Annotated in this window: 47 protein-coding genes, 2 tRNA genes, 3 rRNA genes and 2 pseudogenes (2 of these 54 cut by a window edge); 20 read left to right on the top strand and 34 right to left on the bottom strand. The window is 62.1% G+C overall.

From position 1 onward, the window contains the following. The 6 genes in view from hemF to OEG81_RS11550 are tightly spaced (at most 25 nt apart) and all read left to right on the top strand, a layout consistent with a single transcriptional unit that may run on beyond the window. Positions 1–722, top strand: partial view of an oxygen-dependent coproporphyrinogen oxidase gene (gene hemF / locus OEG81_RS11525; protein WP_264129390.1) — the 3' portion only. Its footprint begins 187 nt before the window's first position; the window shows 722 of its 909 coding nt (coding positions 188–909); its start codon lies beyond the left edge, outside the window; it ends in the stop codon at positions 720–722. Continuing rightward, positions 713–1,315: a nicotinate (nicotinamide) nucleotide adenylyltransferase gene (gene nadD, locus OEG81_RS11530; protein WP_264129391.1), complete on the top strand. Its 603-nt coding sequence runs from the start codon at positions 713–715 to the stop codon at positions 1,313–1,315. Before hemF ends, nadD begins: the two co-directional genes overlap by 10 nt. 22 nt (positions 1,316–1,337) lie before the next feature. Next, on the top strand, positions 1,338–1,733 hold the full coding sequence (rsfS, locus tag OEG81_RS11535; RefSeq protein WP_264129392.1) for a ribosome silencing factor: 396 nt from the start codon (positions 1,338–1,340) through the stop codon (positions 1,731–1,733). A gap of 15 nt (positions 1,734–1,748) precedes the next feature. Next, positions 1,749–2,219 (top strand): 23S rRNA (pseudouridine(1915)-N(3))-methyltransferase RlmH, encoded by a 471-nt coding sequence (gene rlmH, locus OEG81_RS11540; RefSeq protein WP_264129393.1) that lies wholly within the window; start codon positions 1,749–1,751, stop codon positions 2,217–2,219. A gap of 25 nt (positions 2,220–2,244) precedes the next feature. Further along, a complete protein-coding gene (gene pyk / locus OEG81_RS11545; RefSeq protein WP_264129394.1) occupies positions 2,245–3,684 on the top strand; it encodes a pyruvate kinase in 1,440 nt (479 codons plus the stop codon). Next, entirely contained in the window at positions 3,684–4,355 is a 672-nt protein-coding gene (locus tag OEG81_RS11550; protein WP_317135348.1) for a nucleoside triphosphate pyrophosphatase, read from the top strand. The genes pyk and OEG81_RS11550 overlap by 1 nt, the downstream gene beginning before the upstream one ends. A gap of 105 nt (positions 4,356–4,460) precedes the next feature. Here the strand turns inward: OEG81_RS11550 and OEG81_RS11555 are convergent, their stop codons facing one another. From OEG81_RS11555 to OEG81_RS11570, 4 genes are all read right to left on the bottom strand, one after another. After that, on the bottom strand, positions 4,461–6,017 hold the full coding sequence (locus OEG81_RS11555) for a tripartite tricarboxylate transporter permease (RefSeq protein WP_264129395.1): 1,557 nt from the start codon (positions 6,015–6,017) through the stop codon (positions 4,461–4,463). 22 nt (positions 6,018–6,039) lie between these two features. After that, positions 6,040–6,555 carry a tripartite tricarboxylate transporter TctB family protein gene (locus OEG81_RS11560; RefSeq protein WP_264129396.1) on the bottom strand — a complete coding sequence of 172 codons (516 nt, stop codon included), beginning with the start codon at positions 6,553–6,555 and terminating at the stop codon, positions 6,040–6,042. 15 nt (positions 6,556–6,570) lie between these two features. After that, the gene (locus tag OEG81_RS11565; protein WP_412034142.1) at positions 6,571–7,554 is read right to left on the bottom strand and encodes a Bug family tripartite tricarboxylate transporter substrate binding protein; all 984 of its coding nucleotides are present in this window, start codon (positions 7,552–7,554) and stop codon (positions 6,571–6,573) included. Positions 7,555–7,760: 206 nt separating this feature from the next. Further along, positions 7,761–8,975, bottom strand: coding sequence for a pyridoxal-phosphate-dependent aminotransferase family protein (locus tag OEG81_RS11570; RefSeq protein ID WP_264129398.1), 1,215 nt, complete (start codon positions 8,973–8,975; stop codon positions 7,761–7,763). Between the two features lie 206 nt (positions 8,976–9,181). On the opposite strand from OEG81_RS11570, the gene OEG81_RS11575 reads away from it, so the two are divergent. Further along, positions 9,182–9,925 (top strand): GntR family transcriptional regulator, encoded by a 744-nt coding sequence (locus OEG81_RS11575; protein ID WP_264129399.1) that lies wholly within the window; start codon positions 9,182–9,184, stop codon positions 9,923–9,925. A gap of 31 nt (positions 9,926–9,956) precedes the next feature. After that, on the top strand, positions 9,957–12,989 hold the full coding sequence (locus OEG81_RS11580; RefSeq protein WP_264129400.1) for an FAD-binding and (Fe-S)-binding domain-containing protein: 3,033 nt from the start codon (positions 9,957–9,959) through the stop codon (positions 12,987–12,989). 26 nt (positions 12,990–13,015) lie between these two features. Here the strand turns inward: OEG81_RS11580 and OEG81_RS11585 are convergent, their stop codons facing one another. The 6 genes from OEG81_RS11585 to OEG81_RS11610 are packed head-to-tail and all read right to left on the bottom strand — an operon-like array spanning position 13,016 to position 19,886. After that, a complete protein-coding gene (locus OEG81_RS11585; protein ID WP_264129401.1) occupies positions 13,016–14,182 on the bottom strand; it encodes a M20 family metallopeptidase in 1,167 nt (388 codons plus the stop codon). A gap of 40 nt (positions 14,183–14,222) precedes the next feature. Beyond that, complete coding sequence (locus OEG81_RS11590; RefSeq protein ID WP_264129402.1) at positions 14,223–15,266, bottom strand: ABC transporter ATP-binding protein; 1,044 nt, start codon at positions 15,264–15,266, stop codon at positions 14,223–14,225. Between the two features lie 5 nt (positions 15,267–15,271). After that, complete coding sequence (locus tag OEG81_RS11595; RefSeq protein WP_264129404.1) at positions 15,272–16,258, bottom strand: ABC transporter ATP-binding protein; 987 nt, start codon at positions 16,256–16,258, stop codon at positions 15,272–15,274. Beyond that, complete coding sequence (locus OEG81_RS11600) at positions 16,258–17,223, bottom strand: ABC transporter permease (protein WP_412034143.1); 966 nt, start codon at positions 17,221–17,223, stop codon at positions 16,258–16,260. The genes OEG81_RS11595 and OEG81_RS11600 overlap by 1 nt, the downstream gene beginning before the upstream one ends. A 37-nt stretch (positions 17,224–17,260) precedes the next feature. After that, entirely contained in the window at positions 17,261–18,238 is a 978-nt protein-coding gene (locus OEG81_RS11605; protein ID WP_264129406.1) for an ABC transporter permease, read from the bottom strand. A gap of 31 nt (positions 18,239–18,269) precedes the next feature. Next, the gene (locus tag OEG81_RS11610; RefSeq protein WP_264129407.1) at positions 18,270–19,886 is read right to left on the bottom strand and encodes an ABC transporter substrate-binding protein; all 1,617 of its coding nucleotides are present in this window, start codon (positions 19,884–19,886) and stop codon (positions 18,270–18,272) included. 276 nt (positions 19,887–20,162) lie between these two features. Here OEG81_RS11610 and OEG81_RS11615 point away from each other — a divergent pair, with 276 nt between their 5' ends. Beyond that, entirely contained in the window at positions 20,163–21,092 is a 930-nt protein-coding gene (locus OEG81_RS11615; protein WP_264129409.1) for a LysR family transcriptional regulator, read from the top strand. 51 nt (positions 21,093–21,143) lie between these two features. On the opposite strand, the pseudogene OEG81_RS11620 reads toward OEG81_RS11615, so the two are convergent. The 3 genes and pseudogenes from OEG81_RS11620 to OEG81_RS11630 form a co-directional block, all read right to left on the bottom strand. Then, positions 21,144–21,303, bottom strand: a pseudogene (locus OEG81_RS11620) (type IV secretory system conjugative DNA transfer family protein); the annotation flags it as partial. Positions 21,304–21,424: 121 nt separating this feature from the next. Then, on the bottom strand, positions 21,425–21,820 hold the full coding sequence (locus tag OEG81_RS11625) for a DUF1398 domain-containing protein (protein WP_264129411.1): 396 nt from the start codon (positions 21,818–21,820) through the stop codon (positions 21,425–21,427). A gap of 44 nt (positions 21,821–21,864) precedes the next feature. Next, on the bottom strand, positions 21,865–22,332 hold the full coding sequence (locus OEG81_RS11630) for a MarR family winged helix-turn-helix transcriptional regulator (RefSeq protein WP_264129412.1): 468 nt from the start codon (positions 22,330–22,332) through the stop codon (positions 21,865–21,867). 130 nt (positions 22,333–22,462) lie between these two features. Between OEG81_RS11630 and OEG81_RS11635 the strand changes: the two are divergent. After that, a pseudogene (locus tag OEG81_RS11635) lies at positions 22,463–22,744 on the top strand (integrase core domain-containing protein); the annotation flags it as partial. A 125-nt stretch (positions 22,745–22,869) separates the two neighbouring features. On the opposite strand, the gene rrf reads toward OEG81_RS11635, so the two are convergent. From rrf to OEG81_RS11660, 5 genes are all read right to left on the bottom strand, one after another. Continuing rightward, positions 22,870–22,982: ribosomal RNA gene (gene rrf, locus OEG81_RS11640) — 5S ribosomal RNA — on the bottom strand. Positions 22,983–23,179: 197 nt separating this feature from the next. Then, positions 23,180–26,066 (bottom strand): 23S ribosomal RNA (locus OEG81_RS11645). 383 nt (positions 26,067–26,449) lie between these two features. Beyond that, positions 26,450–26,525, bottom strand: a tRNA-Ala gene (locus OEG81_RS11650). An 18-nt stretch (positions 26,526–26,543) separates the two neighbouring features. Beyond that, positions 26,544–26,620: transfer RNA gene (locus OEG81_RS11655), tRNA-Ile, on the bottom strand. A 108-nt stretch (positions 26,621–26,728) separates the two neighbouring features. Beyond that, a 16S ribosomal RNA gene (locus OEG81_RS11660) occupies positions 26,729–28,261 on the bottom strand. Together the 16S, 23S and 5S rRNA genes with 2 tRNA genes alongside form the textbook arrangement of a ribosomal RNA operon. 1,185 nt (positions 28,262–29,446) lie before the next feature. On the opposite strand from OEG81_RS11660, the gene rng reads away from it, so the two are divergent. The 3 genes from rng (at position 29,447) to OEG81_RS11675 (ending at position 32,144) form a co-directional block, all read left to right on the top strand. After that, complete coding sequence (gene rng / locus OEG81_RS11665) at positions 29,447–30,907, top strand: ribonuclease G (RefSeq protein ID WP_264129414.1); 1,461 nt, start codon at positions 29,447–29,449, stop codon at positions 30,905–30,907. A 62-nt stretch (positions 30,908–30,969) separates the two neighbouring features. After that, positions 30,970–31,830, top strand: a complete 861-nt coding sequence (locus OEG81_RS11670; protein WP_264129415.1) for a sulfite exporter TauE/SafE family protein — start codon at positions 30,970–30,972, stop codon at positions 31,828–31,830. Further along, positions 31,827–32,144 (top strand): DUF1634 domain-containing protein, encoded by a 318-nt coding sequence (locus OEG81_RS11675; protein WP_264129416.1) that lies wholly within the window; start codon positions 31,827–31,829, stop codon positions 32,142–32,144. The genes OEG81_RS11670 and OEG81_RS11675 overlap by 4 nt, the downstream gene beginning before the upstream one ends. Before the next feature lie 48 nt (positions 32,145–32,192). Here OEG81_RS11675 and OEG81_RS11680 read toward each other — a convergent pair whose 3' ends face one another. Next, positions 32,193–32,621: a hypothetical protein gene (locus tag OEG81_RS11680; protein ID WP_264129417.1), complete on the bottom strand. Its 429-nt coding sequence runs from the start codon at positions 32,619–32,621 to the stop codon at positions 32,193–32,195. A gap of 66 nt (positions 32,622–32,687) precedes the next feature. Continuing rightward, positions 32,688–34,469, bottom strand: a complete 1,782-nt coding sequence (msbA, locus tag OEG81_RS11685) for a lipid A export permease/ATP-binding protein MsbA (RefSeq protein WP_264129418.1) — start codon at positions 34,467–34,469, stop codon at positions 32,688–32,690. 102 nt (positions 34,470–34,571) lie between these two features. Between msbA and OEG81_RS11690 the strand changes: the two genes are divergently transcribed. Genes OEG81_RS11690 through OEG81_RS11705 form a run of 4 tightly spaced genes read left to right on the top strand, consistent with a single transcriptional unit; the run spans position 34,572 to position 36,897 of the window. Beyond that, positions 34,572–35,543: a glycosyltransferase family 9 protein gene (locus OEG81_RS11690; RefSeq protein ID WP_264129419.1), complete on the top strand. Its 972-nt coding sequence runs from the start codon at positions 34,572–34,574 to the stop codon at positions 35,541–35,543. A 3-nt stretch (positions 35,544–35,546) separates the two neighbouring features. Continuing rightward, the gene (locus tag OEG81_RS11695; protein WP_264129420.1) at positions 35,547–36,311 is read left to right on the top strand and encodes a YdcF family protein; all 765 of its coding nucleotides are present in this window, start codon (positions 35,547–35,549) and stop codon (positions 36,309–36,311) included. A 2-nt stretch (positions 36,312–36,313) separates the two neighbouring features. Next, complete coding sequence (locus OEG81_RS11700; RefSeq protein ID WP_264129421.1) at positions 36,314–36,568, top strand: YkgJ family cysteine cluster protein; 255 nt, start codon at positions 36,314–36,316, stop codon at positions 36,566–36,568. A 44-nt stretch (positions 36,569–36,612) separates the two neighbouring features. Beyond that, entirely contained in the window at positions 36,613–36,897 is a 285-nt protein-coding gene (locus OEG81_RS11705) for a hypothetical protein (RefSeq protein WP_264129422.1), read from the top strand. Positions 36,898–37,065: 168 nt separating this feature from the next. On the opposite strand, the gene OEG81_RS11710 is transcribed toward OEG81_RS11705, so the two are convergent. Genes OEG81_RS11710 through OEG81_RS11760 form a run of 11 tightly spaced genes read right to left on the bottom strand, consistent with a single transcriptional unit; the run spans position 37,066 to position 49,893 of the window. Further along, a complete protein-coding gene (locus OEG81_RS11710) occupies positions 37,066–38,220 on the bottom strand; it encodes a glycosyltransferase family 4 protein (protein WP_264129423.1) in 1,155 nt (384 codons plus the stop codon). A 10-nt stretch (positions 38,221–38,230) separates the two neighbouring features. Then, entirely contained in the window at positions 38,231–38,938 is a 708-nt protein-coding gene (locus tag OEG81_RS11715) for a polysaccharide deacetylase family protein (RefSeq protein WP_264132579.1), read from the bottom strand. 23 nt (positions 38,939–38,961) lie between these two features. Next, positions 38,962–40,098, bottom strand: coding sequence for a glycosyltransferase family 4 protein (locus OEG81_RS11720; RefSeq protein ID WP_264129424.1), 1,137 nt, complete (start codon positions 40,096–40,098; stop codon positions 38,962–38,964). A gap of 48 nt (positions 40,099–40,146) precedes the next feature. Beyond that, entirely contained in the window at positions 40,147–40,896 is a 750-nt protein-coding gene (locus tag OEG81_RS11725; RefSeq protein WP_264129426.1) for a glycosyltransferase family 2 protein, read from the bottom strand. Then, on the bottom strand, positions 40,893–41,732 hold the full coding sequence (locus tag OEG81_RS11730; protein ID WP_264129427.1) for a polysaccharide deacetylase family protein: 840 nt from the start codon (positions 41,730–41,732) through the stop codon (positions 40,893–40,895). Before OEG81_RS11730 ends, OEG81_RS11725 begins: the two co-directional genes overlap by 4 nt. Next, positions 41,729–42,829, bottom strand: coding sequence for a glycosyltransferase family 4 protein (locus OEG81_RS11735; protein ID WP_264129428.1), 1,101 nt, complete (start codon positions 42,827–42,829; stop codon positions 41,729–41,731). Before OEG81_RS11735 ends, OEG81_RS11730 begins: the two co-directional genes overlap by 4 nt. Further along, complete coding sequence (gene dnaE / locus OEG81_RS11740; protein WP_264129430.1) at positions 42,826–46,317, bottom strand: DNA polymerase III subunit alpha; 3,492 nt, start codon at positions 46,315–46,317, stop codon at positions 42,826–42,828. The genes OEG81_RS11735 and dnaE overlap by 4 nt, the downstream gene beginning before the upstream one ends. A 54-nt stretch (positions 46,318–46,371) precedes the next feature. Next, positions 46,372–47,142 carry a GntR family transcriptional regulator gene (locus OEG81_RS11745; RefSeq protein ID WP_264129431.1) on the bottom strand — a complete coding sequence of 257 codons (771 nt, stop codon included), beginning with the start codon at positions 47,140–47,142 and terminating at the stop codon, positions 46,372–46,374. Positions 47,143–47,191: 49 nt separating this feature from the next. Next, positions 47,192–48,040: an amidohydrolase family protein gene (locus tag OEG81_RS11750; RefSeq protein WP_264129432.1), complete on the bottom strand. Its 849-nt coding sequence runs from the start codon at positions 48,038–48,040 to the stop codon at positions 47,192–47,194. Then, a complete protein-coding gene (locus OEG81_RS11755; RefSeq protein WP_264129433.1) occupies positions 48,037–48,861 on the bottom strand; it encodes an NAD-dependent epimerase/dehydratase family protein in 825 nt (274 codons plus the stop codon). Before OEG81_RS11755 ends, OEG81_RS11750 begins: the two co-directional genes overlap by 4 nt. A 51-nt stretch (positions 48,862–48,912) precedes the next feature. Then, the gene (locus OEG81_RS11760) at positions 48,913–49,893 is read right to left on the bottom strand and encodes a Bug family tripartite tricarboxylate transporter substrate binding protein (RefSeq protein ID WP_264129434.1); all 981 of its coding nucleotides are present in this window, start codon (positions 49,891–49,893) and stop codon (positions 48,913–48,915) included. Between the two features lie 114 nt (positions 49,894–50,007). Between OEG81_RS11760 and OEG81_RS11765 the strand changes: the two genes are divergently transcribed. Continuing rightward, a complete protein-coding gene (locus tag OEG81_RS11765) occupies positions 50,008–51,021 on the top strand; it encodes a 4-hydroxythreonine-4-phosphate dehydrogenase PdxA (RefSeq protein ID WP_264129435.1) in 1,014 nt (337 codons plus the stop codon). A gap of 13 nt (positions 51,022–51,034) precedes the next feature. On the opposite strand, the gene hrpA is transcribed toward OEG81_RS11765, so the two are convergent. Further along, positions 51,035–54,886 (bottom strand): ATP-dependent RNA helicase HrpA, encoded by a 3,852-nt coding sequence (gene hrpA, locus OEG81_RS11770; RefSeq protein ID WP_264129436.1) that lies wholly within the window; start codon positions 54,884–54,886, stop codon positions 51,035–51,037. 76 nt (positions 54,887–54,962) lie between these two features. Between hrpA and argA the strand changes: the two genes are divergently transcribed. Both argA and OEG81_RS11780 read left to right on the top strand, forming a co-directional pair. Then, positions 54,963–56,321, top strand: coding sequence for an amino-acid N-acetyltransferase (argA, locus tag OEG81_RS11775; protein ID WP_264129437.1), 1,359 nt, complete (start codon positions 54,963–54,965; stop codon positions 56,319–56,321). 91 nt (positions 56,322–56,412) lie between these two features. Further along, positions 56,413–56,685: an oxidative damage protection protein gene (locus OEG81_RS11780; protein WP_264129438.1), complete on the top strand. Its 273-nt coding sequence runs from the start codon at positions 56,413–56,415 to the stop codon at positions 56,683–56,685. 66 nt (positions 56,686–56,751) lie between these two features. On the opposite strand, the gene phoU is transcribed toward OEG81_RS11780, so the two are convergent. Together phoU and rpiA are read right to left on the bottom strand one after the other, a co-directional pair. Next, entirely contained in the window at positions 56,752–57,477 is a 726-nt protein-coding gene (gene phoU, locus OEG81_RS11785) for a phosphate signaling complex protein PhoU (protein ID WP_264129439.1), read from the bottom strand. A gap of 144 nt (positions 57,478–57,621) precedes the next feature. Beyond that, on the bottom strand, positions 57,622–57,671 hold the end of the coding sequence (gene rpiA / locus OEG81_RS11790; RefSeq protein WP_264129440.1) for a ribose-5-phosphate isomerase RpiA. The gene runs 649 nt beyond the window's last position; only the last 50 of its 699 coding nucleotides appear in the window; its start codon lies off the right edge, out of view; the stop codon is at positions 57,622–57,624.

A 57,671-nucleotide genomic window follows, 5' to 3' on the forward strand; every position in this document is an offset into this window, starting at 1 on the left:
GCCATGTCCAGGGCAAGACGCTGCCTCCCTCGGCCAGCGCCCACCGCAAGGAACTGGCCGGCCGCTCCTGGGAGGCCATGGGCGTGTCCATGGTGCTGCATCCGCGCAACCCTTATGTGCCGACCAGCCACATGAACGTACGCCTGTTCGTGGCCCATGCGCTGGAAGGTAGCCAGGACGACGATGTCTTCTGGTTCGGAGGCGGGCTGGACCTGACGCCCTTCTATCCCTTTGAAGAAGACGCGCGCCATTTTCATCAGGTCTGCCATGACGCCGTCCAGCCTTTCGGCGACGACAAGTACCCGGCCTACAAAAAATGGTGCGACGAGTATTTTTTCCTGAAGCACCGGAACGAGACGCGCGGCGTGGGCGGGCTGTTCTTCGACGACCTGAATGAAAACGGGTTCGATCACAGTTTTGCCCTGACCCGCTCGGTGGGCGACTGCTTCCTGAACGCCTACATGCCCATCGTCGAGAAACGCCGGCGCATGGAATACACCGACAGGCAGCGCGACTTCCAGGCCTATCGGCGCGGACGCTACGTCGAATTCAATCTGGTTTTCGACCGGGGCACGCTGTTCGGCCTGCAGTCGGGCGGGCGCACCGAATCCATTCTGCTGTCCATGCCGCCCGCGGCCCACTGGCGCTATAGCTGGACACCCAAGGAAGACACGCCCGAGGCGGCGCTGGCCGACTACCTGAAGCCGCGCGAATGGCTATAAAGACAGGCCTGCTGGGCGGAAGCTTCGACCCCGTGCATCGGGCCCATATCGCACTGGCGGACACCGCCATGCGGGCTCTGCGGCTTGCAGGCGTCGAGCTGATACCCGCCGCCCAGCCCTGGCAGCGCAAACCGCTGGCGGCCAGCCCCGAACACAGGCTGGCCATGCTGGAGCTGGCGGTGGACGGGCATCCCGGCCTGCGGGTCAACCCCATCGAGATCCAGCGCGGCGGGCCCACCTACACGATGGACACCTTGAGAAACCTTCCGTCGGGTACCGGCTACTGCTGGATATTGGGCGCCGACCAGCTGCATAATTTCTGCTCGTGGCGCGATTGGCGGGAAATCGCCGAGCGCGTCGAGCTGGCGGTGGCCCAGCGCCCCGGGGCGCCCCTGGAGCCCCCCCTTGCCTTGCGGCAGCACCTGGACCGCCTGAACCGCCGCCTTGCCACCCTGCCCTTCGAACCCGTCGCCATCTCATCCACCCTGATACGCCAGCGCATTGCGCGCGGAGAATCCACCGACGGGCTGCTGGATGTTGCAGTGGCGCACTATATTGAACAAAATGGGCTCTACCGAGCCCCTGCCGCCTAACGTCTCACGGTATAGTCATTACATGGATATTCAAAAACTGCAACGCCTGGTCATAGATGCTCTGGAAGACGTCAAGGCGCAGGACATCAAGGTCTTCAACACGTCCCATATCACGGGCCTGTTCGACCGCGTCGTCATTGCCAGCGGCTCGTCCAATCGCCAGACCCGCGCCATCGCCTCCAGCGTGGCCGATCGCGCACGCGAGCACAAGATCCCCATCATCGCCTTCGAGGGCGAGGATACCGGCGAATGGGTGCTGGTCGACCTGGGCGACATCGTCGTGCACTGCATGCAGCCCATGGTTCGCCAGTACTACAACCTGGAGGAAATCTGGGGCGGCAAGCCGGTGCGGGTCAAGCTGCTGCCGCAGTCGACCCTGCCCAGCATCCCCGAATCGTACGACTACGACGACGAATAGGAAGGGGCGCGGCCGGTGAAATTGATCGTTGTGGCCGTGGGCACGCGCATGCCGGATTGGGTCGAGGCCGCCTGGCGCGATTATGCGCGGCGCCTGCCCGCCGACTGCGTGCTCGAACTGAAGGAAGTAAAGCCCGAACCCCGCACATCGGGCAAGACGCCGGCCCAGATGATGCAGGCCGAAGCCCGGCGCATCGAAGCCGCCGTTCCATCCAGCGCCTTGCGCATCGCCCTGGACGAGCACGGCAGGGACATCAGCACCATGGACTTGTCGCAAGAGCTTGAAAAATGGCGCGGCGGCGGGCAGGACGTCGCCTTCCTGATAGGCGGGCCCGACGGCCTGGATGCCGACCTCAAACGCCAATGCCGCGGCCTACTGCGGCTTTCCTCGCTGACCCTGCCGCACCCCATGGTCCGGATCGTGTTGGCTGAACAGCTTTATCGAGCCTGGGCTATCATGACCGGGCATCCCTATCACCGCGCCTGAGCACATAACAACCTTGATATCCGCCATGACCAAACGCCGCACTAAGATCGTTGCCACGCTGGGACCGGCCAGCACCAGCCCCGAAAAAATCGAACAATTGATATTGGCCGGCATGGATGTGGCCCGCCTGAATTTTTCCCATGGTCAGCCGGAAGACCACCGGCAAAGGGCGGAACTGGTTCGTTCCCTGGCCGAAAAGCATGGCCGCTACGTGGCCGTCATGGGAGACCTGCAAGGTCCCAAGATACGGATCGCGCGCTTCAAGAACACCAAGGTCACCCTGCAGGTCGGCCAGGCCTTTACCTTGTCGAATCTGCATCCCAACGAGGAAGGCGACGAAACCATTGTCGGCATCGACTACCCCAGCCTGGTGCAGGACTGCCATCCCGGCGACGAACTCCTTCTGGATGACGGCCGCGTCGTCCTGGTGGTGGAGAATGTCGATGAGCATTCGGTGCACACGGTGGTTACCGTGGGCGGCCCGCTGTCCAACAACAAGGGCATCAACCGGCGCGGCGGCGGCATCTCGGCGCCCAGCCTGACCGACAAGGACAAAGAAGACATCAAGCTGGCGGCCGAGCTGGACATGGATTATGTGGCCGTATCCTTCCCGCGCTATGGCAGCGACATTCAGGAGGCGCGCAAGCTGATACAGGCTGCGGGCAGCAAGGCCTGGATCATCGCCAAGATAGAGCGCGCCGAGGCCGTGGCCGACGACCGCGCCCTGGATGCCATCATCAAGGTCAGCGACGGCGTCATGGTGGCGCGCGGCGATCTGGGCGTGGAAGTCGGCGACGCCCGCCTGGTGGGCATACAGAAGCGCATCATCCAGCATGCGCGCACACACAACAAGCTGGTGATCACCGCCACGCAGATGATGGAATCCATGATCTCCAGCCCCATGCCGACGCGGGCCGAGGTGTCCGACGTGGCCAATGCGGTGCTGGACTATACCGACGCGGTCATGCTGTCCGCCGAAAGCGCGTCCGGCCAGTTCCCCGTCGAAGCCGTGGCCGCCATGGCCCGAGTCTGCCTGGGCGCCGAAAAGGAGCCCACGTCCACACGCTCCCAGCACCGGCTGGGCGAGACCTTTTCGCGCTGCGATGAAACCATTGCGCTGGCCACCATGTACGCGGCCAACCACTTCCCGGGCGTCAAGGCCATCATCAGCCTGACCGAGAGCGGCCACACGCCGCTGATCATGTCCCGCATACGCTCGGGCGTGCCCATCTATTGCTATACCCGCCATCCCGCAACCCAGCGCCGCGCCGCCATGTTCCGCGGCGTATACACCGTGCCTTTCGACGCCGCCAAGATCGACCCGGCCGAAGTCAGCGACAAGGCGATCGAACTGCTGAAGGAACAGTCGCTGCTCAAGAAAGGCGACTGGATCATCCTCACTAAGGGCGATTTCTACAGCAACAGCGGCGGCACCAACGGCATGAAGATACTGAAGGTATCGTAGTGCCCTGGTCTCCTCCCCTGCCCTTCGTCTACCTGGCTTCGGCCAGTCCGCGCCGGCACGAAATACTGCTGCAAATGGGCGTCAGGCACGAGGTGCTGAACGTGCCCGCCCCGCCCGGCGAAGACGAGCCGCGCCTGGCCGGCGAATCGCCCGATCTGTACGTGCGCCGCACGGCGCGTGAAAAAGCCCTGCGCGCGCTGGCCTGGGTCACGGCGCAAAGAGAATCCGGCCGGGGCCTTCAGCTCGATGGAAATGCCCCCATTCTTTCGGCGGACACCACGGTCATCCTGGATGGCGACATCCTGGGCAAGCCCGAGAACCACGACGATGCGCGAAGCATGCTGGAACGCCTGTCGGGCCGCGTCCACGCCGTCCATACCGCGGTGGCCCTGGCGTCCAGGGACGTATTGCTGGAAGACGTCTCCATCACGGAAGTGCGTTTCAAGACACTGACCCAGTCCGAAATCGACCGCTATTGCGCGACCGGCGAACCCATGGGCAAGGCCGGCGCATATGGCATACAGGGCAAGGCGGGGCTGTTCGTCCAGCATATCGCCGGCAGCTATACCGGCGTCATGGGCCTGCCCATATTTGAAACGGGCCGATTGCTGCAAGCGCTCGCATCGGCGCTTGCGCCGGGTGCCCGGAAACCCTCCACGCCGTCCGCCTAACCCGCTGGCCGGTCGCGCACGCGGGAAGCGGAAGGAGCGGCGCGAAACGCCACCCCTTCCTGGTTCAGCCGCCCGCGTTTTGGCGGGCCCGGCACAGCGTGCCTGTCATTCGACCGCCCCCGCATCCGCTTTTTTCGCAGGGCCGCCGTTGCCGCCGTCATGGCCGGCCATCAGCCTCCGCAGGCCGCGCCAGGCCAGCGGAACCAGGGGCCAGAAGAGCATGACGAGCGCCAGTGTGGTGATCGTGCCGACCAGGGAGTTGGACCAGAAGACATGCAGGCCCGTCCCCGGTCCCAGCATGGATTGCCGGAAAGCGTCCTCCATGCGGTCGCCCAGCACCAGCGCAAGTATCATGGGCGCCAGGGGATAGGACAGCTTCTTGAGCACATAGCCGATCGCGCCGAACAGCAGCATGAACCATACGTCCAGCATGGCGTTATGGACCGAGTAGGCGCCAATCGCGCAGACCACGATGATGATGGGCGCCACGATGGCGAACGGTATGCGCAATATGGCCGCGAACAGGGGCACCGTGCTGAGCACGATGATCAGGCCCACGAAGTTGCCCAGATACATGCTGGCGATCAGGCCCCAGACGAATTCCTTCTGTTCGACGAACAGCAGGGGTCCGGGCTGCAAGCCCCATATCATCAAGCCGCCCAGCAGCACCGCGGCGGTCGCCGATCCCGGTATGCCCAATGCCAGCATGGGCAGCAAGGCGGACGTGCCCGAGGCATGAGCGGCCGTCTCGGGTGCGATCACGCCTTCGAGCTCGCCTTTCCCGAACTTGTGGCCATTGCGCGAGAAGCGCTGCGCCAGGCCATAGCCCATGAAGGAGGCGGCCGTGGCGCCGCCGGGCGTCACGCCCATCCAGCAGCCGATGAGCGTGCTGCGGATCAGGGTCATCCAATACCTGGGCATCTGGGCCCAGGTCTGCAATACGACCTTCAGGTTCATCTTGCCGCTCTTGCCTTCGAACTTCAGGCCCTCCTCCATGCTGACCAGGATCTCGCCGATGCCGAACAGGCCAATGACCACCACCAGGAAATCGATGCCCCTCAAAAGCTCCGACCAGCCGAAGGTCATGCGCAGACCGCCGCTGACCGTATCCATGCCGATGGCCGCCAGGCCGAAACCCAGCATCATGGAGATGATGGTCTTGAACGGCGTTTTCTTGTCGGTGCCCACAAAGCTGCAGAAGGTAAGCAGGAAGACGGCGAAGAACTCCGGCGGACCGAAACGCAGGGCGAAGCGCGACACCATGGGCGCCAGGAAGGTAATGAGCAGCACGCCGGACAGGGCGCCGAAGAACGAGCCGGTGAAGGACGCCGTCAGCGCATTGCCCGCCTTGCCTTGCTGAGCCAGCGGATAGCCGTCGAAGGTGGTCGCCACCGACGAGGTTTCGCCTGGAATATTGAAAAGAATCGAGGTAATGGCCCCCGCGAACAGCGAGCCCCAATAGATGCACGACAGCATGATGATGGCCGACGTGGGGGGCATGGTAAAGGTCAGCGGCAGCAGGATCGCCACCCCGTTCGGGCCGCCCAGTCCGGGCAGCACGCCGATGACCACCCCCAGCACCAGGCCGATGAACATCATGCCGATGTTGTACCAGCTGAGTACCGTGGAAAAGCCATGAAATAACGCGTTTAGTTCATCCACTTGTGTTCTCCCGCCGAAGGTTTCAGTAGCCGAACAGGGCTTCCAGCGGCCCTTTCGGCAGGGGTACCATGAACTGAACCTCGAACATCCAGAACAGCAGTACGTTGACGCCGACGCTGACCAGCACGGTCTTCAGCCAGCCGATCCTGCCCAGCAGGCGCATGAAGCCGCCGATGAACAGCACCGAGGCGACATAGATGCCCAGGAACTGTATCAGCAGCACATACACGCCGGTGGGCAGCAACACCAGCAATACCAGCCGGAACCGGTCCCAACTGACGAAGACCTCGCGGTTCCGGCTTTTGCCGAACAAGGACTTGAGCAGCACGGCCACACCGGCAATGCACAGGATGAGTCCGATGTGATACGGGAAATAGCCGGACTCGGGGCCGTCCACGGCCCAGGAAACGCCGATGCGGTAGTTGTCGACCATCATCACGACGCCGATGATGAACACGGCCACCGCGGTGATTGCGTCGACATTGCTGTGCGACAGCCCGCCTCCCGGCGGACTGCCTTGCGATTGATCCTTATCCATGCATGGTTCTCCGGTTTATTTCTTGGCAGCCAGACCGGCTTCCTGCATGAGCGTCTTGTGGTTGGCCTCGTCCTTCTCCAGGAACTTGACGAAATCGGCTCCGGTTCGGTAATCGCCCTTGAGCGCCTGCTTGGCCAGGTAGTCCTTCCATTCCTGGGTTTCGCTGACTTTCTTCATCAGGTCGGCGTAGTACTTGGCCTGTTCCTCGGTCGTGTTGGGCGGCAGGAAGAAGGCGCGCAGCATCTGGTAATGCACGTCGTAGCCGGCTTCCTTGCAGGTGGGGATATCGGACCAGGACTGATCCTTGGTGATCTTGTCCTTGTAGACCATGCGCTGTTCAGAGAACACGCAAAGCGCGTTCACCTGCCCCGCGCGCCACTGGGCGATATTTTCACTGGGATTGTTGACGTTGGAGTCGGTGTGCTTGCCCACCAATTGCGTGGCCGCTTCGCCGCCGCTCTTGTAGGGAACGTAGGTGAATTTCACTCCGGCCGCCTTTTCCAGCGCCACCGTGATGATCTGGTCTTCGCGCTTGGCGCCGGTGCCGCCCATCTTGAAGGTTCCCGGCGGCGCCGCCTTGACCGCTTTCAGATAATCGGCCGCCGTCTTGTAGGGCGCTTCGGCATTGGCCCACAGCAGGAATTCGTCTTGCGCGATCATGGCGACCGGATTCAGGTCGCGCCAGTTGAACGGCAGGCTGACGGCGATGGGCAAGGTGTAGATGGCCGAGAAGGCCACCATCAGCTTGTGCGGGTCGCCCGCCGAAGCCTTGGTGTCCATGATGCCTTCGGCCCCGCTTGCGCCGCCCTTGTTCAGAACCAGGGTGGACTGCTTCATCAGCTTGTGCTTGAGGATGATGCTCTGGATGGTGCGCGCCATCTGGTCGGACGCGCCGCCGGCCCCTGCCGGAACGATGATTTCCACCGAACGGGTGGGCTCCCACCCGGCCGCCTGGGCCGGCATGGCGCCGAACACGGCCAGGACGGCCAGCGGCGCCATCAGATGGGACTTCTTTAACAGCCTGCGAGCGTATTGCTTCATTTGTATCTCCTCCGGTTGGGTGCTACGAAAACGTCCGGTTCCGGACGCCTGTTGTGTGAGCCTTCCTGTCGATACTGCCGGCCCTGTTGTTATCCCCCTTCTGTCCAGCGAGGCCCCGGGCCGCTCCTAGCGGAGCGGGGCCGCCGCCGAATTCCTTCGTGGCCTTATGCCGCTTTGGCCTCCTTGGCGGCAATCGGCGCGCTGGTCTGCGCCAGATGATCCATGGCGGCCTGAACGCCGCCCTTGCTGTGCGGAACCCCGGCCCGCTCCAGGCCCATCTCGACACCAGCCAAGGTGCCGCAAAGCGTCAGGTCGTTGAAATCGCCCAGATGGCCGATACGGAACACCTTGTCGGACAGCTTGCTCAGGCCCTGGCCCAGCGACATATTGAAATGCGTCAGCACGATCTTGCGGAAAGCGTCGGCGCTATGCCCTTCCGGCATCAGGACGGCGGTCAGCGCCGGGCTGTATTCTTCGGGCTTCTTGCAAAGCACCTCCAGGCCCCAGGCACGAACGGCGGCGCGGGTCGCTTCGCCATGGCGCTTGTGGCGCGCGAAGACGTTGTCCAGGCCTTCGGCGAACAGCATCTCGAGGGCTTCATGCAGGCCATACAGCAGGTTGGTGGCCGGCGTATACGGGAAATAGCCCTTGGGATTGATGGCGATCATTTCCTTCCAGTCCCAATACGAACGCCGCAGTTGCGCCGTATCGGCCGCGGCGAGCGCCTTGTCGCTGACGGCGTTGAAGGAAAGCCCGGGAGGCAGCATCAGGCCTTTTTGCGAGCCGGCCACGGTTACGTCGACCCCCCATTCATCATGGCGGTAGTCGATCGAGCCCAGGGAAGAAATCGTATCCACCATCAGCAGCGCGGGATGCCCGCTGCGGTCGATGGCTTTGCGCACCGCCGCGATATCGCTGGTCACCCCCGTGGCCGTTTCATTGTGGACGACGCAAACGGCCTTGATGCGATGCTGCGCGTCGGCCGCCAGGCGCGACTGTATCTGCGCCGCATCGGCCCCGTGGCGCCAGTCGCCCTCGAGGAATTCGACTTCCAGGCCCAGCTTGACCGCCATCTTCTTCCACAGCGTGGCGAAATGCCCCGTCTCGGCCATCAGCACCAGGTCGCCCGGCGACAGCGTATTGACCAGCGCCGCCTCCCAGGCCCCCGTTCCCGAAGAGGGATAGATCACCACATGCCCCTGTGTCTGGAAGACCTTCTTCATTCCCGCCAGCACCGCCTTGCCCAGCATGCCGAACTCGGGCCCGCGGTGATCGATGGTGACGTTGTCGATGGCGCGCAGCACACGATCGGGCACATTGGTCGGTCCGGGAATCTGTAGGAAATGGCGACCCGAGGGATGGGAATGCAAGGGGATCATAAAAGTGCTCCTGACTTTTTTGGTATACAAAATACAATCATTCAGGAATAATACGCAGCAAACAGGCTCTTGTGCAAGCGATATCGATGCGGCGGCACAGCAATACTTTGACTTTCATAGAGGTTAAAATGAATTGCCGGAACGCATGCGTAGGCAGTCGCCCGCTTGGCCGCTCAAGAGTCCTAATACCTATTTTTGTATACAAAATGAAAATTGAACACGCCAGCGATATCAGCGGCCGGAACGGCGCGCCGGCCCTGTCCGGGCTTCCTTCGGAAGCCGTCGACCGGCGCACGCTGCCCACCGCGGTCGCGGACCGTCTGCGCGACATGATCATCGAAGGCGAGCTGCCCGCGGGGACCCGCCTGAACGAGCGCGCGCTGTGCGACCGGCTCCATGTGTCGCGCACGCCTCTGCGCGAGGCCTTCCGCCTGCTGTCGGCCGACGGCCTGGTGGAGATCAAGCCCAATCGCGGCGCCCAGGTCGTGGCCCTGTCCGAGAAAGACATCCGCGAAAGCTTCGAGGTCATGGGCGCGCTGGAAGCCCTGTCGGGCGAACTGGCCTGCCAAAGGATAAGCGACCTGGAAATCGCCGAGATCCGGGCGCTGACCTTCGAAATGCAGGCTTGCCATGCCCGGCAGGACCTCTCCTCTTACTACCACGTCAATCGCGCCATCCACGAGCGCATCAACGCCGCCGGCCACAACAATCTGCTGTCCCAGGTCTACACCAACATCAATCTGCGCCTGCAAAACCTTCGCTTCCGCTCCAACCTGAACCACGACAAGTGGGACAAGGCCATGCGGGAACATCTGGACATGGTCGACGCCCTGGCGTCGCGCGACGGCCCCCGCCTGGCCGGCATCATGCGCACGCACATGCGGCGCAAAGGCGAAGCCGTGCTCGAAACCCTGAAGCTGTCTTCTTCCAAACCCTCCGGCCAGGCTTGATGCCTGCGGCCGCGCCCGATACAGGAACGCCATGAACGCGCCCTTGCCCCAGCCCAGCCATGCCGACCTGGACCCCATACACCTGGAACTGGCGGCGCGGCTGCGCAAGCAGACCCGGGGCGAAGTCCTGTTCGATCGCGGATCGCGCGGACGCTATTCCACCGATGCCTCCATCTATCAGGTCGAACCGGTGGGCGTGCTGGTCCCCAGGGCGGCCAGCGACGTCTCGGCGGCGCTGAACATCTGCCGTGAAATGTCCGTGCCCGTCCTGGCGCGCGGAGGCGGCACATCCCAATGCGGCCAGACGGTGGGCGCGGCCCTGGTCATCGACAACAGCAAGTACCTGAACCGCGTGCTGGATCTCGACCTGGACGCCATGACGGTCACGGTGGAGCCGGGCATCGTGCTCGATCACCTGAATGCGTGGCTGAAACCGCATGGAGTCTGGTTTCCCGTCGACGTCAGCACGGCCGCACAATGCACGCTGGGCGGCATGGCCGGCAACAACTCCTGCGGCTCGCGCTCCATCGCCTACGGGAACATGGTGCACAACGTCGTCAGCATCGACGCGCTGCTGCTGGACGGAACCGAGGCCCGATTCGGCGACGCAAGCCAGATGGCGGACGCACCGTCCCGCCTGCGCGACATTGCAGCCCGCCTGCGCCAGATTGCCGAGCGTGAACGGGACGAGATCGAACGCGCCGTGCCGCGTGTGATGCGCCGTGTTGGCGGCTACAACCTGGACGTATTCCATCCGCAGAGCTCCAGGCCATACGGCCCGGATGGCCTGGTGAACCTGGCGCACATGCTGGTGGGCAGCGAAGGAACCCTGGCCTATACCCGGCAGATCACCCTGAAACTGGCGCCGCTGCCCGCCGCGAAGGCCCTGGGCGTGGTCAATTTCCCGACCTTCTACCAGGCCATGGACCTGACCCGCCACATCGTGAAGCTGGGCCCCTGTGCGGTGGAGCTGGTCGATCGCACCATGATAGACCTGGCACGAGGCAACCCGGCTTTCCGGCCTGTCATCGACAAGGCGCTCATCGGCGAACCCGAAGCCATCCTCCTGGTGGAGTTCGCCGGCGAATCGAAAGACGAGCAACTGGCCCTGCTGGCGCAACTGGTGGACCTGATGGGCGAACTGGGCCTGCCGGGCTCCGTCGTCGAAATGCCCGACGCGGCGGCGCAGAAGGCCTTGTGGGAGGTGCGCAAGGCAGGCCTGAACATCATGATGAGCATGCGCGGCGACGGCAAGCCCGTGTCCTTCATCGAAGATTGCGCCGTTCCGCTGGAACACCTTGCCGAATACACCAGCAAGCTGACCGATGTATTCAGCAGGCACGGGACGCGCGGGACGTGGTACGCCCACGCGTCGGTCGGCACGCTGCATGTGCGCCCCATCCTGGACATGCGCCGGGACGGCGCCGAAAAAATGCGCGCCATTGCCGAAGAGGCGGGCGCCCTGGTGCACCAATACAAGGGCGCATTCTCCGGCGAGCACGGCGACGGCCTGGTGCGCAGCGAATGGGTGGCCTGGCAGTTCGGACCTCGGCTGACGCGCGCCTTCGAAGAGATAAAAGACCTCTTCGATCCCGACCGGCTCATGAACCCGGGCAAGATCGTGCGCAGCAGCAAAATGGACGACGCCTCGCTGTTCCGCTTCAAGCCCGGCTATCGCGCCGAGCCCCTGGAGACGGCGCTGGACTGGTCGGCCTGGAACGTGCAGAACGACCCCGCCACCGACACGGTCGGCGCGCCAGGCACGGGCGGCGACCCGGCCCGAGGCTTTGCCAAGGCGGTCGAGATGTGCAACAACAACGGGCACTGCCGCAAGTTCGACGCCGGCACCATGTGCCCCAGCTATCGGGTCACGCGCGACGAACAGCATCTGACGCGGGGCCGCGCCAATACGCTGCGTCTGGCGCTGTCGGGCCAACTGGGCCCCGATGCCCTCACGTCCGATGAAATGCGGGCCACCATGGATCTATGCGTCAGTTGCAAGGGCTGCAAGCGCGACTGCCCTACCGGCGTCGACATGGCGCGCATGAAAATAGAATTCCTGAACCAGTGGCGGCAAAAGCGCGGCCTGGCCTTGAAAGACCGGCTTATCGCCACGCTGCCGCGCTGGGCGCCCTGGGCCGCCCGCCTGCCTTTCCTGTTCAATCTGCGCGACACCCTGCCTGGCGCCGCCTGGCTGTCGGAACGCATGCTGGGGTTCTCCGCCAAACGGTCCTTGCCGAAATGGCGCGGCGACATCTTCACGCGCCTGGGCGGGCCGGCCGACGCCGACACGGCGGACGTCGTCCTGTTTGCCGACACCTTCAACAATTATTTCGAATCCGAGAATCCACGCGCCGCCCTGCGGGTCCTGCAGGCGGCGGGCTACAAGGTCCATATCGCCCAGCCAGCGGCCGGCGATGGCCAGCCCAAACGGCCCTTGTGCTGCGGCCGTACCTACCTGGCGGCGGGCATGGTCGACGAGGCCAGGGCCGAGGCCCGGCGGGTGGTGGACGCCCTGCGCCCATTCATTGCGCGCGGCATACCCATCGTTGGCCTGGAGCCTTCCTGTCTGCTGTCGTTGCGCGATGAGTTCCTGGTCATGGGCCTGGGCGAGGATGCCCAGGCGCTGTCCCGCCACGCCTATCTGTTCGAGGAATTCCTGGCGCGCGAACTGGACGCCGGCCGCCTGAAGCTCAAGCTGGCCCCCCTGCCCGAAAAGCGCGCCCTGCTGCATGGCCACTGCCACCAGAAGGCCTTCGACGCCGTCAAGCCGGTTCAGCGCATACTTGCCTTGATACCGGAACTCAAGGTGGAACTGATCGAATCAAGCTGCTGCGGCATGGCCGGCAGCTTCGGCTACGAAGCCTCGCACTATGAGACCTCCATGAAGATGGCCGAACTTTCATTGCTGCCCGCCGTGCGCCAGGCGGGGGCCGATACGCTGCTGGTGGCGGACGGCACCAGTTGCCGGCACCAGATTGCCGACGGCACGCAATCCGAAGGCGGCCTGCGCGCCGAGCACGTGGCCTGTGTGCTGCAAAGGGCACTGGCGCCGCAGGCCTGATGAAGCGGCGCCAGGAGTGCGCCGCGCTAGGCCAGCCCTTGCAGGGTCTCGGTCCAGAATTTCAGGCGCAGGTCCAGGGTGGACAGCAAAATATGCTCATGCAGTGTATGGGCGCCATCGCCATCCGCGCCCAGCCCGTCCAGGGTGGGCAGGCCCAGCGCGGCCGTGAAATTGGCGTCGCTGGCGCCGCCCGTCATGGGGGCCTCGTCCAGGGAGAAGCCCGCGCGGGCGGCAAACACCTGGCAGCGGCGCAACAGTTCGGCGGTCGCTTCCGTGCGCGGCATGGGAGGCCGGTTCAACTGGAAATCCACATCCAGCTGCACATCGGGCACGCGCGCCGCCAGGCCTTGCACTTTGGCGCGCAACTCGTCCGCCGCTTGCGGATCGGGCAGACGAAAGTCCGCGCTCAATTGGCTGTGCTCAGGCACCACATTGACGGTGGTGCCGCCCTGAATGCGGCCGACGCTGACGGTAATTCCCCGCTCGTAATCCGTCATGGCCTGCAGGGCCAGGACCTGATGCGCAATCTCTTCAATGGCGTTGCGGCCCCTGTCGTGCTGCATGCCGGCATGCGCCGGCCGGCCTCGCGCCTTGACGGTGATGAAACCCGTACCCTTGCGCGCGGTCACGCAGCGCCCTCCGTCCGCGCGCGCCGGTTCGCACACCAATGCGTAACGTGAACGCCGCGCGAACTCCTCGATCCGCTCACGTGAACGATGGCTACCCGTCTCTTCGTCCGGCAGTATCACCAGATCCACCGGCAAGGCGCTGCCGCCCAGGCGCTGAACCTGCGCCAGTCCTGTCAGCGCCAGGCAGATACCCGCCTTCATGTCATAGATGCCCGGTCCGTAAAGCTTGTCGCCCTCCATGCGAAAGGGATTCTTCTCGAGGATGCCGACCGGATGCACGGTATCGTAATGGCCCAGCACCAGAATGCCTGGCCGTTCATCGCCAGCGCTCCGGTTATGAATATGCACCAGCGGCGCGCCGTCTGTGGACAGCGGCTGCGTCAGCGCGGCCAGGCCCAGGCGCTCGGCGTCCTGGACGATGAGCTTCGCCATGCCGTCCAAGGCCTCGTCGCTGTGCGACGGCGATTCGAAACGCACCCAGCGCTCTATCATGGGCAGCAGTTGCCGGCTGAGATCCTGTGCGATGTCGGAATTATCTTGCGTCATGTTTTCGGGTCGGTTCATGGCCTGTGTCTTTATCGTCGATGAATTGGCTGGACCCCAGTCAAGGCTGGAGGTTGAGGTGGCAGGCAGCCTGGTGCCCCGGCGCGATTTCGCGCAGCTCGGGCGCCTGCCGGCGGCAGATATCCATGGCGTGCGGGCAGCGCGGATGAAAGGTGCAGCCCGGGGGCGGGGCCAGCGGCGAAGGGATCTCGCCCTTGATGGGAACGAAGCTTCGCCGGCGGCGCTGCACGTCGGGCATCTCGCCCAGCAGCGCTTGCGTATAGGGATGAACGGCATGGCCGTAGATGTCGCGGGTCGGCGCGATCTCGACGATGCGGCCCAGATACATGATGGCCACCCTGTCCGAGATATGGCGCACCACGCCCAGATCGTGGCTGATGAACAGATAGGTAAACCCGTGCCGGTCGCGCAGGTCCATGAACAGGTTGATCACCTGCGCCTGTATCGATACGTCCAGCGCCGCCACGGGTTCGTCGCACACCAGGAAGGCCGGCTGCACCATGAGGGCGCGCGCGATGCCGATGCGCTGGCGCTGCCCGCCGGAAATCTGATGCGGCAGCCTGTCGCTGTACTCCGGATCCAGGCCGACTTCCAGCAAGGCCTGGGCGACACGGCCCGCGATCTGCTCGCGTGGAGCCAGCTTGTGCACATGCAGCGCCTCGGCCAGAATCTGCTTCAGTTTCTGCTTGGGATTGAGCGAGGCCTGGGGATCCTGGAAGATCATCTGCACGCCCAGCGTGTAGTCGCGCTTGCGCGCGCCGCGCAAGCCGGCGGTGTCCTCGCCGTTGAACATTATTCCGCCCCGGCTGGGCTTGATCAGCCCCGCCACCATGCGGCCCAGCGTAGACTTGCCGCAGCCTGATTCGCCTACCAGGCCCAGCACCTCGCCCCGCCTGATCTCCAGGTCCACCCCATTGACGGCGTGCACGGTGGGAGGCTCCATGTTACGGCCCGCAAGGCTCAACAGGCGCTGGGCCAGGTCGGGCTTGCTGCTGAACTGCTTGTACAGGCCTCGCAGCGCAATGACCGGGGACTCGGTGGCATCGCCGGCAGGCTGCGCCGGGACGCGTTGAGATGTGATCATGCCGCTCATGCCGCAAGCTCCAGTATCGGAAAATGACAGCGGTACTGCCGTTCACCCCGCCGCTCGATATCAGGCGCCTGATGCGCACAGACCTCGGCGCTCCTGGAACAGCGCGGGCGGAACGGACAGCCGGTTTCACGCCCTGTCAGGGTCGGCGCCATGCCGTCGATCTGGGCCAGCCTGCTGCCTGGCGCGGCCTGGCCGGGCATGGAGTCCAGCAGGCCGCGCGTATACGGATGCACGGGATGGGACAGCACCTGCTCGACCGTGCCGTACTCCACGATGCGTCCCGCATACATGACCGCCACCTTGTCGGCGAGCTCGGCCACCACGCCCAGATCGTGCGTGATCCAGATCAGGGCCGTATTCTGCTCGGCGCACAGCTTCTGCATCTCGAAGAGGATTTGCGCCTGTATGGTCACGTCCAGGGCCGTGGTCGGCTCATCCGCAATGATCAGATCCGGTCTGTTCAGCATGGCGATGGCAATGGCCACGCGCTGCCGCATGCCGCCGGAGAATTCGTGCGGGTAGTTGTCCAGGCGACTCTCGGGCGAAGGTATGCCCACTTGCGTCAGCGCCTGCACGCAGCGCTCGCGTATCTGCGTCTTGCCTGCCGCCGGATCATGGGTGTAGATGGCCTCGGCCATCTGTTCGCCGACCTTCAGCACGGGGTTCAGTGTCATCAGCGGATCCTGGAAGATCATGGCGATGCGGTTGCCGCGCAGGGTGCGCAATTGCGCCTCGTCCAGCCCGCGCAGCTCCATGCCGTCAAAGCGTACCGAACCCGCCACCACCTCGCCGGGCGGATCGATCAGGCCCACCAGCGAAAACCCGGTCACCGACTTGCCGGATCCCGACTCGCCCACCAGGCCCAGTATCTCGCCGCGGCCGACCGTCAGGTCGACGCCGTCGACCGCCAGCCATGCTCCGGCTTCGGTGTGGAAGGCGGTTTGCAGGCCCCGCACCTCCAGTAATGCTTGTGTAGAGTCCATTATCGTCGTGGGTCCAGACTGTCTCGCAGGCGGTCGCCGGCGATATTGATGGAAAGAATGAGCAAGAGCAGCGCGACGCCCGGGAAAATACTGATCCAGTAATCGCCCGAGAGCAGATACTCGAAGCCGCTGGCGATCAGCAGGCCCAGCGAGGGCTCGGTCACGGGAACCCCCACGCCCAGGAAGGACAGTGTCGCTTCCAGCGTGATGGCCGTGGCGATCTGTATGGTGGCGAACACCATGATGGGGCCGATGCAGTTGGGCATGAGGTGCAGCAGCATGATGCGCCACGCCGGGAAGCCCAGGTTCTGCGCGGCCTCGATGTATTCCTTGCGGCGCTCCTGCAAGGCGCGGCCGCGCATGATGCGCGCGTAGTGCGCCCATTGGACCACCACCAGCGCCACGATGACTTTGTCGATGCCGCGCCCCAGCACCGCCAGCAGCACCAGCGCCACCAATATGGTCGGAAAGCCAAGGATGAAGTCCACCGCACGCATCACCAGCGTGTCGACCCAGCCGCCCCGATAGGCCGCCGCCAGGCCCAGTGTCACGCCGATAGCCACGGAAATCAGCACCGCGCCCAGTCCGACGAAGAGGCTGATGCGCAGGCCGTAGAGAATGGCGCTGAGCATATCGCGTCCCTGCGCGTCCGTGCCCATCCAGTAGGTCATGGTCTCGTCGAAGTTGGTGGCGCCCGGCGGCAGGCGCCCGTCCATGATGTCCAGGGCCATCAGGTCGTAGGGATTCTGCGGCGCGAAGAACGGCAGTATCACGACGGCCAGGATCAGCAGCCCCAGGGCCAGCAGCGACTTCCTGGCCGATGGGCGGGAACGCAGCTTGCGCAGGATCTTCGCGCGGGCCGGCGTTTCAAGCAGGGGCGCCACATGGGAAGGAGCCGGGCCTGAAGGCGACGCGGCAGCCGCGGGAAGCGCCGGCGGCGCAGCGGCGGACGGCTCACCCGGCATCACCGCCCTTTTGGAAGAAAGAAAGGAAAAAAACATATCAGGCCCGCGCCTCCACGAGCTGCACGCGCGGATCCAGCACGGCATACAGAAGATCGACCACCAGATTGATGATCACGAACAACAGGGTCACCAGCATCACGTAGGCGACGATGACCGGGCGATCGAGCTTGTACACGCTGTCGATCAGCAACTTGCCCATGCCCGGCCACGAGAACACGGTTTCGGTAATGGTGGAATAGGCGATCAGGGTGCCGAACTCCATGCCGATCACGGTGACGACGGGAATCAGGATGTTGCGCAGGATGTGGCGGCGCACGATGCGGCCCGGCTTCACGCCCTTGGCGCGTGCGAAGCGCACGTAGTCCTGGCTTTGCGCCTCGCTGACGCCGGTGGCCGTCATGCGCAGGACCAGTGCGATGTTGGCGATGGCCAGATTGACCGCCGGCAGCGCGATGTGCCGCCAGCCCTCGGCGCTGAAGATGCTGAGCGGAACGCCCAGGAACTCCACGGTGGGCCCGCGGCCCGATGCCGGCAGCCAGCCCAGCCACACGGCGAAAAACAGGATGAAGACCATCCCCTGCCAGAAATTGGGCACGGAAAAACCGAAGATGGAGCCGGCCATGATGCCCTGACCCAGCCAGCGGTCCCTGTACAGCCCGGCGATGAGGCCCAGGGAAATGCCGATGACACAGGTCAACGTGATGGCCACGATGACCAGTTCCAGCGTGGCGGGAAAGCGTTGCAATATCAATTCCACGGCCGGCATGCCATGCACGAAGGAATTGCCCAGGTCGCCGTGCAGGGCACGCCACAGGAAGACGCCGTACTGCTGCCATAAGGGCAGGTCCAGGCCCAGCCGGGCGATCAGCGCATCACGCTCGGCCTGGGCCACATCGGGGCTGACAAGGAGTTCGATGGGATCCCCGATCGCGTACACGGCGCAAAACACCACCACCGATACGGCCAGGACGACCAGCAGGCTTTGCAGCAACCTGCGCACAATGAACAGAGTCAAAATCTTGCTCCTTTGTCAGACCCGGACCGGCTTACTTGGCCGGCTTGGCGGCGGTGGCCATGGTGCGCTGGTCGGCGCGGCCCTCATAGGAGATGCCCTTGCGGAATGCCCACACGCCGCTTTCCCAGTGCAGCGGAATATGAGGCATGTCGGCCAGCGCGATCTTCACGGCCTGCTGCAGCAGCTGGCTGCGCTTGCCGTCGTCCAGGGTTCCCATGGCGTCGAAATACAGCTTGTCCAGCTCGGGGTTGGAATAGCGGCCATAGTTGCTGCTGCCCACACCGCGGTCCTTGTTGTTGGTGGCCACCCAATACTGCAGGAAGTTGCCGGCCTCGCCGGTCTCCTGGCCCCAGCCGCCCAGGGCTGCGCTCATTTCCCGCTTGGCCCGCTTGGGGAAGTACACCGAACTGGTCATGGTGTCGACCTGGGTCTTGATGCCGATGCGGCTAAGGTACTGCGCCACGGCCTGCGTGACCTGCGCATCATTGATGTAGCGGTCGTTGGTGGCCGACAGCGTCAGCTCGAAACCATCGGGATAGCCGGCTTCGGCCAGCAGCGCCTTGGCCTTCTTTGGGTTGTATTCCAGCGCGGGGGCCTGATCGATGGCGCCGAACATGCCGGCGGGGATGAACTGGTTGGCGGGCATGGCCACGCCGTCCATGATGCGTTCCACGATGGTCTTGCGGTCGATCGCCAGCGACATCGCCTGGCGAACCTTGGCATTCTGCAAGGGGTTGTCGCCCTTGGGCGACTTGACCATCGGGCTCTGCTCGCGGCCGGCATCCAACTGGAAGAACATGATGCGCACCGACGGCTTCACCGTATGGCCGAAGCCGCTCTCCTTGATGCGCTTCAGGTCGCGCGCGGCGGGGTTCTCGATGAGGTCGAAGTCGCCCGCCAGCAGGCCCGTCAGGCGCGGACCGGCGCTGGGCACGGCCGTCATCCGGACTTCCTTCCATGCGGGCTGCTCACCCCAGTACTTTTCATTGCGCTCGAGCACGATGCCCGAACCCTTCACGTAGGATTTCAGCACGTAAGGTCCCGTGCCGATGACGTCCTTTCCGCTGTTGAAATCGTTGACGGCGGGCCACGGAGACGTCACGCCGCAACCTTCCTTGGGCGTATAGGTCAGCGTGTCGTGCTTGACGATGCCGCTCCAGATCATGGGTATGCGGGCCAGTTCATTGGGCAGGACCGGCTGCGGCGCCGCCGTCTTCAGCAGCACGGTGCGTTCATCCGGAGTCTCGACGGACACGATGCGGCGCACGGTATTGGTGCCGCCGCTGCCTATGCCGGTTTCATTGTTCAGGATGCGACAGAAGCTGAACACCACGTCCTGCGCGGTGAAGGGCTCGCCATTCGAAAACCTGGCCTTCTCGTCCAGCTTGAACGTCCAGGTGGTGTCGTCGGTGGCTTCCCAGGACTTGGCCAGCGCCGGCTGGAGCTTCTGGTCGGCGTCCATCGCGACCAGCGGCTGGAAGATGTGATAGATCAGCGCCTCGTTCGGCGTGGTCTGGTGATAATGCGGATCCACCGCCGTGGGCTCGGAGGCCAGGCCTATCTTCAGCGTCTGGGCCTGCGACAGGCCAGCGAATGCGCAAGCCAGGGCGACAGCGATTGTTTTGATCGTGGGGTTTACCGTCGGCATTCTGTAATTCCTTTAGGTTTGTCTCTGAATCGACGCGGAACGAACGTTCGATACCGCGTTGTGCATGCGCCGCAAGATCGCCTGCTCAATGGGGGCAGCGGCTGCCATCGCGTGCATTACGCCTTTCGACGAAGCGGCCATTCTAGCCATTCAGAGCTTTCTATACAATTAGAATAAATCGAGAACTTTTTGCTTAAATTAGAATATAAAACAAGGGTTAACCCTTATCATTATCCGTCATATTTCTTAAACAACCTTTGAAGGCAAGCCGTATCAATGCAAAGCCTGGCCACCAAATACTTTTATGAAGTCGCTTTGAAAGGCAGCCTTACGGCCGCATCGGACTCTTTACATGTTGCCGTATCTGCGATAAGCCGACAGATCACGGGCCTGGAGGAAGAGGTGGGAGCCAGCCTTTTCACGCGCAGCGCCCGAGGAATGGTTCTTACAGAAGCGGGCCAGATCCTGCTGAGGCATGTCAGACGATCCGTGCTCGAGGCAAGCGCCGTACTCGAATCCATCGCCGCCCTGCAAGGCGGCGAACAGAACCCAATACGGATATCCTGCACCCAGGGCCTGGCCAATGAGCTCGTCCCCTCGGCGCTGGCCGCATTCAGCCGTCAACTGCCCTCGGTTCGATTCCGTATCTGGGTGGATAGCGCAAAGCCCGCGACACAGCGCGTGGAGGCGGGCGAAGTCGACATGGCCCTGACTTTCAGCATTACGCCCAACGCCAGCGATAGCGGAGTGAAGGTTCTGTATGCCCGGCCTGCCCCCGCCCTGGCCGTCATGTCGCGGGATCATCCCTTGTCACGCAGGCGCCGGCTGGACATTCGCGATCTGTCCGGCTATCCCATTGCCTTGACCGATGAACTGTCGTCCACGTACAAGCTTTATCAACTGGCGTCCAACATGACCGACACGTGGGTGGAGCCTCAGGTCTACAGCAACTACGCCGAAGCCCTGCATGCCTATGTGCGCGAAAGTCAGGCCATACTGTTTGCAAGCTATGTATCGATCGCCGAACGCCTGAAACCAGGCAGACTGGTGGCCGTTCCCCTGAAGAATCCCGAGATGCATGCCCGGACCGTACAGGTCCAGGTGATGCGCGGCCGGATACTGCCCGACACCATCGAACAATTCTCCAGATTCATCATCCACCGCCTGGACGAACTGGTGCGGCGGGCGCCCGGCCAGGGCCATTGATGCCTGGCTGCCGCCAGGCGGCCAGCCCGCCATGAAGGCCAGGGCCGTCTAGAAGAAGTCGAGCCGGCCCAAGGCCGGAAGCTCGTCGAGCATCAGCAGCAGCTTGTGGCGGCGCCCGGAGCCATCGAGCGACTCGGTGAGCCGTCGCTAGATCTGGTTGAAGATCAAGCCGGATCAAGGGCTTTATGCGGCTTATGTCCGAAGACGGCACCGCCGGGATACTCGGTGACGATGGCGATCCCCAAAGGCTGAAGCGCGCGAATGTAGGACTGTTTCAGCGATTGCGCAGCGCGTATACCAATATGGTCGAACATGGCGGAGACCTTCAGGATTCAGTCGGGGAACTTTTCGACATGAGTTTCGCCACGACGGCCGAAATAGGAGACGTGCCGGCCTGCAATCCACACTGTGTAGCCGATGCAGCCCGCCTCGCTGCTCAAGCGCTTGAACTCTGGGTACCTCACCTCGCCCCGCTGCGAGCCGCGAATCGCTGCCTGCAGAGCGTGCGCGTCAAAGTTGTCGGCGATGACGATGTCCGGCATGTCCAGTGGAACATCCAGTGTTTGGCCATCAGGGAGGTAGTAGACGATACGATGGGCGCGGTAATCGGCGAGGTAGGATTCGACGCCTGCGGTCACCAATTGACCGATGACTTGGCCGAAGTGGATGCGTCCTTCTACGGAGGCCTGTACGGTTTCACGAATGATGGATTGAGTGGACTCGTTCATGGAAGGCTCCTGTGTATGAAACGAAGAGAACAACGAGGAAAGGCTCAGGTCACCGGAACCTGCTGGAGCCGGTGGTGCACCACCAAGGTCTCCAGGAGGTCTCGGAGCACCTTGCGCTGATCCGCCGGTAGATGCCCGAAGAAATGCGCATCGTTCTGGTCTGCCAAGATAGACAGTTTGGGCACTAAGGCCTGGCCCTCGCGTGTCAGGCTGAGCACCTGCTCACGCTGCGCGTTTTCGGCCAGTCGCCGCTGCGCCAATCCCTTTTCTTCCAATCGACTGACGATCTTGGAGGCCCCCCCCTTGGTCATGCCAAGACGCTGGATGAGTTCAGCATGGCTCGTTTCGGCCTGCTCGAATAAAGCACGCAAAGCGACCCACTCTGTCACTGAAGTGCCTTGGTCTTCCAGCAATTGCTGGAAGCGACGGGAGACGTGATTTGAGACAAAACGAAGCCAGTAGCCGAGATGGTCCTCAAGTTGGCTGGCGTTGTGTTTTTGAGATTCTTTCATATGGGTTTCTGTGGAAACATGAACTATTATAGTTTCCATGGAAACCAACTGTCAAGATAATCGTATTCACAGGCAAGATGGCCCGTAGATCAGCCCCCTGAATTGGCGGGATGGCCGCAAGACCCGCACGCTCCAGGACGGCGGGTTGTTCGCGGAAATCGAGCAGCATCGGGCAGCTGCTCAGCAGATCGGCCTGAAACACGTCACCTCGCCGGTGCGCAGTCCTCAGAGCAATGGCATGGCCGAGAGCTTCGTGAAGACGATCAAGCGCGATTACGTCGCCTTTATGCCCAAGCCCGATGTGCCTACAGTGCTGCAGAATCTGGCGATTGCCTTCGAACACTACAACGAGCACCACCCTCACAATGCACTGAAATATCAATTTCCTAGGGAGTTCAGACAGCAGCAGGAATTATTAATCCAAGGGTGGATCTGGTATCCGGAAATACGGGAGCAAAACCAGTCCGTAAAACCATCTTCGCCGCCCCAAAAACAAAACCCCTCGCTTTGTAGGGCGAGGGGTTTTGAGCAATAAGAGCCTGACGATGACCTACTTTCACAGACGTACGTCCACTATCATCGGCGCGAAGGCGTTTCACGGTCCTGTTCGGGATGGGAAGGAGTGGGACCACCTTGCTATGGTCGTCAAGCGTAACCGGGTGTCATCGCCGCGTTGGGGCGGCGATAACGAATCTGGGAAGAAGCACCGCGCCGGTGGACCCACCGGGGTGTAATGTTTGGTGTGTGGCGGCGTACGGGCCGCGATGGGGTTGCGTACCGGTCAACCCACGGTACGACTTTTCATTTGTTTGAACGGCACTTGAACACGTACAACCTACAAGGTTATAGGATCAAGCCGCACGGGCAATTAGTACTGGTTAGCTACACGCATTACTGCGCTTCCACACCCAGCCTATCAACGTCCTGGTCTCGAACGACCCTTCAGGGGGGTCTAGCCCCCGGGATACCTAATCTTCAGACGAGTTTCCCGCTTAGATGCCTTCAGCGGTTATCTCTTCCGTACATAGCTACTCGGCAATGCCATTGGCATGACAACCGATACACCAGCGGTACGTCCACTCCGGTCCTCTCGTACTAGGAGCAGGCTCCGTCAAGTATCCAACGCCCACGGCAGATAGGGACCAAACTGTCTCACGACGTTTTAAACCCAGCTCACGTACCTCTTTAAATGGCGAACAGCCATACCCTTGGGACCGGCTACAGCCCCAGGATGAGATGAGCCGACATCGAGGTGCCAAACACCGCCGTCGATATGAACTCTTGGGCGGTATCAGCCTGTTATCCCCAGAGTACCTTTTATCCGTTGAGCGATGGCCCTTCCATTCAGAACCACCGGATCACTATGTCCTGCTTTCGCACCTGTTCGACGTGTCAGTCTCACAGTCAAGCACGCTTATGCCATTGCACTATCAGCACGATTTCCGACCGTACCTAGCGTACCTTCGAACTCCTCCGTTACACTTTAGGAGGAGACCGCCCCAGTCAAACTGCCCACCATGCACTGTCCCCAACCCGGATAACGGGCCAAGGTTAGAACCGCAAACAAACCAGGGTGGTATTTCAAGGATGGCTCCATAAGCTCTGGCGAGCCTACTTCAACGCCTCCCACCTATCCTACACAGGCCGGTTCACAGTCCAATGCAAAGCTACAGTAAAGGTTCATGGGGTCTTTCCGTCTAGCCGCGGGTAGATTGCATCATCACAAACACTTCAACTTCGCTGAGTCTCAGGAGGAGACAGTGTGGCCATCGTTACGCCATTCGTGCAGGTCGGAACTTACCCGACAAGGAATTTCGCTACCTTAGGACCGTTATAGTTACGGCCGCCGTTTACCGGGGCTTCGATCAAGAGCTTGCACCCCATCACTTAACCTTCCGGCACCGGGCAGGCGTCACACCCTATACGTCCACTTTCGTGTTAGCAGAGTGCTGTGTTTTTAATAAACAGTCGCAGCCACCGATTCTCTGTGACCCCGTCATGCTCGGCGCGCAGGCGCTTCACACTACCAGGGTATACCTTCTCCCGAAGTTACGGTATCAATTTGCCGAGTTCCTTCTCCTGAGTTCTCTCAAGCGCCTTGGAATATTCATCCCGTCCACCTGTGTCGGTTTGCGGTACGGTCTCGTGAGACTGAAGCTTAGAGGCTTTTCTTGGAACTGCTTCCGATCAGTTTAGGACCGAAGTCCTATTCAGCCACACCCTTGAATTACGCGCCCGGATTTACCTAAGCGCCTTCTATGATGCAGCAACGGGGACATCCAACACCCCGATGACCTTGCAGCAATCCGTCCCCCCATCGCATCTCACGACGGTGCTGGAATATTAACCAGCTTCCCATCAGCTACGCATCTCTGCCTCGCCTTAGGGGCCGACTCACCCTGCGCCGATGAACGTTGCGCAGGAAACCTTGGACTTACGGCGAGGGGGCTTTTCACCCCCTTTATCGCTACTCATGTCAGCATTCGCACTTCTGATACCTCCAGCAGACTTTACAATCTGCCTTCACAGGCTTACAGAACGCTCTCCTACCGCGTATATCAACGATATACACCCGCAGCTTCGGTCTATGGCTTAGCCCCGTTACATCTTCCGCGCAGGACGACTCGATCAGTGAGCTATTACGCTTTCTTTAAAGGATGGCTGCTTCTAAGCCAACCTCCTGACTGTCTATGCCTTCCCACTTCGTTTCCCACTTAGCCATAGTTTGGGACCTTAGCTGGCGGTCTGGGTTGTTTCCCTCTTGAGTCCGGACGTTAGCACCCGGTGCTCTGTCTCCCACGCTGCTACTTGCCGGTATTCGGAGTTTGCCATAGGTTGGTAAGTCGCCATGACCCCCTAGCTATAACAGTGCTCTACCCCCGGCAGTAATACGTGAGGCACTACCTAAATAGTTTTCGGAGAGAACCAGCTATTTCCAGGCTTGTTTAGCCTTTCACCCCTATCCACAGCTCATCCCCTAATTTTTCAACATTAGTGGGTTCGGTCCTCCAGCACGTGTTACCGTGCCTTCAACCTGGCCATGGATAGATCGCCTGGTTTCGGGTCTACACCCAGCGACTAAATCGCCCTATTCGGACTCGCTTTCGCTACGCCTTCCCTATTCGGTTAAGCTTGCCACTGAATGTAAGTCGCTGACCCATTATACAAAAGGTACGCAGTCACGGGACGAGCCCGCTCCTACTGTTTGTATGCACACGGTTTCAGGATCTATTTCACTCCCCTTCCGGGGTTCTTTTCGCCTTTCCCTCACGGTACTGGTTCACTATCGGTCGATCACGAGTATTTAGCCTTGGAGGATGGTCCCCCCATCTTCAGACAGGATTTCACGTGTCCCGCCCTACTTGTCTGACGCCTAGTTCCACCGCCTGGGTTTCGTCTACAGGGCTATCACCTGCTATGGCCGCGCTTTCCATCGCGTTCGACTACCCAGACGGCTAAAACGTCAAGGCTGTTCCGAGTTCGCTCGCCGCTACTATCGGAATCTCGGTTGATTTCTTTTCCTCGAGCTACTGAGATGTTTCAGTTCACCCGGTTCGCTTCCACTGGCCTATGTATTCAGCCAGGGATACCCTCTTGCGAGGGTGGGTTTCCCCATTCGGACATCGGCGGATCAAAGCTTGTTTGCCAGCTCCCCGCCGCATTTCGCAGGCTACCACGTCCTTCATCGCCTGTGATCGCCAAGGCATCCACCATGTGCACTTAGTCGCTTGATCCTATAACGTTATAGGTTATAGAAACACTTGAGTATGCGTGTTTGTGCCGTTCATCATTTTCAAAGGCCGTATCCTTTCGAATACGTATTTTTGAGAACTATTTGAACAAAATTGTTTAATGCAATCACAACCCGTACTTACGTGTCGCCTGCCTAGGTAATAGCGCAGACGCACACCATAATTACTTCGTTGTGCTTCTTCCAGATTGTTAAAGAACGAGTAATACCATTTAAACCATTAAATCCGTAGATTTAACGAGCAGCGTTTTAGCCCAAACCGGCCTAAAACCCTCTTCGTTAACCCCACTACCCAGCCGACAAGCGCCTTTGCACCCTTCACCGTACTCTCACGCGCTGCGCCTTTGCTTTTACATTAAAAGGCGTTGGTGGAGGATGACGGGATCGAACCGACGACCCCCTGCTTGCAAAGCAGGTGCTCTCCCAGCTGAGCTAATCCCCCGCAGCGATAAAATCGTACTGGTGGGTCAAGTTGGAATCGAACCAACGACCCCCGCCTTATCAAGACGGTGCTCTAACCGACTGAGCTACTGACCCAGTGTGCGCCCCAAGCAACTGGCTTGGCACGTAACCTTGTCGTGGCTTACTCTTTCTAATCAAACAGCCAATAAGTGTGGACGCTTTCGCTTCGTGTGCGTCGCTCTGAAAGGAGGTGATCCAGCCGCACCTTCCGATACGGCTACCTTGTTACGACTTCACCCCAGTCATGAATCCTACCGTGGTAATCGCCCTCCTTGCGGTTAGGCTAACTACTTCTGGTAAAACCCACTCCCATGGTGTGACGGGCGGTGTGTACAAGACCCGGGAACGTATTCACCGCGACATGCTGATCCGCGATTACTAGCGATTCCGACTTCATGCAGGCGAGTTGCAGCCTGCAATCCGGACTACGATCGGGTTTCTGGGATTGGCTCCCCCTCGCGGGTTGGCGACCCTCTGTCCCGACCATTGTATGACGTGTGAAGCCCTACCCATAAGGGCCATGAGGACTTGACGTCATCCCCACCTTCCTCCGGTTTGTCACCGGCAGTCTCATTAGAGTGCCCTTTCGTAGCAACTAATGACAAGGGTTGCGCTCGTTGCGGGACTTAACCCAACATCTCACGACACGAGCTGACGACAGCCATGCAGCACCTGTGTTCCGGTTCTCTTGCGAGCACTGCCAAATCTCTTCGGCATTCCAGACATGTCAAGGGTAGGTAAGGTTTTTCGCGTTGCATCGAATTAATCCACATCATCCACCGCTTGTGCGGGTCCCCGTCAATTCCTTTGAGTTTTAATCTTGCGACCGTACTCCCCAGGCGGTCAACTTCACGCGTTAGCTGCGCTACTAAGGCCCGAAGGCCCCAACAGCTAGTTGACATCGTTTAGGGCGTGGACTACCAGGGTATCTAATCCTGTTTGCTCCCCACGCTTTCGTGCATGAGCGTCAGTATTATCCCAGGGGGCTGCCTTCGCCATCGGTATTCCTCCACATCTCTACGCATTTCACTGCTACACGTGGAATTCTACCCCCCTCTGACATACTCTAGCTCGGCAGTTAAAAATGCAGTTCCAAAGTTAAGCTCTGGGATTTCACATCTTTCTTTCCGAACCGCCTGCGCACGCTTTACGCCCAGTAATTCCGATTAACGCTTGCACCCTACGTATTACCGCGGCTGCTGGCACGTAGTTAGCCGGTGCTTATTCTGCAGGTACCGTCAGTGACACCCGGTATTAGCCGGTGCCGTTTCTTCCCTGCCAAAAGTGCTTTACAACCCGAAGGCCTTCATCGCACACGCGGGATGGCTGGATCAGGGTTGCCCCCATTGTCCAAAATTCCCCACTGCTGCCTCCCGTAGGAGTCTGGGCCGTGTCTCAGTCCCAGTGTGGCTGGTCGTCCTCTCAAACCAGCTACAGATCGTTGCCTTGGTAGGCCTTTACCCCACCAACTAGCTAATCTGATATCGGCCGCTCCAATAGTGAGAGGTCTTGCGATCCCCCCCTTTCCCCCGTAGGGCGTATGCGGTATTAGCCACGCTTTCGCGTAGTTATCCCCCGCTACTGGGCACGTTCCGATATATTACTCACCCGTTCGCCACTCGCCGCCAGAACCGAAGTTCCGCGCTGCCGTTCGACTTGCATGTGTAAAGCATCCCGCTAGCGTTCAATCTGAGCCAGGATCAAACTCTTCAGTTCAATCTCTGTATAAATCGTAATTTCCATCCTGCCCAAAGGGCAAGTGGTCATACGTCGCGTTTCGCTCAAAGAAAAAGACAAGATTTTAATTACTTAAAACCTTACTTCTTCATTTGTGCGAGCACTTGATATAAATTTGGCGAGCCTTTCGTGAGAAAGGTTGCACACTCATGCCAAGCGCCCACACTTATCGGCTGTTAAATTGTTAAAGAGCGTTTACTGCCCGGCCCCGCCCATTGGCAGGTGACCGTTACCGCTAAATTCCGTACCACCCTGACCCGCGCTGCACCCGGTGTTTGCGACCGGTGCGTTGCTGTGTCAGCAGCAGAGAAACGAGATTATGAAGCAGTTTTTTAAGCTTGTCAAGTCGGGGTTCGTCGCGTTGGCCTCAAAGCCTAAACCGCCAAACCGCCAAACCGCCAAACCGCCACTTGGGACAGCTACTGCCTCGCACTCGCGCCGCGCCTCCGAACCCGTTTGGGTCACTGCGGCCAAGCCCGTAAGCTTACCACAGTTCGATGCGCCGCATCCCTGCGCTTCGCCGCGCACCGCCCACAAAAAAGCCCGTAACTTCAAGGACTTGGATCGTTTGCGTCGCTAGGGAAAACCCTAGTGCGTGTGCTGCGAAGAACAGAACTATAGCACAGCTTTTTGAGCCCATGCAAATCGAAACCGGCCAAATTCCCTCAAAATCCCCGCCCCCACCCGCACCCCTGCGCCAAGCCCTTGAAATACCAGTGCAATCTTTTTTTAAGAAAATGGAAATAATTTTGGCCGTCTGCTGAAAACCAGGCAAAAGGGAATGAAGGCGGGTTGAAATTAGCGTTGGCTCCCTCGATCCCGGCGATTGACTCAGCGCGCTTTATGCACCAGGGCGCTGCTTCTTGGTGTGCGCATTCGTGTGGCCACGGGCGCCCGCTACACAAAGCAATGCATGCGCTCCCTTTCTACTCTCTCTATCTATATAGATATGTTTTCACCCAAGGTGGCTCATGGTGCTCCGCGCTGCATCGAAGGCCGCGCCTTGAACGTCCCGGCCATGCGAAAGCCATGCATGAGGCCGCCGCGGATTTAATTTATCTTTGGACCGGACACGCAAGCGCGGAATCCGCCATACTCTCTTTATAGACGGCAGGCATAGAATTCAATCTATCCTCTCATACAGACAACCGCCCACGAGCATCCATGACCGAAGACATACTTATAAACGTCACTCCCTTTGAAACACGGGTCGCACTGGTAGAGCAAGGTGCAGTACAAGAACTTCATATGGAACGCAGCATCCAGCGGGGCCATGTCGGCAATCTGTATCTGGGCAAAGTCGTGCGTGTGCTCCCCGGCATGCAAAGCGCCTTTGTGGATATCGGGCTGGACCGCGCGGCCTTCATCCATGTGGCCGACCTCAGGCAGAACCGTACGGAACGCAGCACCGGCGCGGCCGTCACCCCTATAGAAAAGCTGCTGTTCGAAGGCCAGTCGCTGATGGTCCAAGTGATCAAGGATCCGCTGGGCACCAAAGGAGCGCGGCTATCCACGCAAATCAGCATCGCCGGGCGCATGCTGGTCTATCTGCCCTATGACCCTCATGTGGGCATTTCGCAGAAGATCGAATCGGAAGAAGATCGCATCTCCCTGCGGGAGAGGGTGCTGCGATTCAGGGGAGACGACAAGGGCGGATTCATTGTCCGCACCCAGGCCGAGGGCGCCACCGATGAGGAGCTGCAGGCGGATCACTCTTATCTGCGCACGTTGTGGAACAGCATCCAGGAGAAAGCCAAGAGCCAGCCCACGCCATCGGTGCTGTATACCGATCTGACCCTGGCCCAGCGCGTGCTTCGCGACATGGTGGGGCCGAACACCGGAACCATACAGGTGGATTCGCGCAGCACCACGCAGCAGCTGCTGGATTGGGCCAAGACCTACACACCCTCGGTGCTGGGCCGGATCAAGCACTATAGCGGCGAGCGGCCCCTGTTCGATACCGCCAACGTCGACGAGGAGATCGCGCGCGCGCTGTCGCGCCGGGTGGACCTCAAATCGGGCGGCTACCTGATCATCGATCAGACCGAAGCCCTGACCACAGTCGACGTGAACACCGGCGGCTTCGTGGGTGGACGCAATTTCGACGACACCATATTCAAGACCAACCTGGAAGCCGCCGTGGCCCTGGCGCGCCAGCTGCGCCTGCGCAACTTGGGCGGCATCATCATCCTTGACTTCATCGACATGGACGACACGGAGCACCGCAGTTCCGTGCTCGCCGAACTGAACAAGGCCCTGAGCAAGGATCGCACCCGCATGACGGTCAGCGGATTCAGCCAGCTGGGCCTGGTCGAGATGACCCGCAAGCGCACGCGCGATTCGCTGGCGCATCAGTTATGCGAGCCCTGCCCCACTTGCCAGTCGCGCGGCAATGTCCGCACGCCGCGCACCCTATGCTACGAAATACTGCGCGAGATATTGCGTGAGTCGCGCCAGTTCAATCCCAAGGAGTTCCGCATCCTGGCCTCGCAGGCCATCGTGGATCTGTTCCTGGAAGAAGAAAGCGCCCATTTGGCCATGCTGGGCGACTTCATCGGCAAGCCCGTATCGCTGGAAGTGGAAAGCCAATATTCACAGGAGCAATACGACATCGTTCTGATCTGATCGATGGGGTATGCTTACCGGCTTTCTTCAGCAAGCGCCGGATGGAGGCGCAAAGACCACGCATGTCGGAAATCAGTATTCTTCTGTTGTTTGCAGCGGCCTTCGGCGCCAGCGCGCTGGGCGGCGTGCTTGGCATGGCGAGCGGCATCTTCATCGTACCGATACTCACGCTGTTCTTTGGCCTGGAAATCCGGATCGCCATCGCCGCGAGCATTGTGTCGGTCATCGCATGTTCTTGCGCAAGCGCGGCCCCTTTCCTGAAGGCGGGACTGACGAATATCCGCCTTGCCATCGTTCTGGAAACAGCCACTGCGATGGGCGCGCTCACGGGGGTCTTCTTTATCGGCCTGATTCCTGAATCCTACCTCTATGGCCTGTTCGCCGTCATTCTGGCCGTATCGGCCAGGCAAATGCTGGCACGGCGGCGCGAGAAGACGATCACCAGCGAGCCCGACCCGCGAAGCTGGGCGGCCTTGCTAAGGCTGGATTCCGATTTTCCCGACAAAACGCCCGGCCGCTCGATCGCCTACCAGGTCGGCCATGTCCCGCTGGGCTTGATCCTGATGTACGGAGCCGGACTGCTGTCCGCCTTGCTTGGCATCGGCTCCGGAGTGCTGAAGATTCCCGCCATGGATGCCGCCCTGCGCCTGCCCATCAAGGTTTCATCGGCCACCTCGAACTTCATGATCGGCGTTACCGCCTCGGCCAGCGCCGTGGCCTATTTCATAAGCGGCGATATCGATGTGGACATCGCCGCCCCCGTGGCCTTGGGCTCCGTCCTGGGCGCATTCGCCGGCGCCCGGCTTTTGTTGCGCATTCCGGCCGAGCGGCTCCGCCTCTTCTTCGTGCTGGTGTTGTCCTTGCTGGCGATTCAGATGCTGATGAGCAGCGTCGGCATAGAACTGCCCGGAGGCCTATCATGAAGAACAATGCAGACATCCGCCAACGCAGGGACCGGATGATCGCCGGTCTGCTGAGGTGGGGAACGTGGTTCGCCTCCATGCTGATCGCGATGGGCATGCTGATCGGCGTCGCCGGCTACTGGGATGATGCGCCGGGCTATGGAAAGCAGGTGGCTGTCGCGGGAATCGCCGTATTCATCCTTCTTCCCGTAATGCGCGTCGGACTGATGCTGGTCATGTTCCTGCGCGAACGGGACTATGCCTATGCGGTGATTTCGAGTTCGGTCCTGGCGATCATCCTGGCCTCATCGCTGATAGGCCTGTGGTGGAATTGACCGCATGAGGCGCCGCGGCGGCGAAGCCGCGGCCGGCCGCGTGGAAAGTCAGCCGCCTGGCTGGGGGCAGATTTCAGGATGCATGATGGACTGGAACAACTGCTCGATGCGCGCCTTCGTGCCGCTGTCCGCGTAATAGGAATATACCTGGGCCTTGGACCGCTCTTCCGCCATCATGGTGCTCTGGTACTGGGTCAGGTCGACGACAATGGCGTGTTCGTAGGAAGCCGACGGTTCCGGCATTTCCGTAATGGTGGCATAGGCGGTCTGCCGCGGATCCAGGGTGAACTTTGCGGATGCGCCGCAAGCCGCCTGGTGCTTGAACAAGGCCATTTGTATCTTGGGAAACGTCAGGGGTATCGTGCGCTCGCCACGGAAATAAGCGGGTTCGCGCACGTCGCCGATACGCAGTCCCTGCGGAGTGGCGGCGCAGCCGGCCAGTATCGTCACTGCGGCAAGCATTGCCATCGTCTTCATGTAGGTGACTTCCTTTATCGAAATAACGAAAGAGCGCGGCCCAGCCTTGTAAACCCGGCCTTGCTCTCAATCTTCTTCACGGAACTGCATGCGGTATAGCGAAGCATACAGCCCGTTCAACTCCAGCAATTCTTCGTGCCGGCCCTGCTCCACGATTTTTCCGGCATCCATCACGACGATCCGGTCGGCCTTCTGTACGGTCGACAGGCGGTGCGCGATCACCAGCGTGGTGCGCCCCGCCATGAGCAGTTCCAGCGAGGCCTGCACCTGCCGTTCGGATTCATTATCAAGGGCCGAGGTGGCTTCGTCCAGGATGAGGATGGGCGCATTCTTGATCAAGGCGCGCGCAATGGCCAGACGCTGGCGCTGCCCGCCGGACAACTGGCTGGCGTTTTCCCCGACCGGCGTATCCAGCCCCTGCGGCAGGCCGTCGACGAAGTCGAGCAGGTTCGCGGCCTCCAGCGCCTTGCGGATCTCGCCGCGATCGGCTTCGTGCAGGGCGCCATAGCCCACGTTCTCGGCAATGGTTCCGTCGAAAAGCACGACATCCTGGCTGACCAGCGACAGGTGGGCCCGCAGCCCCCGCAGGCTGAGTTCCTTGACGTTCTGGCCATCGATGCACACTTCGCCCCGCATCGGATTGACGAAACGCGGCAACATGTTCACCAGAGTGGTCTTGCCGCTGCCCGAACGTCCCACCAGGGCAACCGTCTGTCCCGGCTCCGCCACGAAGGACACATCGGAAAGCGTATCGGTCTGTGCGTTGGGAAAGCGGTGATAGATGCCGCTGAACTCGACCCGCCCCTTGACCGGCTGCGCCAGGGTTCCGGTGCCGCTGTCATCCTCGGGCTTCTGATCGATGAGCGTGAACACGCTCTCGGCCGAGATCAGCATTCTCTGCATGGCGCTGGCGATGTTCGTCAGCCGCTTCATGGGGTCGAAAATCTGACCCAGCGCCGCCATGAAGGCGGCGAAGCTGCCCACGGTAAGCCCCTGGTTGTTGGCCTGGTACAGGGCGACGGCAATGACCGCGGCCACCGACAAGGCGATGGAGAACTGCGACAGGGGCGACATGGCCGCGTCGGCACTGGCCGCGCGCATGGCAAAGCGCCGCAGGCGGCCGTTCACGTATTCGAAGCGGCCCGATTCGCGCTCATAGCCATCGAACAGCTTGATGACGCGCTGGCCGTCGATGCCTTCGCGCACGACGCGCGTGAGCTCGGCGTTCATGCCTATGGTCTCGCGGTTGATGCGCCGCAGCCGCTTGATGAAAACACGCGCGATCAAGGTCGAGATGGGCAGCATGACCAGCACGATCAAGGTCAGTTGCCACGACATGTACAGCAGCACGCACAACAGCGCCACGACCACCAGCGATTCGCGCACGACAACGGTGATGACCTCGGTCGCCAGACCCGTGACGGTGCCCGCGTCGATGGTGAAGCGGTTCAGCAGGCGCCCGGAGTCGCCCCGCTTGAAATCCTCGTCGGACAGTCCCAGCAGGCGTGAGAACATTTCCTTGCGCAGGCCCAGCAGCATGTTGTTGGCCACCCAGGCCAGCAGATAGGTGCTGGAGTAACTGCACACTCCGCGCAAAAACATCAGGCCCACCACCGCAAGGGGAATCGACCACATGTACGAAGGCCTGGACCCGGAAAAGCCATCGTCCAGCAGGGGCTTCATGATGATGGCCAGCGTGGGCTGGGTGGCCGCTGCGACACTGACGAGAAGGACGGCCGCGATCACCGCTTTCCAGTACACGCCCAGGCGGCTGTAGATGCGGCGCCACAAGTCCAGCTTGACGGGATCCGAAGGTGACGATGCGGCTTCAGTGGCTGACTTCAACAATAAACTCGCTTATATACTATTGGATGAATCATTTTAACGTCCCTTCGCGGGATGCCGATCGTTCAACAGCCATCATACCGCCCAGGCCAGCCCTTCCCGCTCATGACTATGCCCTCCGCCATCTATGTACGTCTTCCCAACTGGATCGGCGATGTCTGCATGAGTCTTCCCAGCCTGCATGCGCTGCTGGACACGCAGTTGCCCGTGGTGGTGTGCGCGCGGCCCTGGGCCAAAGACCTGCTGGCCGGCTACAGGCTGGAAGGCTTCGTCGAGATGAAAGGCCGATGGCGGGAAGACAGGGCCGCCGTCCAGCAGCACAAGAAGAAAGCCCAGCACGCCCATCCGCGCGGGCTGCTGCTGCCCGATTCCCTGTCCAGCGCCATGGTATTCAAGTTTGCGGGCGTGCCCAGCGCCGGATACCGGGACGACGGGCGCAGCCTGATCCTGCGCTGGCCCATCGGCAAGCCGCCGGAACACCTGCATGCCGTGCAATCCTGGCACTACGTGACCGCCCAGGCCCTCAAGCGCTGGAACCTTCCCGTGCGCCCCCTGCCCTCGAACAGGAAGCTGGGCTTGCGCCTTGCCGGCAGGCACGGCACCGAAGCCATGCAGGCCGTGGATGCCGCCGGGCTGGAGCCGGGCCGGTTCATCCTGATCGCCCCCACGGCGACCGGGTTGCACCGCGGGAAGGTGAAGGTGTGGCCGCAGTTCGATGCCCTGACCCGCCGCCTGCAGGAACGCGGCCATGTCGTTGCCATGTGCCCGCCTCCCGCCGAGGCCGAGGCGGCCCGGCGCAATGCGCCGACCGCGGTTTGCCTGCCCCCCTTGAAGCTGGGTGCGTTTGCTACACTCACCCAACTTGCCGCGCTGGTCGTCTGCAATGATTCCGGGGTTTCGCACCTGGCCGCCGCCGCCCATGCCAGGCAGCTGACCTTGTTCGGTGTTACCCAGCGCGAACGCACGGGCCCCTGGTCCGACGTAGCCGTCTGCCTGGGCGCCATGCACGCCTGGCCTACGCTGGAACAGGCGGAACAGCAGGTGCTGGACCTTCTGCCCGAAAACATTGAACGGTAACGCATGACGATTTCGAGCTTCCTGACCAACCTGGTGATACCGCTTAACCTGTGCATTACCCTGCTGCTGATCGCCGCGGTGGTATTCATGCTGCGTTGGCGCAAGACGGCATTCTTCATCGCCGCCGCCGGCTTGGCATGGGCTCTGTTCTGGTCCCTGCCCGCCTCGTCGCTGTGGGCGGGCGGACGCCTGGAGCAGTTGTACCCGCACAGGCCCGTCATGGCGCTGCCCACCGCCCAGGCCATCGTCGTCCTGGGCGGCAGCACGGCCAACGGCCGGCAGAACTGGTTCGAGCCCTATGACAGCAACACGGCATCCGCACGCGTCGATACCGCCGCCGTACTGTACAAAGCGAAGCGGGCGCCGCTCATCATTCTTTCCGGTGCCGCCCTGGAGGGCAGCACCAGCGAGGCCCAGATGATGGCAAGCGCGCTAAGGCAGGAAGATATCCCGGACAGCGCCATGGTGCTGGAGAACCGCAGCTTCACCACCCATGAAAATGCCCTGTACACCACGCAGAAGCTCAAGGAGCGCCATATAGGCCAGGTCCTGCTGGTGACGTCCGCCCTGCACATGCCGCGGGCCATGGCCGTGTTCAGGAAGCAGGGCATCGACGCCATCGCCGCGCCATCGCCGCCCCAGATCGTGGTTCCCGACGACTCCCGATTTTCATTCTGGCAGCCGAATATGCGGGCCCTCTCCGCCAGCCGCTCCATCGTGAAGGAGTACGTGGGACTGCTGGTGTACTGGATTCGAGGCTGGATCTAGCCATGCAATGCCGCCCCGGCTGCGGAGCCTGCTGCATCGCCCCGTCCATCTCTAGCCCCATTCCCGGCATGCCGTCCGGCAAAGCGGCGGGCGTCCGATGCATCCAGTTGGCGGACGATAATCGGTGCCGGATCTTCGGACACCCCGAGAGGCCGGCGGTATGCGCCGGCCTGCAGGCAACTCGGGAAATGTGTGGATCGAACCGCGAACAAGCCATTGCCTGGATAAGCGAGTTGGAACGCGCCACCGCGCCGTAACGGCAAATTGGCATTTGTTCGGTGCTACACTCGGGCGGTCCTGTATGGACGACGACGCGGGTTGTATACGTGCCGCCCGCGGATTAAATCAAGAAACGGGGGCTTCCATGCACTACATCATTCTTATTCTCGCCGCCATGCTGGTGGGCACCGCCATCGGCGCCTTGCTTGTACCGCGCGACAAATCCTTATTTATCGGTTCTCTTGCCGCGATTGCGCTGGGGGCCGTTACCATGGTGACCGGCTCGTGGATTTTCCTGGCGATCGGAACGGCCATCTTCCTGGCGGCGCAGGCCATGCAACGCGACAACCCTCCTGTGCAGGCCTGAGCGCGGGCGGAATCCACATACTCGATCCTTCGGCCTGCCACCCTGAGCCTAACCGCCTGGCTGGCTGTAAATCCCTCGGCGCGGCTGATGCGCCGTAAAGCCACCGCCCCTTTCGGGGCGGTTTTACTTTATGACGCGAACCCCGGTCCATGCGGCATTGGCGGAGGTTTACACGGAGCCGCGCTCTTTGAGTATCTCTTGATACAGCCCCAGGTATTCGCCAGCCACCTCGTTCCAGGTATGCCGGTCCACGACGTCGCTGCCGCCCCGCCGCAAACGGTCGCGCCAGGCCTCATCGCCATCGATGCGCGCAATGAAGCGCGCCAGTTGCTCGTCGTTTTCGGGATGGTCCAGCACCATGGCGTCCTGCCCGTCCTGCACATACTGCGCAAAGCCGCACCAGGGCGCCGGGCTAAGGACGACCGGCAGATCGAAGGACATGGCTTCCAGCGGCGCCATGCCGAAACTGTCGTTCAGCGTGGGATGCACATAGATGTCGGCGACCTGATAGTACGGCGCCACGTCGGCCGTTTCCTCGATCAGCTTGATGCGCTCCGACAAACCCTGGTTTTCGGGCGGCTTGTGTATGAAGTCGCGCGTGGCGGCGTTGCTGCCCACGATCAGCAGCTTGTACCGGGCCGGCAGCCGTGCCAGGGCCTTCAGCACCGTGGGCAGGCCTTTGCGCATGGGATTGCGCGCCACGAGCAAGCATACGCAGTCGTCGGGCGAAAAGCCCAATGCGCCGCGCGCCTGTGGCCTGCCCGCCGGGTCCGGGCTTGCGGTGCGGGATACGCCTGGCGGAATAATGGGAAAGGAAAGATGCGGGCCGTAGGCCTGTTTCAACTGCTCGGCGATCAAGCCGGATACGGCAACCGTCCGGTGGCCCGGCCTGGCGGCTACCCGCCGCGCTTCCAGGCGCAAATAAGTCTGGACACGCAAGCTGGGGTAGGACAGCAAGCGCTTGATGTCAGGCAGCGCCCGCACCCGCCAGTTGTAGCGGACGGGCGTGACGTGCACGACTTCGACGTCTCCGCACCAGCCGTTCATGTGGGAATGGACGATGTCATAGCCCTTGCGTGTGGCGCGGCGCGCCCGCCATGCGAACAGCAACACCCGCAGCCAGCTGGGCAGGAAGGACCAGGACCGCAAGGGAACGAAAGGCAGTTGCAGCCCGCAATCCTCGTCGTATTCCCGGGCGAACACGGTGATGTCGTGGCCGGGAGAGAGTTCACGCATCAGTTCGACCCCGTATGCCTCGGCCCCGCCGTAGCGGTTGCCGAATCGATCGACGACGAAGGCGATTTTCAGTCGAGGCACGGACATGCGGCGTCCCTTATTCCTTGCGTCGCTTCTGTTCCAGCCGGGTCATGCATTTTTGCAGAAAGCGGAAGATGTTGGTGGATCGGGCGACCGTGACCCTGGGCAGTCCGAAGGGATCGTCGGTTTCCTTGGCCAGGCCGCCCTGAGTCGTGGTGGCGTTGATGTAGCCGGCATTGCGCACCATGGCACGCAGTTCGGGCGATTCGCCGCCGTAGGGATAGCAGAAAGCCGTGACTTCGGAGCCCATGGCATCTTCAAGTTCGTGCTTGGACTGACGGATCTGGTAGTCGGCGACTTCAGGGGAAAGCTTGGGAAGAAAGGGATGGTCCAGGGTGTGCGAACCGACTTCCATGCCGGCGGTGGTCCATTCCCGCATTTCGTCGATCGACATCAAATCGGCGTGCGCTATGCCTTTTTCGTAATCCCAGACATTGCCGCCGTCCAGTTGGCGCGCCACGAAATAATTGGTCGCGGTGAAGTCCTGTTCGCGCAGAATGGGCAAGGCGTGCCGGTATACATTGCGATAGCCGTCATCGAAGGTGATGCCGACCACCTTGCCGTGGCGCTCGCCCCTTATATAAGGCATGAGATCGCGCATGGAAAGCCCCCGGTAGCCGAAGCGGCGCAGCCAGGTCATTTGCCGCCGGAAATCGGCCGGATGCACGATGAGGCTGCGATACGGCGATCCCTTGACTGCGGGCTGGCCTATCTGGTGGTACATGAGTATGGGGATCATGTGGCTGATTATATCGGCGCCGGCAGATCCCGCGCCAGGCGATCGGCCTGCGCATACACTTTCTTGGTGTCCTCGATGAAGCCGGGCGTGGAGAACATGTGCTCCACACGCTCGCGCGCCGATCGGCCCATTGCGGAAAGGCAGCGGGTGTCGGCCAATATGCGGCGCAGCGCATCGGCCAGAAAATCGATGTCTCCGGCGGGCGCCACCCAGCCATCGACGCCGTCGCGCACGTTTTCGGGCAAGCCGCCCGCATTGGACACCAGCGCCGGCAGGCCCATGGCCATGGTCTCGCAACTGGCATACGATGCGGCTTCACGATAGGAAAGGACGAAACCAATGTCGCAGGCGCCCAGCACCGTGCGCACGTCTTTGACCAGCCCCGGGAAAACCACCTGTTCGCGCATGGCCAGGGAATCGACCCTGGCCAGCATACAGGGCGTCGGAGGATCACCGGCGACCACCATCCGAAGGCGGCTCCGCAGGGGAGGCTCCAATCGCGAAATGGCCTGGACCAGATCCAGCCAGCCCTTGTTGTAATCGGTTCCGCCTATGCTGCCCAATACCAGCACATCGGAATCCAAGGGCCCGAAAAGGCGGTCTCTGTGCGCCTGCTTGTCGGCCGGACCGACGGGCCTCAGGTGGTTGTGATCGATGCCGTTCCTGACCACGCTGATGGGATGGCGGCTATAGCCCGATTCACCCAGAATGCGGGCAACGTATTCGCATACGGCGATCGATGCATGCGTGCCGAATCTGGCCCGCAATCGATGACCGACGCTGCACACGGGGTTGGTATTGTGCTTGGTCCAGACAATGGCCGGCCGGTGCCGCAGCCCCAGGCTGGCCAGCATGACATGCCTATGGTCGGCGCCCCCGTTTACATGCACCACGTCGAAGCGTTCTTGCCGGAGGAACTGGCGCAAACGCCAGACCTCCTTCAGAAGCGTCAGCGGGCGCGATGTATACAGGCCGGGCAGCACGCGTACGCCCGGCTCGGCGGATGCGGCTTGATAAAGACGGCCGGTCGGCGGAGCGGCCACGGTCAGGTCGTACTGGGTTTTCAGCCCCTTGAGCAGGCTGAGCACATACGTGACATGGCCGCCGCCATTACCATGGTGGATGTCGGTGATAAGGATTTTCATTGTGAGCCGGCGATGCCCTTGAACGCCCCCGCGTCGCCGGCCCCGCCGTTACTTATTTTGTTTATTCAAAAACAGCAATTTATTGTAACGAAAAAAACTGCCTGCGGCGCCCATTGTTGCAAGAATGAAACCCTCTTTTCCGTCCAGAAAACCGCGTCGTATCAAATAGATACGGATAAAGGTCCATATGGCGTGGCCGGTCGCGCCCAACACGCTGGTCTTCCGGCCCCTTGCGTGCATCATGGCCGCGGCCTCGGACGAGTAAAGGTTTATCTTCGCGATGAATGTTTCCAGGTCGGCATAGGGGTAGTGCAGAAAGTGGCCCTCCAGCACCATAGGCTGGGAGCGGGGCTGCACGCTTTCGTGCACTGCAACATCCTTGAACCGGGCGGTTCCCCGCTTGAACAGACGCAGCACGTGGTCCGGCCACCAGCCGCTATGGCGTATCCAGCGTCCGCCGAAATTCGAGAGTCGCGCAATTTTGTATGCCTCGGCGCGGGGATGCTCCAGTTCCCGGAGCATGGCCTCGGCCAATTCCGGCGTGACGCGTTCGTCGGCGTCGATGGAAAGCACCCATTCGCCCTCGGCCAGGTCCAGCGCCCGGTTCTTTTGCGGGCCGAAGCCCGGCCAATCGTCCGTCAGGCTGACTTTGGCGCCCTTGCCTTCGGCGATTTCCCGGGTCCCGTCCGTGCTCCCCGAGTCGATCACGATGATCTCGTCGGCGAAGCCGACCGAATCGATGCAGTCTCCGATATGCGCGGCCTCGTTCTTGGTGATGATGATGACCGAAAGCCTCATGCCCGCTTCCTCAGGCTGCGCTTCCAGAGCTTCCATCTGTTGAACAAGGGCCCGACAAGCGGATGCGCGGCCACCCGGATGCGCCGCCCCACCGAATTGCCCGAGGTGTTGCGCACCGCGAAGCGATAGATGTGCGCGGGATCGGTGCCCGGCCGGTTCTGGCCGAATGCCTGCGTGGTGTACAAATAGCGAAAGCCGGCATCGATGGCCAGCCGGGTGTAGTCGACATCGAAATAACCCTGCGGCCAGCAGAAATGATCCGAAACGCCGCCCAGATGAGTCTGCAGGGCGGCACGCGAAAGGGCCAGTTCTTCCGCGATGCGGATGTTTTTATCGGCCGGCGCGCTCAGGTCCCATCGTGTATGGGTATGCGTATGGCTGTGGAACTCGATGACGCCGTCGTCTCGCATGGCCTTGATTTCGCTCCAGCGCAAAACGACCTCGTCGCCGCGGCCCTGCGCAATGCGCGCTTCGCAGTCGTGGTGGGAGGGTGTCTCAGGAAGCTCGCCCTGTCCCAGGCAATGACGCGGGGGGCCGTCGCCCATCCATCCCGTGACCAGGAACACCATGGCGGTATAGCCGTATTTTTTCAGCAGCGGATAGGCGTAGACCCAGTTGTCCAGATAACCGTCATCGAAGGTGATCAGCACGGAACGGGCGGGAGCGGGCCTGCCGCCCAAGTGCGCGGCAAACTCATCGCTGCTGAGCGATCGATAGCCATGGCGCTTCAGCCATTGCAACTGATCCTCGAAATTGGAAGGAGTGACATTGATCATGCCCTCGACGGGGGAAACATGGTGGTACATCAGTACCGGCACGGTCCGGTTATGCTTCATGACTTTCGCTCCGCAAGCCAACGGGTATAGCAGGATTCAATACGTTCCACCATGGCAGCCAGGCTGAATCTGCCCTGCTCGCGGCAGAATTCCAGGCCGGCCCGGCCCATGCGCCTGCGCAGGTCCGGATCGTCGACCAGGCGCCTTATGGCCTGCGTCAACGCCGCCCGGTCATCCAGCGGCACAAGCAGGCCGCTGACGCCGTCCCGCATCATTTCCGGGACGCCGTCCACGCGGGTTCCGACGACGGGCAGGCCCGCCGCGCCCGCCTCGACGAAAACAGTGCCCGACGCTTCCTTGCGCGTCGCCAGGGCGAACACATCGAAGCCCGCCAACAGGTTGGGCACATCGCGCCGGGCGCCGAGCAAGTGGATGCGCCGCTGCAACTTTTTCTCCGCCACATAGGCCTGCACCTCCTCGAAGACCGGCGACCCTCCGCCGACCAATACCAGATGCAGCCCGGGCTTTTCATGGATCAGGGGCTCCATGGCATCGATCAGGTCTTTATGCCCCTTCTGCGCGCGCATGACGGCCACGCAGCCCACCACGATGTCGCCCTCCGCCAGCCCCAATTCCTGGCGCAAGCTCGACTGCCCGGGTATGGGCGGCAGCTCGACGGCCGGATAGACGGTTGCCACATGGCCCGGCGGCACACCGCGTTCGATCAGGTGTTCACGCACGAAATCGCTGGCGGTGGTGACCCGGTGGGGAATCACGGTATAGGACAGCAGCGAGCCCACACGGTTGGCCAGATGGCGTGTGCGCACGATCAGCGGCGTGCCGGCCAGACGGCCGGCGCAGCCCGCCACGATCGTGTCGCGACGGCTATGGGTATTGAGCACGTCGAAGCGTCCGCCGCGCAATATTTTCCGGATGGCGGCTACGCTTTTGACGAAGTTGACCGGCCCGTCCATATAAGTGGTGTGCACGGTGAAGCCCTGCTCGCGCAAGCGCTGCGTCAACATGGCATGCGGCTGGCAAACCGCTTCCAGGTGATGACCGCGATCGCGCATGGCCAGCATCATTCGATAGATGTATTGTTCCTGCCCGCCGAAACTGGTGGCGGCTTCCGAATGAAGGATGCGCAAAGGCGTCATGAATACGTGATCTCCACGCCGTCCGGCTGGGCCCAGTCGCCCAATTGATCGAGCATGGCATCGGCCATGCGGACACGCCAGTCTTCGCCCAGGCGGATCATGCACTGATAATCTTCGCGGTGCAGGCGAACCTCGACCGGCACGCCCGGGACGCCGTTTTCAGGTTCGGCGCGGAAAGGATTGAGCATCTGCCGCAGGCGGGCGGCATCGGCATTGCCGTTGAGCGTGATGCGCAGGCTGCGGGCTCGCGCTTCGCGGGCCAGCTGCAAGTCGAACACCGATTCGGCCGAGACCCGCAAGCCGCCGGAATAGTCATCGTTGCTGACCTTGCCTTGGATGATGACCAGGCGGTCCTCCTTCAGGCGATTGCGATGCTGCTCGTACAGTTCGTTGAAGATCGCCACCTCGACCTGCGCCGAGCCGTCGTCCAGCACGGCATAAAGCATCTTGCCGCGGCGGGTCATTTTCGGGCGCACGGAAGACAATACGCCGGCAAACCATTGCGGGCTGCGCGACGGCTCAAGGCGGGCCAGCGGCTTGGGCGCGAAGCGGCGCACCTCGTCGCGCCAGGCGTCGAACAGATGGCCGCTGAAATAGAAGCCCAGCGCGGCCTTCTCCTGGGTCAGACGGGTTTGCAGGTCCCAGGGCGCCACCTTGGCCAGTTCGCCCTCGACGATGTCGTTGGCATCGTCGGCGAAAAGCGATACCTGGTTGGCGCTGCGCTCGACCTGTTCGGCCGCCTCGATGGCGTTGCCCACCGTGGCCAGCAGGGCCGCCCGGTTTTCCTCTATCGTATCGAAGGCCCCGGCGCGTATCAGCGCCTCGATGCAGCGGCGATTGACCGTATGCCGGTCCACACGACGGCAAAAATCGAACAGGCTGGCAAACGGACCGCCTTCGTCCCGGATGCGGATGATTTCCTCGACGGCGCCCTGCCCCGTGCCCTTTACCGCACCCAGGCCGTAGCGCATGGTCCGCGGCGGCTGGCCCTTGGCGGAATGGGCATCGGGTACCGGCTCGAAGCGGTAGGCCGACGCGTTGACGTCGGGCGGCAAGACCTCGACGCCGTTGGCCAGCGCGTCCTTCCAGAATATCTGCACCTTGTCGGTATCGTCCATGTCGGACGACAAGGTGGCGGCCAGGAACTCGGCCGGATGGTAATGCTTCAGCCAGGCGGTCTGGTAGGCGATGAGGGCGTAGGCGGCGGAGTGGCTTTTATTGAAGCCGTAGCCCGCGAACTTCTCCATCAGGTCGAAGAGCTTGACGGCCAGCTTGGCATCGTAGCCCTTCTCGACCGCGCCCTTTTCAAAGATGGCCCGGTGCTTGGCCATTTCCTCGGCCTTCTTCTTGCCCATGGCACGGCGCAGCAAGTCGGCGCCGCCCAGCGTGTACCCGCCGATGATCTGCGAAATCAGCATCACCTGCTCTTGATACACGATCACGCCATAGGTGCTGGTCAGCACGGGCTCCAGGTCTTTATGGAAATAATCGACTTCGGCGCGGCCGTGCTTGCGGTTGACGAAGTCCACCACCATGCCCGACTCCAGCGGCCCCGGACGATACAGGGCCAGCATGGCGATGACGTCTTCGAAGGTGTTGGGGCGCAGGTTCTTGAGCAGTTCCTTCATGCCCCGTGATTCAAGCTGGAACACCGCCGTGGTGTTGCCTTCGCTGAGCAGCTTGTAGGCTTGCGGGTCGTTCAGCGGCAGCGCCATGACGTCGAAGTCGCGCTTGTCTTCGTTGAACTGCCGCACGTAGCGCACCGCCCAGTCCAGAATGGTCAGATTGCGCAGGCCCAGGAAGTCGAACTTGACCAGGCCGGCCGCCTCGACGTCGTCCTTGTCGAATTGCGACACCGCATTGCTGTCGGTGCCCGGCTGGCAATACAGGGGGCAGAAATCGGTCAGCTTGCCCGGAGCGATCAGCACGCCCCCGGCATGCATGCCGATATTGCGCGTCAACCCTTCCAGCGGCCGCGCCAGGTCGATCAGCGCGCGTACTTCTTCCTCTTGCTCGTAGCGTTCCTTGAAGCTAGGTTCTTCTTCCAATGCCCGTCCCAGGGTCCAGGGGTCGGCCGGGCTGAACGGGATCAGCTTGGACAGGCCATCGCACAGGGAATACGGCATTTCAAGGACCCGCCCCACGTCGCGCACCACCGCCTTGGCGCCCAGGGTGCCGAAGGTGGCGATCTGGCTGACGGCCGCCTTCCCGTACTTCTGCTTGACGTAGTCGATGACGCGTTCGCGGTTGTCCTGGCAGAAGTCGATATCGAAGTCGGGCATGGAAACCCGCTCGGGATTCAGGAAGCGCTCGAACAGCAAGTCGTAGCGTATGGGGTCCAGGTCGGTGATGCCCAGGGAATAAGCCACCAGGGACCCTGCGCCCGATCCGCGCCCCGGCCCCACGGGCACCCCGTTGTTCTTGCCCCAGTTGATGAAGTCGGCCACGATCAGGAAGTAGCCCGGAAAGCCCATGCCGATGATGGTCTTGCATTCCCAGCGCAACCGCTCCTGGTATTGGGGATAGTTCGCCTGGCGCTCGGCCTCGTCGGGAAAGAGCTGGACCATGCGCTTTTCCAGGCCTTCCTGGGCCAGTTGGACCAGGTAATCGTCCAGTGTGATGCCGTCGGGCGTGGGAAAGTCGGGCAGGCGCGGCTTGCCCAGTTCCAGCGTAAGGTTGCAGCGCTTGGCGATTTCCACCGAATTGGTCAGCGCCGAGGGCACATCCGCAAAGCGCTCCGCCATTTCAAGAGAACTGAGCAAATATTGCTCCTGGGTGTAACGGCGCACCCGCCGCGCATTGCCCAGTTGTTCACCTTCGGCGATGCAGACCCGCGCCTCGTGGGCGCGAAAATCGCTGGATTGCAGGAACTGCACGGGATGGGTGGCCACGACGGGCAGGCCCAGCTTGCCGGCAAGCCGCATGGCGGCCTGCACATAGGCCTCGTCGCCGTCATGTCCGCTGCGCTGCAGTTCGATATAGTAGCTGTCCGGAAAAGCCCTGGCCCAGCTTGCCGCGACCAGTTCGGCCTCATCCATGCGGCCGGCTTCCAGCATCTGGCCCACGTCGCCCGCCCGGCCGCCCGAAATCACGATCAGGCCTTCCCGGCCCGACAGCCATTCGCGGCGCACTTCCGCCCGGGCCTTGTACTGGTTGTCGAGCCAGGCGCGGGTCAGTATCTCGCACAGGGCCAGGTAGCCCTGCTGATTGCGGGCCAGCAGGAGCAGGCGGGACGGCTTTTCGCGGTCCTGCTCGTTCTCGAGCCAGACGTCGCAACCCGCGATGGGCTTGATGCCGGCGCCGCGCGCCGACTTGTAGAACTTGATGAAGCCGAACAGGTTGGAAAGATCGGTCAGCGCCATGGCGGGCTGGCCGTATTCGGCCGCCTTCTTCACCAGGTCGGGAATGCGGGCCAGGCCGTCCACCACCGAAAATTCGGAATGGACGCGCAAATGCACAAATGGGGTAGGAGAAATCGCTTCGGTCATGGTCGGATTGTACCCACCCCGGCGCCCATGCGTGAGCCCTGGAGGCTGCCGATTTTATATAGCGGACGAGCCGCCGCCCTGCTCGGCATCGGCTGCCGTCGCGGCGGCCAGGGCCCGGGCTTTTCCATTGAGCACATGGCGCTTGAACGCCCGGCCGGCCCGCGCAGCGTCGCGCGCCGCTATGGCCTCGACGATATCGTCGTGCTCCTGGTTGGAAATGGCGATGCCGGACGGCTGGACCAGGCTGCGATGACGATACAGGTGCAGTTCTTTATCGGTTCCCAGGAACATGTCGACCAGGCGCTGGTTTCCGGTGCAGCGCACGAGCGCGCTGTGAAAAGCGATGTTTTGCCGGTAATACTCCGCCACGCCCCCGGACCGGACCGTGTCCTTCATGCCTTGAACCATCAGGCGCAAGGCGGCGATATCGTCGTCCGAGGCCCGCTGAACGATCAGCTTTCCCGCCAGCCCGGCCAGGGCGCCCCGGATTTCATAGATATCCATGGCGCGCTGCACATCGATGCTGCACACGAACATGCCGCGGTTCTTGATGATCTCGACCATGCCGGCCTGCTCGAGCTTGCGGCAGGCCTCGCGGATGGGGCTTCGGCTTACGCCGAAGGCCTGGGCCAGGGCCAGCTCGTTGATGCGTTCACCGGCCTTGAGTTCTCCGCCCAGGATCATTCGTTCGATTTTCTCCTGCAGGACCGTGGTGAGCGATTCCGATCGAAGAAAAGCGAGCGCCGAGGACTCGTCTTGCGCAGCCTCGTGGGACGCCGCCGATCGCGGCGCTTTCGCATGTGTGGCGAGAGTGTTGTCAGCCATAGAGATCAAACATTACACAGAACAAACCGGGACCTGGAGGTCGTTGGGCCTAGTCCGCGGGAACGAATCCGTAAAGCCTGGCCGGATTGTCGACCAGCACGGCGTGCTTTTCGTCATCCGAGCGGAGGATATCCAGCAAGGACCCCAGCGTTGCCGCGTCGTCGGGCTTGTGCCCGGCGGGAAGATTGGGATGCGGCCAGTTCATCCCCCAAATGACGCGTTCAGCGCCGGCGTCCAAAAACGCATGCACACGCGAGCTTAGCGCATTGAAATCGGATGCGCCATCGGGCGTCCCATAATAGGGCGCGGCCAGTTTAATCCATCCGCCGTTTGCGATGAACTCGACCACCGTCCGGAACGCCTTGTCATCGGTGCCCGTCTCCGCCGGGAAGCGCCCGAGGTGATCGATGACGATGGGACAGGGCATGTATTCCAGATCGGCGCAGGCCTGCGCCAGTTCCGATCCCCCGGCCTGAACCAGCAAGCTCCAGCCGAGACCGGCCGCCCGTTCCGCCGCCAGCCCGATCGCGGCCAGATCCACGGGCGCGCCCTGGGGAAACAAGTAGCGGATGCCCCGTATGCCGGCCTCATGCAGGCTTGCCATATCGGCCTGGCCCAGCGCGGCGCAGGCCATGACGATGCCGCGCGCCCGATGCCGGCCCAGCCTGGCGATTCCGTCCAGCATGCATTGCGGGTCCGGTCCGTATGCCTTGGCCTGCACAAAGACGTGGCGCCGTATTCCCAGCTCTTGCGCACGCCCGAGGTAGTCGTCGAGGGTGGCGTTGCTTTCCGCCTGCTGGCCCGGGCATGCCGGATAGCGCGCCGCATCGCCGTAGATGTGGGAGTGCGTATCGCAGGCGCCCTCCGGAAGACACAAGGATTTGTCGGTCGGCATCATGGCTGCTTATGCGCTTCCTTGCCGCCCCGCGCCAGCCCGTGCTCGGCGCGTTTCCCGCCCTGCAGGGGGTAGGGCCCGGGCGACTCCCCGCGCTCCACCCGCCGATGGACCCTGTCGGCGTGTACGTTTGCATCGTCTTGTGGCGCATAGCCCAGGCGCGCCGCGCTCTTTTCATTGTCCCACCACGAATCGCGGTTGCCGGATACGCCAAAAACCACGGTATGCTCGACCGAGGGCGCGGCCAGGCTGGCCAGCAGCAGGCGCTCGAGGTCGGGCTCGCTGAGCCAGGTGGCCAGTTCCCTGGACTCATTGGGCTGCGGCCTGGCCGATCCGATGCGCAGGCATACGGATTCGATTCCATACTTGTCCCAATAATAACGGGCCAGGTCTTCGCCGAAGCATTTGCTGAGGCCGTACAGGCTGTCGGGCCTGCCGGGAGCGTCGGTGTCTATGCGTTCGCCGACCGGATACATGCCGACGGCATGATGCGAGCTGGCGTAAACGATCCGCTTCACACCGGCCCGCCGGGCCGATTCATAGATGTTGTAGCTTCCCGCGATGTTGATGCGCAGGGTGTCCTGCCAATCGTCGACATTCAGGCTCGCGCCCAGATGAACCACGGCGTCCACGCCCTGCAGCATGGCGTCGATCGCCGGCGCATCGGCAAGATCGCAGGGCCATAGTTCTTCGCCGTCGCCGGCGGGGTCCATCGCCGCGATATCGCTGAGCCGCAGATGCGGCACGCGGCCGCGCAGGGCCTGGCGGGCCAAGCGCCCCACTTGCCCGGCGGCCCCGGTAATCAGAATTCGCTTGTAGTCCAACTCAGGCTCTCCTTTATGGTGTTTGCGGCGCGGCCCCGACTTTGGCGGCGCTTATTCGGCGCGCAGGTTTCCCGCCTTGATGACATCGCCCCAGCGCTTGTATTCCTCGGCCAGGAATGCCTTGAACTGTTCGGGCGTGTCCAGCACGGGCTCATTTCCCGACGCCAGCAGACGGTCCCTGGCCGCACCCTGCTTGAGCACCTTGGCGACGTCGGCATAGATCTTCTGGGCAAGCTCCGGCGGCATCCCCGCAGGCGCATACAAGGCATTCCAGGTTGCGGTCTGCACATTGACCACGCCCGACTCGATCATGGTGGGGACGTCCTTGGCTTCGGGGGAGCGTGTTGCGCCCGTAGTGACCAGCGCTTTCAGCTTGCCCGAGTTGACGTAGGGCATGCCCGACGGAATGTTGGCGAACAGCACCGGCACTTGTCCGCCGAGGACGTCCGCAATGGCCGGCGCTTCGCCGCGATAAGGCACGTGGATCATCTTCAGGCCGAGCTCCTTGTTCAGGAGCTCCTGCGTCATGTGGGGCGAAGAACCGACGCCGCCCGAGGCGAAGCTGATGCTACCGGGATTCTTCTTGACGTAGTCGATGTATTCCTTGAAGTTCGACGCGGGAAAGGACGGATGGGCCACCAGGACCAGCGGCGATGAGGCGATGACCGTTATGGGCGTGAAATCCTTGAGCGAATCGTAAGGAGTCTTGGCCAACAGCTGCGGCGCGACGGCGACGGCGGTTTGAGGCGAAATCCATAAGGTATAGCCATCCGGCTTGGCGTTCTTGAGTTCGCCGCCGGCGATGGTGCCGCTGGCCCCCGTGCGGTTTTCAACGACGACGGGCTGGCCCCACAGCTTGGAGAGCTCTTGCGCCACGAGCCGGGCTACGAAATCGGTGCCGCCGCCGGGCGCCGTGCCCACCAGCATCTTGACGGGCTTGTCGGGGAAGGCCTGCGCGGCGGCCGGGCCTAGCAATGCCGTGCCGAGAATGGCGGCACAGGCTGCAAACAGTATGCGACGGGCTTTATTCATGATGTCTCCTGGATATAAGTATAGGGGTGGACGAATTATACTTATATTGACGATTGTCGACAATACACATAAAATTCGACCCACCCTATCCCTTATCTCAAAAGGTTGAATTTCATGAAACCCACCATCGCATTGTTCGCCGGCGACCCTGCCGGCATCGGTCCGGAAATCGTGGCCAAAGTCCTGGCGGATCGGGAAGTGCTCGATGCCGTGAGTCTGTTGATCATCGGCAGCCGCCCGGTGCTGGAAGCAGGAATGCGCGCAGCCGGAACAGCGACCGAACTGGCCTATGCGCCCGCCGACCTGCCCGACGGCGACCATGCCCCCCTGCTCGTCCATTGGGAGCACGAGAATGCCGACAACTTCGAGCTGGGACAGGTCACGCCCAAGAATGGGCGCTTCATGCTGGATGGCCTGGCGCTGGGCCTGCGGCTTTGCCAACAGGGCATGGCCGATGCCATGTGTGTTGCGCCGCTGAACAAGGCGGCGCTGCGCGCGGGCGGCATGAAGCATCCGGATGAAATGCACTACTTCTGCGAAGTGCTGGATTTCAAAGGCAAGACGGTGGAGTTCAACGTCAACGACAAGCTCTGGACTTCGCGCGTCACCTCTCATGTTCCGCACAAGGATGTCAGCGGCCTGCTGAACGCCGAACGAATCGCCACAGGCATCGAACTGCTGTGGCAGGGATTGCAGGCGGCGGGCTACGAACAGCCGAGAATCGCCGTATGCGGCTTGAATCCCCATAACGGGGACGGCGGCGCCTTCGGCCGGGATGAAATCGACGTGATCGAACCGGGCGTCAAGCTGGCCGCCAGCCGCGGGTTTCATGCCGAGGGCCCGTTTCCCGCCGACACCACCTTCGTCCGGGCCGTCAACAAGGCCAAGGGCGGCGGCTACGACGGGGTCCTGACCATGTATCACGACCAGGGACAGATCGCCATGAAGCTGATGAGCTTCGGGGAAGGCATCACGGTGCATTACGGCCTGCCCATGCCGGTCACCACGCCGGCTCACGGCACGGCCTACGACATCGTGCAGCAAGGCGTCGCTACGCCGGGCGCCATGAAGAACGCGCTGCTGACGGCCGGCAAAATGGGGCTGTCGGCCAGACTGGTCAAGGCTTGATGCGCGACCCGTCCTAGCGCTGCATGGCCGCCCAGGCCTTTTGCAGCCGCTTGGCGGAAACCGGCATGGGGGTGCGCAGTTCCTGTGCGAAGAGCGCCACGCGCAGCTCTTCCAGCAGCCAGCGGAATTCTTCCAGCTGGGCATCCCCGGCGCCCTTCAACGCCGACACCGCGCGCTGGTATTGCGCCAGCAAGGGCGCCATGTCGGCCATCAGCCTGCCGTCCCTGGCCGGATCGGCCCGCAACTTGTCGATGCGCACCTGCGCCGCCTTCAGATAGCGCGGGTAGTGCGTCAGCTGTCGATACGGGGTGTCGCGCAGAAACCATTTGCCCATCAGGCCCGCCTGCTGCTTCTGCAGGTCGGCATAAGCGGCGGCATGCGGCTTGGCCTGGGGCAGCTTCTTCTGCAGGGCGGACCACTCCGTCAATATCTGCTTGGCCAGCCGCCCCACTTCCTGCGCCAGCAGTCCCAGGCGAGCCTTGCCTTCGTTGCGCCGCAGCTCGAAGGCCTGCTGGTCGGACGGCCAGGGCTCGGCCAGGCAGGCCCGGTCCAGGGCGGAGTCGACGATCTGATTGCGCAGCTCTTCTTGAGTGCCCAGGCTCATGTACAGCATGCTCATGTGCGTCAGGTCGGGCAGGTTCTTCTCCAGGAACTTGACCTGCTCGCGCAGGGCCAGGCGGAACAGGCGCAGCAGGCCGGCGTGGTGATGCCGGCGCGCCTGGGCCGGATCGTCGAAGACATCCAGGTCGCAATGCGTCTGGCGGTCGATCAAGGCCGGATAGCCCACGAACGATTGCCCTTTGCGCTTGATCTCCATGATCTCGGGCAGAGGGCCGAAGGTCCAGTCGGTAAGCTGCTCGTGCGCGAGCGCCTGCGCCACCTGGTCGTCACTGGCGGCGAACTTCTGGAAGGACGCCTGCGCCTGCTTGCCGTGCTCCGCCTTGAGCTGGTCCAGGTTGCGCCCGCCGGACAGCATTCGGCCATGCTCGTCGACGACCTTGAAGTTCATGAACAAATGCGCCGGCAGGGTCTCGGGCTTGAAGTCGCTGCGCTGCGGGCGCAGCTTGACCTGATCCCACATGTCCGCGCCTATGGCTTCCAGCAGTCCCTGATCCGGGTCGGCGGCGCGTTCGAACCAGCGGTCGGCGAAGCCGGCCGCGTAGTCCGGCAAGGGCACGCAATGGCGCCGGATCTTCTGCGGCAGGGACTTCAGCAAGAGATGCACTTTCTCTTTCAGCATGCCGGGCACCAGCCATTCGCAGCGCATCGGGTCGATCTGGTTCAAGGCGAACAGAGGCACGGTCAAGGTGACGCCGTCGCGAACCGAGCCGGGCTCGAAATGATAGTCCAGCGCCATCTGCACGCCCTGCCATTCCACCTTCTTCGGGAAGACCTCGGTGGTGATGCCGGCCGCGTCGTGGCGCATCAGCGCGTCGCGCGTCAGCATCAGCGAGCGCGCCTGGTCCTTGGATAAAGACTTGTGCCATTTTTCCAGGGTGGCCGTCTGGAATACGTCGGCGGGAATCTGCTGATCGTAGAATGCGAAAATCAGCGAGTCGTCGACCAATATGTCGGGACGGCGCGTCTGATGCTCCAGCTTTTCGATGGAGGCGATCAGCTGCCGATTGTGCTTCAGGAAAGGCAGGGCCGAATCGATCTCGCCGGTGACCAGGGCCTGGCGGATGAACAGTTCGCGCGCCTGGGCCGGGTCGATCTTGCCGAAGTGGATACGGCGGCCGGTGTAGACCGGCAGTCCGTAGAGCGTGGCGCGCTCGTTGGCCACGACCTGGCCGGCCTTCTTTTCCCAACGGGGATCGGACCAGGTCCGCCGTATCAGGTGGGCTCCAGCCTTCTCCAGCCAGACCGGGTCTATCCTGGCCACGCAGCGCGCATACAGGCGCGTCGTTTCCACCAGTTCGGCCGCGACGATCCATCGGCCGGCCTTCTTGACCAGCCGCGAACCCGGATGGATCTGGAAGCGGATGTCGCGCGCGCCCTGATAGGTCGAAGAGTCCTCGCTTTTAAGGCCGATGTTGCCCAGCAGGCCGGCCAGCAGAGCCATGTGCGTCTGCTCGTAGGTAGCGTCCACGGCGTTCATGCGCCAGCCCTGTTCGCCCACCAGGGCCGCCAGCTGGCTGTGCACGTCGCGCCATTCGCGCAGGCGCAACGGCGACAGGAAATTCTGCCGCAGCAGGGCCACCAGCTTGCGCTGCGACGCCTTGTGCTCGACCTGTTCTCCGTACCAGCGCCACAGCTTCAGGTAGGAGATGAATTCCGACTTGTCGTCGCCGAACTTCGCATGCGCCGCCTCCGACGCCTCGCGCTCCTGCATGGGCCGGTCGCGGGGATCCTGCACCGACAGGGCCGATGCGATGATCAGTATCTCGGTCAGGCACTGCTGGTCCCTGGCGGCCAGTATCATGCGGGCCAGGCGCGGATCCACGGGCAGCCGCGCCAGTTCGCGGCCGCTCTCGGTCAGTCGATTGCCTTCGTCGATGGCGCCCAGTTCCTGGAGCAGATGGTAGCCGTCCGCAATCGCCCTTCCCGGCGGTGGATCGACAAAGGGAAAGGACTCGATATCGTCCAGCCTCAAGGCCTTCATGCGCAGAATCACCGAGGCCAGCGACGAACGCAGCACTTCGGGGTCGGTGAAGGCCGCCCTGCCCTTGTAGTCGTCTTCGGCATACAGGCGCACGCACACGCCGGGGCCGATGCGGCCACAGCGTCCGGCGCGCTGATTGGCCGAAGCCTGGCTGACGGGCTCGATGCGCAGCTGTTCGACCTTGTTGCGCCAGGAATAGCGCTTGACGCGCGCCAGGCCGCTGTCGACGACATAGCGTATGCCCGGCACGGTCAGCGAAGTCTCCGCCACATTGGTGGCCAGCACCACGCGCCGCGCATTGCCCTGGGGCCGGAAGATGCGTTCCTGCTCCGCCTGCGAAAGGCGCGCATACAAGGGCAGCACTTCGGTGCCGGGCGGGTGGTTCTTGCGCAGGGCCTCGACGGTTTCGCGTATCTCGCGCTCGCCGGGTAAAAAGACCAGCACGTCGCCGGGTCCATGGCGCGCGCATTCGGCCACGCCATCGACCACGGCGTCGATCAGGTCGCGCTCCTCGTCGGCGCCGGAGCGCCCGCTGTCGCTGGCTGCGACATCCGTATCGGTTTCCTGGCGGACCGGGCGATACAGGATGTCGACGGGATACAGCCGCCCTGAAACCTCGATGACCGGGGCCGGCCCGCCCTTGCCCGCGAAATGGCGCGCGAAGCGGTCGGCATCGATGGTGGCCGAAGTAATGATGAGCTTCAGGTCGGGGCGCCTGGGCAGCAGCTGCAGCAGGAAGCCCAGCAGGAAATCGATGTTCAGGCTGCGTTCGTGCGCCTCGTCGATGATGATAGTGTCGTAGCGGCGCAGCAAGGGGTCGCGCTGCGATTCAGCCAGCAGGATGCCGTCGGTCATCAGCTTGATCGCGGCATTGGGCCCGGTCCGGTCGTTGAAGCGTATCTGGTACCCCACCCAGTCGCCCAGCTCGGTTTGCAGCTCCTGCGCGATGCGCTTGGCCACCGAGGTCGCGGCCAGCCGGCGCGGCTGCGTATGGCCGATGATTTTATGCCGGCCCCGCCCCAGTTCAAGGCATATCTTGGGTAGTTGGGTGGTTTTGCCCGAACCGGTCTCGCCGCACACGATGACGACCTGGTTCGCGCGGATGGCGGCCGCGATATCGGCGCGCCGCGCGCTGACGGGCAGCTCTTCCGGATAGAGCAGCGGCGGCAAGGCACGCTCGACCCTGGGGCCCGCCTTGGCTCCGCCGCCGGCTTTGGCCGGGCGTGTGTGTGTGTTTTCCGACAAACTAACAGGCTCTTGCATAAAACTTCTTTTGAACAGGCAGACCCTTATTATAATTTTGGATGAATCCACTCTTACCGAGGCATAAAACGTCGCCATGACTTCGATCGACATTGATACCACGCTCTCTGCGCAGGACGCTCCCGAATTCGCTCCGGCCCAGTTCGTGCGATGGTTTCGCGAAGTGGCTCCGTACGTGCACGACTTCCGGGGCAAGACCTTCGTGGTGGCTTTCGGCGGCGAACTGGTCAGCGACGGCGCGCTGAATACCCTTATACAGGATTTATCGCTGCTTTCGGCGCTGGGCGTGAAATTGGTGCTGGTGCATGGCTCGAGGCCCCAGGTCAATGAGCAGCTCAAGCTCAAAGGCTATCAGACCCAGTTCGGGCGCGGCACCGAACCCACCAGTCCCGAGGCGCTTGAATGCGCCAAAGAGGCCGCCGGAGAAATCCGGCTGGACATAGAGGCGGCATTCAGCCAGGGCTTGCCCAACACGCCCATGTCGCATGCCCAGATCCGCGTCATATCGGGCAACTTCGTCACGGCACGTCCGGTGGGCGTGATCGACGGCATCGATTACAGGCACACCGGCGCGGTCCGCAAAATGGATCTGGATGCCATCAAGAACGTCATCAATCAGGGCGCCATCGTTCTGCTCTCCCCTCTGGGCTTTTCGCCCACCGGGGAAGCCTTCAACCTGGCCATGGAAGACCTGGCCACCAGCGCCGCCACGGCCTTGCGCGCCGAGAAGCTCATTTTCCTGACGCAGGACCGCACCGTCCTGGACCAGGACGGCTCGGTCGATACCGAGCTGGCCCGCGAGGACGCCGACAAGCTGCTGGCCGGCGGCATGCTGGACGAGGACACCGCCTCCTTCCTGAGCCATGCGTCGCGCGCCGTGAAACGCGGCGTGGCGCGGGCCCACCTTGTGCCCTATACGCTGGACGGCAGCGTATTGCTTGAAATCTTCACCCACGACGGTGTGGGCACCATGGTGGTCGAAGACACCCTGGACGACCTGCGTCCTGCCTCCGTCGACGACGTGGGCGCCATCGTGCAACTGATCGAACCGCTGGAAGCGGACGGAACGCTGGTCCCGCGCGGCCGCTCCGTGATCGAGCGCGACGTGGAGAAATTCACGGTGCTGGAGCACGACGGCGTCATCTATGGCTGCGTGGCGGTGATGCCCTACATCAGCGAAGGCATGGCCGAGATGGCCTGCCTGATCGTGCAGCAGGAATGGCAGGGAGCCGGCGAAGGCGAAATGCTGCTGCGCCATGCCGAACTGCGCGCGCGCGCCATGGGCGCAAAGCGCCTCTTCGTGCTGACGACGCGCACCTCGCACTGGTTCATCAAGCGCGGCTTCGTGCAGGGCGGGATATCGGACCTGCCCAAAGAGCGCCAGGCGCACTACAACCGCTCGCGCAACAGCCTGGTTTTCATCAAGAAGCTTTGATGCTCCCGCACGCAAGCCGGCGGGCCCGCCCACGAGCCGCTCCGCTGGGTACAATGGCCTGATCAGCTAACTTGTTTTTATAGGTACCGTCATGGCACGTATGGTTCAATGTGTGAAACTCAAGCGCGAAGCCGAAGGCCTGGATTATCCGCCCTATCCCGGCGAGCTTGGCGTGCGCATCTGGCAAAGCATTTCCAAGGAAGCCTGGGCTCAATGGATGGATACGCAGACCCGCCTGGTCAATGAGAACCGTCTGAACCTGGCCGATGCGCGCGCCCGCAAATACCTGGCGCAGCAAATGGAAAGCTATCTTTTCGACGACGCCGACGTCGAGGCGCAGGGCTACGTGCCTCCCTCGGCTTAAGACCCTGTCACCGCAAATGCGAAGGGCGGCTTGTCGGCCGCCCTTTTGCCATTTGCGGAACCACGGTCAGATTCCGTTTTCCTCTTCGATCGTTTCGCCGCGCGCCATGCGTTCGGTGTTCTTGATTCCGGTGTGGCGGACGTCGTCGCCGCGCACCATGTAGATGACGCGTTCCGACATGTTCTTGGCATGATCGCCGATGCGCTCCAGCGCGCGGGCAATGAAGATCAGGTCGATGGAATGCGAGATGGTGCGCGGATCTTCGATCATGTAGGTAATGATGTGGCGCAGCGAGCCCTTCCATTCCTTGTCGACGTCCTTGTCGTTGCGCACCACTTGCGCGGCATGCACGGGGTCCAGGCGCGCAAAGGCGTCCAGGGCGTCGTGGATCATGGTCGTCACGAAATTGGCCATGTGGCGCAGCTCGACGACGGGCTCGTAGCGGCTGACCGACTCGTGCAGGCGGCGGGCCATCTTGGCGATCTTCTCGGCTTCGTCGCCGCAGCGTTCCATATCGGTCAGCATCTTGGATATCGACAGCAGCAAGCGCAAGTCGACCGCCGTGGGCTGGTTGCGCGCGATCAGCAGGCCGATGCGCTCGTCGATGTCGACTTCGAGGCGGTTGACTTCCTTTTCGCGTTCCCGCACCTTGTCCACCAGACTCAGGTCGCCGGTCGCCAGGGCTTCCATGCCTTCCTTGACCATGGATTCGACCAGGCCGCCCATTTGCAGGAAAAGGGAACGGGTGGTTTCCAGGTCGGCGTGGAATTGCTTGTTGGTATGCTCGGACATATCGGCCTTTGAATATCGCGGAAATGGGTGTGAGGAAATAGCGTAGCACTATCGCCGCCGCTTGTGTAGGCGGGCGGCGCGGCCCACGGCCGCGGACCTTCGCGGCCGCAAGCCCGGCTAGCTTACCGGCCGATTATGACAAGATCATGACTCCAGATCCTGGGCCTGGAGCCTGTCGATCTGGCGCACGCCTT

This window comes from Pollutimonas sp. M17, assembly GCF_025836975.1.
GTDB lineage: Bacteria > Pseudomonadota > Gammaproteobacteria > Burkholderiales > Burkholderiaceae_B.

Bases quoted from the DNA above. Each gene is read 5' to 3' on its own strand.
- nadD (WP_264129391.1), top strand. From the start codon at position 713: ATGGCTATAAAGACAGGCCTGCTGGGCGGAAGCTTCGACCCCGTGCAT.
- rsfS (WP_264129392.1), top strand. From the start codon at position 1,338: ATGGATATTCAAAAACTGCAACGCCTGGTCATAGATGCTCTGGAAGAC.
- pyk (WP_264129394.1), top strand. From the start codon at position 2,245: ATGACCAAACGCCGCACTAAGATCGTTGCCACGCTGGGACCGGCCAGC.
- OEG81_RS11560 (WP_264129396.1), bottom strand. From the start codon at position 6,555: ATGGATAAGGATCAATCGCAAGGCAGTCCGCCGGGAGGCGGGCTGTCG.
- OEG81_RS11565 (WP_412034142.1), bottom strand. From the start codon at position 7,554: ATGGCGCCGCTGGCCGTCCTGGCCGTGTTCGGCGCCATGCCGGCCCAG.
- OEG81_RS11570 (WP_264129398.1), bottom strand. From the start codon at position 8,975: ATGATCCCCTTGCATTCCCATCCCTCGGGTCGCCATTTCCTACAGATT.
- OEG81_RS11575 (WP_264129399.1), top strand. From the start codon at position 9,182: ATGAAAATTGAACACGCCAGCGATATCAGCGGCCGGAACGGCGCGCCG.
- OEG81_RS11580 (WP_264129400.1), top strand. From the start codon at position 9,957: ATGAACGCGCCCTTGCCCCAGCCCAGCCATGCCGACCTGGACCCCATA.
- OEG81_RS11585 (WP_264129401.1), bottom strand. From the start codon at position 14,182: ATGAACCGACCCGAAAACATGACGCAAGATAATTCCGACATCGCACAG.
- OEG81_RS11590 (WP_264129402.1), bottom strand. From the start codon at position 15,266: ATGATCACATCTCAACGCGTCCCGGCGCAGCCTGCCGGCGATGCCACC.
- OEG81_RS11595 (WP_264129404.1), bottom strand. From the start codon at position 16,258: ATGGACTCTACACAAGCATTACTGGAGGTGCGGGGCCTGCAAACCGCC.
- OEG81_RS11600 (WP_412034143.1), bottom strand. From the start codon at position 17,223: ATGCCGGGTGAGCCGTCCGCCGCTGCGCCGCCGGCGCTTCCCGCGGCT.
- OEG81_RS11610 (WP_264129407.1), bottom strand. From the start codon at position 19,886: ATGCCGACGGTAAACCCCACGATCAAAACAATCGCTGTCGCCCTGGCT.
- OEG81_RS11615 (WP_264129409.1), top strand. From the start codon at position 20,163: ATGCAAAGCCTGGCCACCAAATACTTTTATGAAGTCGCTTTGAAAGGC.
- OEG81_RS11625 (WP_264129411.1), bottom strand. From the start codon at position 21,820: ATGAACGAGTCCACTCAATCCATCATTCGTGAAACCGTACAGGCCTCC.
- OEG81_RS11630 (WP_264129412.1), bottom strand. From the start codon at position 22,332: ATGAAAGAATCTCAAAAACACAACGCCAGCCAACTTGAGGACCATCTC.
- rng (WP_264129414.1), top strand. From the start codon at position 29,447: ATGACCGAAGACATACTTATAAACGTCACTCCCTTTGAAACACGGGTC.
- OEG81_RS11670 (WP_264129415.1), top strand. From the start codon at position 30,970: ATGTCGGAAATCAGTATTCTTCTGTTGTTTGCAGCGGCCTTCGGCGCC.
- OEG81_RS11675 (WP_264129416.1), top strand. From the start codon at position 31,827: ATGAAGAACAATGCAGACATCCGCCAACGCAGGGACCGGATGATCGCC.
- OEG81_RS11680 (WP_264129417.1), bottom strand. From the start codon at position 32,621: ATGAAGACGATGGCAATGCTTGCCGCAGTGACGATACTGGCCGGCTGC.
- OEG81_RS11690 (WP_264129419.1), top strand. From the start codon at position 34,572: ATGACTATGCCCTCCGCCATCTATGTACGTCTTCCCAACTGGATCGGC.
- OEG81_RS11695 (WP_264129420.1), top strand. From the start codon at position 35,547: ATGACGATTTCGAGCTTCCTGACCAACCTGGTGATACCGCTTAACCTG.
- OEG81_RS11700 (WP_264129421.1), top strand. From the start codon at position 36,314: ATGCAATGCCGCCCCGGCTGCGGAGCCTGCTGCATCGCCCCGTCCATC.
- OEG81_RS11705 (WP_264129422.1), top strand. From the start codon at position 36,613: ATGGACGACGACGCGGGTTGTATACGTGCCGCCCGCGGATTAAATCAA.
- OEG81_RS11710 (WP_264129423.1), bottom strand. From the start codon at position 38,220: ATGTCCGTGCCTCGACTGAAAATCGCCTTCGTCGTCGATCGATTCGGC.
- OEG81_RS11715 (WP_264132579.1), bottom strand. From the start codon at position 38,938: ATGTACCACCAGATAGGCCAGCCCGCAGTCAAGGGATCGCCGTATCGC.
- OEG81_RS11720 (WP_264129424.1), bottom strand. From the start codon at position 40,098: ATGAAAATCCTTATCACCGACATCCACCATGGTAATGGCGGCGGCCAT.
- OEG81_RS11725 (WP_264129426.1), bottom strand. From the start codon at position 40,896: ATGAGGCTTTCGGTCATCATCATCACCAAGAACGAGGCCGCGCATATC.
- OEG81_RS11730 (WP_264129427.1), bottom strand. From the start codon at position 41,732: ATGAAGCATAACCGGACCGTGCCGGTACTGATGTACCACCATGTTTCC.
- OEG81_RS11735 (WP_264129428.1), bottom strand. From the start codon at position 42,829: ATGACGCCTTTGCGCATCCTTCATTCGGAAGCCGCCACCAGTTTCGGC.
- dnaE (WP_264129430.1), bottom strand. From the start codon at position 46,317: ATGACCGAAGCGATTTCTCCTACCCCATTTGTGCATTTGCGCGTCCAT.
- OEG81_RS11745 (WP_264129431.1), bottom strand. From the start codon at position 47,142: ATGGCTGACAACACTCTCGCCACACATGCGAAAGCGCCGCGATCGGCG.
- OEG81_RS11750 (WP_264129432.1), bottom strand. From the start codon at position 48,040: ATGATGCCGACCGACAAATCCTTGTGTCTTCCGGAGGGCGCCTGCGAT.
- OEG81_RS11760 (WP_264129434.1), bottom strand. From the start codon at position 49,893: ATGAATAAAGCCCGTCGCATACTGTTTGCAGCCTGTGCCGCCATTCTC.
- OEG81_RS11765 (WP_264129435.1), top strand. From the start codon at position 50,008: ATGAAACCCACCATCGCATTGTTCGCCGGCGACCCTGCCGGCATCGGT.
- hrpA (WP_264129436.1), bottom strand. From the start codon at position 54,886: ATGCAAGAGCCTGTTAGTTTGTCGGAAAACACACACACACGCCCGGCC.
- argA (WP_264129437.1), top strand. From the start codon at position 54,963: ATGACTTCGATCGACATTGATACCACGCTCTCTGCGCAGGACGCTCCC.
- OEG81_RS11780 (WP_264129438.1), top strand. From the start codon at position 56,413: ATGGCACGTATGGTTCAATGTGTGAAACTCAAGCGCGAAGCCGAAGGC.
- phoU (WP_264129439.1), bottom strand. From the start codon at position 57,477: ATGTCCGAGCATACCAACAAGCAATTCCACGCCGACCTGGAAACCACC.